Source organism: Sphingobium sp. (genome assembly GCA_023266575.1).
GTDB lineage: Bacteria > Pseudomonadota > Alphaproteobacteria > Sphingomonadales > Sphingomonadaceae > Sphingobium.
The window spans coordinates 169,600-225,696 of sequence record JAHFPV010000002.1; the positions used below are offsets into that span (position 1 = coordinate 169,600).

Below are 56,097 nucleotides of genomic sequence, written 5' to 3' on the forward strand. Positions count from 1 at the left end.
TCGATCCGCAACTTGCGCAGCCAATAGCCAAGGCGGGTGATGCGCGGATCATCTTTTTCCGCCCAGACCGCCTGACCATCCACTTCCGCGTCGGTCCGCATGGTGCGCAGCTTCACGATCCAGAATTCCTGGCCGAACAGGCCAACCCGCTGTTGCCGGTAGAAAGCCGGTCCCTTGCTGTCGAGCTTCACCAAGATGGCGGCGATCAGGATGACGGGGCCGGTCAGCGCCAGCAGCAGGGCGCTGGCGACGATGTCGAACAGGCGTTTGGCAAAACTGGATATGCGGCGACCGGCCGAAAAGCCGTCGGAAAAGATCAGCCAGCTGGGATTGACGCTGGCCAGGTCGACCCGGCCCGTCTCCCGCTCAAGGAAGGTCGACAGGTCGTTGACATGGACGCCAGTGGTCTTGATCCGCAGCAGGTCGGACATCGGGATGGCGTTACGCCGTTCCTCCAGCGCCAGCACCACTTCGCTGGCATTCAGGCGGACTACGAAATCGGACAGATTATAGATGGCGCTGCGGTTGATAGCTTCCTGCACCACCTGCGGCCCGTCATTCATGGCGATATAGCCGACGACGAGATAGCCAGCGCCCTTCTTCTTTTCCAGTTCGCGGATGCGGTCGGCGCGATTGCCCGCGCCCAGCACGACCAGCCGCCGCTTGAACGCTTCGCCGCCCAGCATCGAACCGAGCAGCAGACGCAGCGCCAGCAGCAAGCCCATCGCCAGCCCCATCGCGTAGAGCGAGTTGGAGCGCCACAGCGTCATGCCGGGCAGCAGGAAATAGAGGACCGAGAGAAAAATGACGCCCAGCGACACCGCGACCAGCAGCCGCGCAAAGGCGAATCGGATCGATTGCAACGCTTCGGTGCCATAGACGCCGACCGCGATCATGCCAGTCTGGATAGCGAAGGCGAAGCTGAGCAGCGGCCCCATGCGGGTCGTCACATGCTCGATATCCATGCCAATCTGGTGCGCGCGCAAGATCCAGCCGCCCTCCGCAGCGCAGAGCAGCAGCACGAAATCGAGCAGCCCCAGCAGCAGCACGGCGTGCGGCACATAATGTTTGAACAGCCTGATCATGGTCGCACTATCGGTCCTGGTGGTGTCGGACCTGCCCTTACAATGGCTGTAAGAAAATCCGACAGGCCCATACCCTGCCCGAAAATGGCAAAGAAATCCTGAATCTGCGCGCCAATCGACGTCAACGGGTGATTAGCCATGGCAATTATCGGCTCTTAAAGTGTCCCGCGCCAGAGAGGAGGCCATGCGTCCGCTTCTGCTTTCCCTCGCCGCCTTCGCCCTGATCGGCGCGGCCCCCTCCCCCGACATCCCGCTGGTGGCGATCGGCCTGCCCTTCGCGCCGGAAAAGCCCGTCCCGGTGGCGCGCGACCATCCGCTCTATCATCGCGTGTCGGTGGGGGATGTCGAAGGGATCACGGCGATCGTCCGGTTCAAGGCCGCGCCACCCGGCCGCCTGCACAAGGGGCTGCGCGAAACGCTGGAGCGGATGAACCTGCTGGCCCCCAGCGGCAAAGAGGCGCGGGTACGGCTGGTGGCGACATGGCAGGGGCTTGATTCGCCCGCCAGCTTTCTGATCGCGAGCAAGGAAACGACCGCTACGCTGCATTATCAGCTGGTCCGCATCGACAACCAACAGGTCTTGCTGGACCGGACGATCGCGACGACGGTGAAGGGCGAAGGATCGGCACTGGATGGCGGCATGGGCATGGCGCGGGCCGCGATCGCGGCGAATTTCGCGTCGGCGGCGGCGTGCATGGACAAGGCCGCCTATGGCCGCGCACCCGATGACTGCGCGCTCCAGCCGCTCTATGGCGTCAGCGTCTCACGCCGCTTTTGATCATTTGGTGTCGCGCAGCTTGTCGGCGGCATCCTTGGCCGCGTCACCGACCATTTTGGCCGCGTCGTCCACGGACTGCGCGGCCCCGGTGACGGCTTCTGCCTGCCGGTCATCGCGGCGATCGTTGGTCAGGTAGAAAAAGCCGATGGCCAGGATCAGCGCGAGCGCGACCAGCGCAAACACCACGCCGCTGCCACGCGATCGCTCGACTATGGTCACATGAACGGACGGATCGTCCCGCCCCGTAGGGTCGTTGCCCATATTGCGTCTCCTTGATGGAGCAACAACGGGCCGAGCGGGCCAATCGTTCCTGTTAATCCTCTATCGGGCCATGATCACGACCACGGCTGAGCCGGTCGACATCATCCATAATCTCGTCCAGCACGGCTGTTTCGGTCGTCACCTGGCTGCGGCGCGACGGCAGGTCGCCGCTTTCGAGTATCTGTTCCAGCGCCGCGCGACCGCGGGCCACCCGGCTCTTGATCGTGCCGACGGCAACGCCGCAAATCTCGGCGGCTTCCTCATAGGCAAAGCCCCCCGCGCCGACCAAAATCAGCGCCTCGCGCTGAGGCTGGGGCAGTTGCAGCAAGGCGCGCTGCATGTCGCTGAGTTCGACATGCTTGTCCTGCGATGCAGGCGCCGCGAGGATGCGATCTGCGGTCAGGTCGTCCCAATCGCCGCGAAAACGCGAACGGCGCATCTGCGAGAGATAATGGTTGCGCAGGATGATGAAGGTCCAGGCCCGCATGTTGGTGCCGGCCTGAAAGCGCTGCCGCGCCGCCCACGCCTTGAGCAGGGTTTCCTGCACCAGATCGTCCGCAGTATCGCGATTGCCCGACAGCGAACGGCCAAAGGCGCGAAGGTGCGGGATCACCGCTGCCAGTTCGCGCTTGAAATCCGTATCCGAAAGCGGCGCACGCTCTTCCGCCGGCACAATCTCGGTCAGGTCATCGCTGTCGCCAACGTCATCAGACATGGGCAGGTCCCCCTTGGTGGTTGCCGTCCTCATCCCATGAACCGACATCGTCAAAGCCATAAATGCGCCCGCATCCTAAATCATGTGCCGTCAAAAACCAGGTCCCGCAATCTGTGCCGTCAGCGCCAGAGCACGAAGAGCATTGCGATCACGGCCAGTGCCAGCGAAATGCCCAGCACATAGCGCACGACATGCTCTGTCGATCCGCCGCGCGCGTCATCGGTCGTGATATGCTGTTCAGGATCAACCATGGCCCATCTCCCGATCGTTACGCATCATTAACGCCAGCAACGATCGGGAGTTCCACCAGTCGGTATTTAAGCCCCTATCAGGCCGGCGCGGTCGCCTCGTCAAAGAACAGCGCCTGCGAAATCGCCGCCTTGACGGTCGACCGCTGGAACGGCTTGGTGATCAGGAAGGTCGGCTCTGGCCGTTCACCCGTCAGCAGCCGTTCGGGGAAGGCGGTGATGAAGATCACCGGCACCGAAAATTCAGCCAGGATATCCTTCACCGCGTCGATGCCGCTGCTGTCGTCGGCCAGCTGGATATCGGCCAGCACCAGCCCCGGACGATCGGCCAGCGCTTCGCGCACCGCATCTTCCGCCGTGACGGCGATCGCGGTCACATCATGGCCCAGATCGCGGACGATGGTTTCAATGTCCATCGCGATGATCGGCTCATCCTCGATAATCAGCACCTTGGCGCGGGTCTGCGCCTCGATTTCGCTGAGTGCTTCCTCGACCAGCGCCTCCACATCGGCGCTGTCCATGTCGATCAGATAAGCGACGTCATCGACGGTGAAGCCTTCGAGCGCGGTCAGCAGCAGCGCCTGACGCGGCAGCGGGGTCAGGCGGGCAAGCCGCGCCTGCGCGATCGCTTCGCGGCTGCCGCCCGACGTCACCGGAATATCCTCCAGATGGGAGGAGGACCAGATGGCATGGAAGGTGCGGTAGAGGCCCAGACGAGGATCGACGTCGGATGGAAACTCCTCCGGCGCGGCGACGATCGCCTCCAGCGCGGCGCGGACATAGGCGTCGCCATGCGCCTGGCTGCCGGTCAACGCGCGGGCATAGCGCCGCAGGAACGGAAGATGGGGGTGCAATTGCTGTCCAAGCGACATCGTCAAATCTTCTCCCTGCCCATAAGGGGCGTAATGTTCCGAAGCATCGGTGCCGGCGTAGAGGTGTGGCGTGTGAAAGGATGGAATGTCCCTGCCGACATGGCAACCCCCGTCCCCCAAACATAGCCAAAAGCGCGGCTGCATAAAAAATGCTTCATTCGCCGGAACCATCAATGACGAGATTTGTTTCGCAGCCATATGGATTTTTCGATTTTATCGTGAATTTTGTATCAATCGCGCGGGACGACGAATTGACGTCCTGTAAGAATCCCGCAAATACGGGCAGACTGGCGTGTCAGATATTGCTTCAGAGGGGCTGATTTTGGTTTCTTCATCGACGGAACGTAATGCGGCGGGAGGGGGTAAGCCAGATGGCGTTACCAGCCCGGACAGCGGCCCTCATGCCGCTTCGTCACCCCGCAAACGCCGTGCCGCCCCAAAAGAAGATGGCCATGTGTCCCAGGCGTTGCGCACCGTCTATCAGCGCGCTGTGGATGAAGATATCCCCTCGGAAATGCTCGATCTGCTGAGCAAGCTGGACTGAGACGGTCATGAACGGGGGCAGCCTTCCTCCGGCCGCCCGCACCGGGACCGCCCGATCGCCGGGCGTGCCGCTTGCTGGATTTTTCCGGTCAACCGGTGTCAAGATGTTCCTCATCCTGACGCTGGCGCTTCTGCCGTTGGGGCTGATCGCGCTCATCGCCTCGCTCCAGGCCATCCGCACCGCCGACCTTGAAAAGGAAGCCCTGCTGCGCGTCGCGGTGACGCAGAGCGCGCGCAAGCTGACCGCCGATCTGCAATCGGATCGGACAGCGCTGGAACTGACGGTTAACGCCCTCGCCAGCCCCGGCAGCGAGACCGGCATCTGCCAGCGGCTGGAGCTTTTCCTGACCTCGCATGACCGCGATGGCGGGCATTTTTACATTTACGACCGGCGCGGCCAGCGCCTGTGCGGATCGCCCGTCCCGGAACCCGCTGGCATCGCCATCGGCGATCGTTTCGCGGGCAAGGACGCGCAATTGCTGCCCACGTCGCAATTTCTGGTGAGCCGGGTGCGCAGCCGCAACGGCGCGCTGGTCGGCTTTGCCTATTATTCGCGCGCGCACCTCGAAAGCGTCGCTGATCCCGCCACCGCGCTGCAAAATCGGCAACTGACCCTGCGGCAGGGTGACGCGCGGATGGTCATCAGCCGTCCCGGCGGCGCGCCGATCAATGGCCATAGCAGCAGCCTGTCGGCCCGGCTCGACCCGCCCGACATCGTGCTGACCATGACCGTGCGAGATCCGCCCGCAACGGTTGCCCGGATGCTCTCGCTCTTCCTGCCGCTCGTCATGTGGTTTGCGGCGGCGGCGGCGGTCGGCTGGTTTGTCGTCAATCGCCTGTTGATCCGCCCGCTGGTGCTGCTGCGCCGGTCGGTTGCGGCCTATCATCCGGGCGAAGTGCTGGAGCCGCTGCAAAAGGTCCGCACTCCGGCGCAGGAGATTGTCGCGCTGGGCGAAACCTTCCGCGAGATCAGCGAAGATGTCGCCACTCATGAAGCGGAAATGGCGCAGGGTCTGGAAACCCAGCGCAAGCTGACCCGTGAGGTGCATCACCGGGTCAAGAACAACCTCCAGATCATCGCCAGCCTGATCAACCTGCACGCCCGGTCCGCACATGATCCCGAAGCGGTGGAAGCCTATGCCTCGATCCAGCGGCGGGTTGATGCTCTGTCCGTCGTCCATCGCAATCATTTCGCCGAGCTGGAGGATAATCGCGGCGTGGGCGTGCGCCCGCTGATCAGCGAATTGTCCGCCAGCCTGCGCGGCACCGCCCCGGCACAAGCCCGGCGCTTTGGCATTCAGATCGACGCGGACGACCTGCACATCAGTCAGGATGTCGCCGTGCCGATCGCCTTTCTGCTGACCGAACTGGTCGAACTGGCAATGATGCTCGACCCGCATGGCGCGATGCGGATTGCGGTGCGGGGGGTGGCGGGTCGCGACACGCGCGCGCTGCTGAGCGTGCGGTCGAGCGGCCTGCGCGCGTCGGAGACAATGACGGTCCATCTGGCCGAACGCTATGGCCGGGTATTGACCGGCCTGTCGCGTCAGTTGCGCGCGCCGCTGGACCATGATGCGGAAGCGGGCGGCTATACGATCGAGATCAGCGTCATTCCCTGAAGCGCGATGCCTACACCTTGATCCGTTCGTTTCGAGCGCAGTCGAGAAACGATAGCGCGCAGTTTCTCGACTGCGCTCGAAACGAACGGGGGTTAGGAGTTTGCGTCGTCGCTCAGGCGCGCTGATAATCTCGGCGGAAATCGGCGGCGAATGTAGCGTATTGCCCGGCAGCGATGCTGTCGCGGATCGCCTGCATCAGCGATTGGTAGAAATGGATATTATGCTGGGTCATCAGCATAGCGCCCAGCATCTCTCCGGCTTTCACCAGATGATGCAGATAGGCCCGCCCCCAGGTCGCGCAGACCGGGCAGGTGCAGCGTGGATCGAGCGGCCCTGTATCTTCGGCAAAGCGGGCGTTGCGGATGTTGAGCGGCCCGGCCCAGGTGAAAGCTTGCCCGTTGCGCCCCGACCGGGTGGGCAGCACGCAATCGAACATGTCGATGCCGCGTTCGACTGCGCCGACAATATCGTCGGGCTTGCCCACGCCCATCAGGTAGCGCGGCTTGTCCTGCGGCAGCATGTCGGGCGCGAAATCTAGCGTGGCGAACATCGCCTCCTGCCCCTCGCCTACGGCCAGCCCACCCACGGCATAGCCATCAAAGCCGATGTCGATCAGTTGCTGCGCGGACTGCTGCCTTAAACCTTTGTCCAGCGATCCCTGCTGGATGCCGAACAAAGCCGCACGCTCCGCATGGTCGCCACCTGCATCAAAACCGTCACGCGAGCGCCTGGCCCAGCGCATCGATCGCTCCATCGACCGCGCCGCCTCATCATGGGTGCAGCCATTTTTGGTGCATTCGTCGAACGCCATCACAATGTCGCTGTCGAGCAGCCGCTGGATTTCCATCGACCGTTCGGGGGTCAGCATATGTTTGGACCCGTCGATGTGACTGGAGAAAGCGACGCCCTGTTCGCTCATCTTGGTGAGTTCCGACAGGCTCATCACTTGATAGCCGCCACTGTCGGTCAGGATCGGCCGGTCCCAGCCCATGAAACCGTGCAGGCCGCCCAGCCGCGCCATGCGCTCCGCGCCGGGACGCAGCATCAGATGATAGGTATTGCCCAATATGATGTCCGCGCCGGTCGCGCGCACTTCGGCCGGGCGCAGTGCCTTGACCGTGGCGGCGGTGCCGACCGGCATGAAGGCGGGCGTGCGGATCTCGCCGCGCTGCATCTGGATCGCGCCGGTGCGCGCCTTGCCGTCAATCGCGGCGATGGAAAAGGAAAAACGGGTCTGGGTCACGCGCGCCGTTTATGAGCGAACGGGCGCAGGCACAAGGGTTCACCCCGCCTTGCGCACGCCTTCAAACAGCATCAGCGCGTCGATGTTGAAGCCTTCGACCCGGCGATAGGGACCGATGAAGCGCAGGCAGTCCGCCGACAGGCGCAACGGCCATGCCGCGCCCGCCGCGTCATGGAGGGCCAGCGTGACAAATTTGGAGTCCTGATCGCGGTCGTTCATCCGACTGTGGCTAATTAATAAAGGTTAACAAAGCCCTGAGCGACGATCGAGAATAGCCAAGGACGGGCGTTTTGTTGCATATCCGCAACAAGGAGTCTCATTTGGGCCAATTTGTGACGACGCGTTTGCAACAGTTCCCAACAAAAATAGTTAACGGGCTGTTCACCGGCGGGGGGTTGATTGCATCCTCCATGCGAGCCTGTTCTGTTCAGTCGGAATAGAAAAACGGGGACGCAGATGATTGATTCAGGACGGTTTAGTCCGGCAAGAGACGTGGTCGAAACGGCCGGTGAGGAGCATTTTGCGCCCGACACCGACCAACCGGCCTTTTCCGTAGCGGAAATAGCGGTTCCAACCGGCCGCTCCACCCTTTTCGACCTGGGCCAGATCGATGTGCGCTGGGACGAGGAACTGGCGACCCTGTGGGCCTTCATGACCCCGCATGAACGGCCCAATTCCAATCTGGGCCTGATTCGCGACACGATGGCGTGGCAGCGGGAGAGCAAGCGCGTCTATGGCGGCGCTGACGGCAGCGGGCGCGATGGCCCGCTCAAATTCATGGTGCTGGGGTCGCGCTTCCCCGGCGTGTTCAATCTGGGCGGCGATCTGGAGATGTTCGCCGAATGCATCCAGCGCCGCGATCGCGCCACCTTGCTCAGCTATGGCGTCGCCTGCTGCGAGATTGTCGATCGCATCTGGCACTGCAACGACATGAACATCATCAATATCGGACTGGCGCAGGGCGACGCGCTGGGCGGCGGGCTGGAAGCGCTGATGTGCTTCGACGTCATCATCGCCGAGCGGCAGGCCAAATTCGGCCTGCCCGAAGTCCTGTTCGGTCTGTTCCCCGGCATGGGCGCCTATTCGGTGCTGTCGCGACGGGTCGGCCCCATGCTGGCGCGCGAGATGATTGCCGAGGGGCGTATCTACAGCGCGGACGAAATGTGCGAGATGGGCATTGTCGCGCAGGTCGTCGAGCCGGGCGAGGGCGAGGCGGCGACCGCCAAATGGATTGCCGACCATAGCGCCCATCATGCCGGTTATGTCGGCATCAACCGGGCCGGACGGCGGGTCAATCCGCTGACGCTGGCCGAATTGACCGACATTGTCGAGACATGGACCGATACGGCCCTGTCGCTGTCCGATCGCGATTTGCGGATGATGCGGCGGCTGGCGGCGGCGCAGACCCGCTTACGCTGAAACGCGGTCGCGGCGGCGGGTCAGGCCTGACGCCGCGGCCGTTTGTGGATGACGGGATCGGGGCGTTCCCCCCCTTCGAGCGGACCGTCGGCGATCATTTCGGCGATCCGCTCGCTCGTCACCGGACGGCTGAACAAATAGCCCTGCACATTGGTGAACCCGGCTTCACGGGCGTGGTGTAGCTGGTCCGCCGTCTCGATGCCTTCGGCCACCGTATCCATCGCCAGATCACGGGCGAGGTTGCCGATGGCGCGCACGATCGCGCGGTCCTCCGCATTGGAGCTGACCCCGGCCATGAAGCTCTGGTCCACCTTGAGCGTGTCGAACCGGTAGGAACGCAGATAGGATAGCGAGCTGTAGCCGGTGCCGAAATCGTCGAGCGCCAGCCGCAGGCCGATGCGCTGCAATTCGCGCAGGATCGCGTTGGTCTGGCCGCTATCGTCCAGGAAAATGGATTCGGTGACTTCCAGTTCCAGCCGCCGTGCGGGCAGGCCCGTCTCCAGCAGCGCGGCGATGACGTTGCCGGGCAGGTCGTGCGACTTCAATGAGGCAGGCGACACGTTGATGGCGATGCGGACCTCGCCGGGCCAGGAGGCCGCAGCGATACAGGCTTCGCGCAACACCCAGCCGGTCATCGCCTCGATCATGCCCATGCTTTCGGCAATCGGGATGAATTCGCCGGGCGAAATCGGACCCAGCACCGGATGATCCCAGCGCAGCAGCGCCTCGCACGCGTCGATATGGCCGCTTTCCAGATCGACGATCGGCTGGAACAGCAATTTGAGTTCATTCGTCTCCAGCGCGCGGCGCAGCCCGGTCTCGATCTCATGCACGCGATTGAAGCGTTCCTTGAGCGACCAGTTGAAGCTGGACGCGCGGTTGCGCCCCTCCCGCTTGGCTTCGTAGAGCGCCAGATCGGCATGTTGCATCAGCTCGTCCATGTCGCGCCCGTCCTGCGGCGCGACCGCGAAACCGATGGAGGCGGTCACCTGGAGATGATTGTCCGACAGGTCGAAGCCATGGGCGAAATAGCTGATGATTTCCTGCGCGATTGCCGCCGCCGTCACCCGGTCCGTATCGGCGCAGATGATGACAAATTCATCGCCGCCAAAGCGCGCGATCCGGCCACGGCCCTGCACGACCTCATCCAGCCGCTCCGCCACCGCGCGCAGCAACTGGTCGCCGACCATATGGCCAAGCGAATCATTAATTTCCTTGAACCGGTCAATGTCCATCCACAGGATAGCGACGGCATCGTTGCGCTTCTGGCTGGTCTCGAAGATTTCGCGCAGCCGCATCTGCATCGCCATGCGGTTTTCCAGCCCCGTCAGACTGTCGAAGCGGGCGAGTCGCTCAAATTTTTCCGCAAGCAGCGACTTGTCGCGCTTGCCGATCAGCGCCTGGACGACGATGCGATGGGTGGTCGAGCTGATTTCCGCCAGGCCCAGCACCATCGCCACCATAGCGACCGACAGGACGCGATAGCCGGTCGATCCTTCCATCCATAGCCCGGTCGCGGTCGGCAGCAGGGCCAGGCACACTTGCCCGATGGCGATCTGGACGCGCCCTGCATTGCGGCCGGAGATACCGCCTGCATAGCCCGTCGCCATCGACACGCTCAGCATATGAATGACCGGATTGGCCGATCCGATGAGCGTCACGAAGCCCATCAACCCCAGCAGCCCGGCATAGGCCCAGGCACCCAGTTCATAGGCCAGTTCCCAGTTGCGCGAGGCGACAGCGGTGCCGCGGACCAGCTGGCGATGGAAGAAAACTGCGGAAATGACGCGGAGAGTGGCAACCACGCAGATTGCGACGACGACAGCATGGATCGCCGGAAAGTCGCTCATGCTGCTGATGACGATACCCACGGCGGTGCCGGTGGCAGCGCCAATGGTCAGGGATGCAGGAGACGCATAGAGGGATTCGACAAGGCTGCGACGGACGTCGGCCTCCTGCCCCGTTCGCTGCGCCATGCGCTTTTCCAACAATGTCCTCAAAGCGCGCAAATTGGCGGGTCTCCGGTTCCCAGACCCGGTGTCGCATTTTCCCTTTATTTTTTGGTTAATATGGCCGCAGCCCCAGCCGAAGGGCTGCGCGGCTTGAACCGGCCGGTCGGGCTGATATGGCAGCGCCATCCCGCCTCATAGCCCGGAGCCTGCCTGATGCACCCGCTTGATCGTCCCGTCTGGCACACGCTGCGCAGCGGCTGGGCGGCACTGGCGCAGGGGGATGACCGGGCGATGCGGCTCAATCCCGCTTATGGCCCCTTTGCGGCGACCGGAGATGACGGTGCGGACAGCCTGATCGCGCTGGCCGCGCTCGCAACCGGCGATAGCGAAATGTGGCTGGTCGGACAGGATGTGGCGGTGGCCCCGCCGGGTATGACGATCGCGCGCACCGCGACGTTGGCCCAGATGGTTGCAACAACGCTCAACCCTGCCCCGGCACCGTCCTGTGAGTGGATCGTGCTGGGCGAAGCCGATGCAGAAGAGATGCGCGCGCTGGCGCTATTGACCCGGCCCGGCCCCTTCCACCCGCTCACCCACCGGCTGGGCCGCTTCATCGGTGTGCGCGAACAGGGGCGACTGGTCGCGATGGCGGGCGAGCGGATGCACCTGCCCGGCTTTACCGAGGTCAGCGGCGTCTGCACCCATCCCGATTTTCGTGGCCGGGGTCTCGCGGGCGCTTTGATGCGGATCGTCATGCAGGCAATGCTGGACCGGGGCGAGACGCCCTTCCTGCACGCCTATGCGGCCCATGGCCGGACGATCGCCCTCTACGAGACGCTGGGCTTTGCGGTGCGGGCAGAGTTGCCGATGGCCGTGCTGGTGCGCGATCCGGCTAACGCCTGACCGGCTCGCAGGCTATGCCGTCCAGGTCGCCATCCATGCTGACATCATAGCCGGGCTGCCCGCGATAGATCGGCGCGGCACCGGCCGCCCAAGCCGCGCGGCAATCCCGAAAGACGGTGGCCGTCGCTTGATTGCGGACGATCCCACCTTCGACCGGCACGGTAGCATGACCGCCACCGGCCGAGGGCTGTTGCGCGTCCAGTTCGGCGGCACTCATCGGCCGTTCGCGCACGACAGGTTCCGGCGTCCCGATCCGTGCCTCAACTATGACAGGCTCTGGCGGAGGCGGGGCGGCGGGTTCGCTGCGGAACCAGTGTAGCGATAGCGCAGCCACCAGCCCAACCGCGAGAACAGCGAGCAGCCGCAGAGCCAATGTCATCCGGGCATCGCGCCGCTGCCGGGCGAGATAGGCGGGGCTGAGCCGCACCGGGACGGCGCGGAAAGGCTTTTTGAAACTCATCGCCATTTTGCTAGCGGCAATCGGTAAACAGCCGGTTGCCGTGCGTTGACCTCACGAAAAAGGCCGGTGGATCGCTCCACCGGCCTCTTCTTGTCGTAGCGAGAGCGTTGGACTTAGAAGTCCATGCCGCCCATGCCGCCCATGCCGCCGCCGGGCATGCCGCCCATGGGCGACTTGTCGTCGGCAGGCATTTCGGAGATCGCCGCTTCGGTGGTGATCAGCAGGCCAGCGACCGAGGCCGCGTCCTGCAGCGCCGCACGAACGACCTTGGTCGGGTCGATCACGCCGGCTTCCACCAGGTTTTCATAGACGTCGGTCGAGGCGTTGAAACCACGGGTCTCGTCATTTTCGCGCAGCAGGTTGCCGGCAACCACGGCACCGTCAACGCCCGCATTCTGGGCGATCTGGCGCAGCGGCGCTTCGATCGCCTTGCGGATGATGTCGATACCACGGGTCTGGTCGTCATTCGCACCCTTCATGCCGGCCAAAGCCTTGGTCGCATAGAGGAGAGCGGTGCCGCCGCCGGGAACGATGCCTTCTTCAACGGCCGCACGGGTGGCGTGCAGCGCGTCGTCGACGCGGTCCTTGCGTTCCTTGACTTCGACTTCCGAAGCGCCGCCAACCTTGATGACGGCCACGCCGCCAGCGAGCTTCGCCAGACGTTCCTGCAGCTTTTCCTTGTCATAGTCCGAGGTGGTGTTCTCGATCTGCTGACGGATCTGCTCGGTACGGCCCTTGATCGAGTCATGGTCGCCAGCGCCATCGACGATGACGGTGTTGTCCTTGTCGATGGTGACGCGCTTGGCGGTGCCGAGCATCGCCAGCGTGACGTTCTCCAGCTTGATGCCCAGATCTTCCGAGATCACTTCGCCCTTGGTCAGGACAGCGATATCTTCCAGCATCGCCTTACGACGATCGCCAAAGCCAGGAGCCTTGACCGCTGCGACCTTCAGGCCACCGCGCAGCTTGTTGACGACCAGGGTCGCCAGCGCTTCGCCTTCGATATCTTCAGCGATGATCAGCAGGGGACGACCCGACTGAACGACCGCTTCGAGGATCGGCAGGATCGACTGGAGGTTGCTGAGCTTCTTTTCGTGGATCAGAATGTACGGATCAGCCAGCTCTACAGCCATCTTTTCCGGGTTCGTCACGAAATAGGGCGACAGATAGCCGCGGTCGAACTGCATACCTTCGACGACGTCCAGCTCGAATTCGAGACCCTTGGCTTCTTCAACCGTGATCACGCCTTCCTTGCCGACGCGCTCCATGGCTTCGGCGATCTTTTCGCCAACCACGGTGTCGCCATTGGCCGAGATGATGCCGACCTGGGCGATTTCCTTGGTCCCGGCGACGGGCTTGGAACGGGCCTTGAGGTCCTCGACAACCTTGATGACGGCCAGATCGATGCCGCGCTTCAGGTCCATCGGGTTCATGCCGGCGGCAACCGACTTCATGCCTTCACGGACGATCGCCTGCGCCAATACGGTCGCAGTGGTCGTGCCGTCGCCAGCAATGTCGTTGGTCTTGGAAGCGACTTCGCGCACCATCTGGGCGCCCATATTCTCGAACTTGTCCTTGAGTTCGATTTCCTTGGCGACGCTGACGCCGTCCTTGGTGATACGGGGGGCGCCGAAGCTCTTGTCGATAACGACGTTGCGGCCCTTTGGCCCCAGGGTCACCTTGACCGCGTCGGCCAAGATGTCGACACCGCGCAGAATGCGCTCACGAGCGTCGCGGGAAAATTTTACGTCTTTTGCAGCCATGGGAAAAACCCTCTTTCTTGCAAATGGGAATAGTCAGGAAAACGAAAGACTTAGGCGATGATGCCCAGCCCGTCGCCGTTAGGCGACAACGCCCAGAATATCCGATTCCTTCATGATCAGCAGGTCTTCACCGTCGACCTTGACTTCGGTGCCGGACCATTTGCCGAACAGGATGCGGTCGCCAGCCTTGACGTCGAGCGGGGTCACCTTGCCATCTTCAGCCTTCGAGCCGGTGCCGACGGAGACGATTTCGCCTTCCTGCGGCTTTTCCTTGGCGGTGTCGGGGATGATGATGCCACCGGCGGTCTTTGCTTCCGCTTCGATGCGGCGGACGAGAACACGGTCGTGCAATGGACGAAATGCCATGTTGATTGCCTTTCCCTTCTGTTTGGGATGGGTCCGGCGCGCGATCCGGGGATGAATCCCCCCGAAAACCGCTCTCGCCTTATCCTTCTCCCGATAAACTGCGTCGCTGTTAGCACTCATTGAAGGAGAGTGCTAGCGCGGCTTGATATGGCGCAACAGAAAGATCGGTCAAGACCTTCCATGCGCATTTTTTGCGCGACCGATGATTTTCCGTGCCACATCACCCAGCGCCGTTGCGGTGCGTCGTGGCGCTTCCTACCTGACGCGTATCAGCATCCATAAAAGGCCTGTCCCCCCATGAGCGATCCAACCTATACCCCGCCCGCCGTCTGGACATGGGACAAGGCCAGCGGCGGCCAGTTCGCCAATATCAACCGGCCGATCGCGGGCGCGACCCATGACAAGGATCTGCCGGTGGGGCAGCATCCGCTCCAGCTCTACTCACTGGCCACGCCCAATGGGCAGAAGGTCACGATCCTGCTGGAAGAATTGCTGGAGGCGGGGTTTACGCAGGCGGAGTATGACGCCTGGCTGATCAAGATCAGCGATGGCGACCAGTTTTCCAGCGGCTTCGTGGCGGTCAATCCCAACAGCAAGATCCCGGCGCTGATGGACCATAGCGTCTCCCCGCCGCAGCGCGTGTTCGAATCCGGCGCGATCCTGCTCTACCTAGCCGAAAAGTTCGGCGCCTTCCTGCCGACCGATCCCGCCAAGCGCACCGCCGCGCTCAGCTGGCTGTTCTGGCAGATGGGCAGCGCGCCGCTGCTGGGCGGCGGCTTTGGCCATTTCTACGCCTATGCCCCGGAAAAATATGAATATCCGATCAACCGCTACACGATGGAAGTGAAGCGCCAGCTCGACGTGCTGGACCGGCATCTGGCGGACAATGACTATGTCGCGGGCGACGAATATAGCATCGCCGACATCGCCATCTGGCCTTGGTATGGCGGCGTCGTGCTGGGCCGCGCCTATGACGCGGCGGAATTTCTGGACGCTGGCAGCTACACCAACGTGCTGCGCTGGGCGCGGCAGATCGACGCCCGCCCGGCGGTGACGCGCGGGCGGATGGTCAACAAGATCAACGGCCCGCTCGACGGCCAATTGCACGAGCGCCACGACGCGGGCGACGTTGCGACCAAGACGCAGGACAAGGTTGAGGGGGCGGCATAAGAGTCTGTTTGAAAAAGCGCGAAAAGGCGCTTTTCAAGTGCGGTACCAGCCCGCTCCCCCGCCCAACCGCCCGATCCAGTATCATCCTGTCGGGTGGTTGGGCGGGGGAGTGGGCTGGAACCGGCTTTCCCAAAGAACTCTAACGCCCCCTCCCCGCATCAGTAGCCGACAGTGAAGCGCTGGCGGCGGTGGCACGGCGTTTCGATTTCATCGACCAGCGCGATGGCATAATCGGCATAGGATATGCTGCTCTTGCCATCGGCATCGACCAGCAACTGGTCGGTGCCGAGCCGGAAACGGCCGATGCGCGGGCCGACGAAGAAGAAGAGCGAGGGCGACACATAGGTCCAGTCGATGTCATCGACGCTGCGCAGATAGTCCAGGAACGCCTTGCCCCGGCTGGCTTCGGGCAGATATTCCTTGGGGAAATCCGGCGTGCTGATCAATGGCACGCCCGGCGCCACCTCCAGACTGGCCGCCCCGCCCACGACCAGATAGCGCGGCACGCCCGACTGGCGCACGACATCGACCAGCGACGCCGGGTCGGTATCGGAAAACATCACCGCACTGACGACGACATCATGGCCCGCAATCGCCTGCGCCAGCGCTTCGGGATGGTTGACGTCGCCCGCAACCGCGGTGATCGCGGCATCCTGCACCGCATTTTCGGGATGGCGGGCAATGGCCGTCACCTGATGCCCGCGCCGGGCCAGTTCCGCGCCGATTTCCTGCCCCGCACGACCCGTGCCGCCGATGATCGCTACTTTCATGCTCGTCTCCATAAGTGGTTACCAATGGAAACCAGATAGAGATTAGGATATCAGGGGTGCAAGAAGGCACTTTGCCTTCACCTGGTTACGCCGAGGATACTGCCCATGCCGTCCACTCCGCCGCCCCGCATCGGCGACGCCTATAATCCCGATTGCCCGACCCGGCACATTCTCGACCGGATCGGCGACAAATGGGCGGTGCTGGTGTTGCTGAGCCTGAAAGACGGCCCCGTGCGCTTCAACCTGTTGCGCCGCCGGATCGGCGCGATTTCGCAAAAGATGCTGTCCCAGACATTGAAGAGCCTGGAGCGCGACGGGCTGGTCAGCCGCGCCGCCTTTGCCACCGTGCCGGTGACGGTGGAATATCGGCTGACCCCGCTGGCAGGCGGGCTGATCGGCATATTGGACCAGATTACCGGTTGGGCCGAAACCCATGTCGGCGACATCATGGCCGCCCGGCGCGCGCATGATGCGGGGATGGAGGCGATGGCAGCTTAGGATCGCTCAAACCACCTCCGTTCGTTTCGAGCGAAGTCGAGAAACCGACGCGCGACGTTTCTCGACTTCGCTCGAAACGAACGGCTGTTGGTTTCACCCAGCCGCCTTCACAATCTCCCCCCATTCCTCTTCGCTGATCACCTTGATCCCCAGCGCCGCGGCCTGCTTCAGCTTACTCCCGGCCCCCGGCCCGGCGACCACCAGATCCGTCTTGGCACTGACCGATCCCGCCGCCTTCGCACCCAACCGTTCCGCCTGCGCCTTGGCCTCGTCGCGGCTCATCGTTTCCAGCTTGCCGGTGAACACCACGGTTTTGCCGGTGACCGCGCTGGCGGTGGTTTCCACGACATAGGGAGGCGGATCGACCTCTCCCTTCCTGTTGCCCACACCTATCAAATCTTCCCATATGATTACGTTGTGCGGTTCGTGGAAGAAGTCGGCGAGCGCATGACCCACCGCCGCGCCGACATTCTCCACCCCGATATGGTCGGCGATTGCCTTGTCGCGCTTGGCAGGCGTGTCAAATGGCTGGTCGCGCAGGGCGATAATTTCTTCCGCCAGCGCGCGCACGCCCGGCAGCGTGGTGTAGCGCTTCATCAGATCTCGCGCCGTCACCGCGCCGACATGGCGGATGCCCAGGCCAAACAGCAGCCGCGCCGCGTCCGGCGCGCGCTTCGCCTCGATCGCGGAAAGCAGATTGTCGACCGATTTTTCCTTCCACCCTTCCCGCCCGATCAGGTCGGGACGGTGGCGTTTCAGGCGGAAAATATCGGCCGGTTCGGTAATCCAGCCAAGGTCGAGAAACTCCTGGATCGACTTTTCCCCCAGCCCCTCAATGTCCAGCGCAACCCGGCTGACGAAATGGCGCAGCCGCTCGAAGCGTTGCGCCGGGCAGATGAGGCCGCCGGTGCAGCGATAATCGACCTCCCCTTCCTCGCGCACCGCCTCGCTCTGGCAGATCGGACATTCGGGCTTGAAGATATAGGGCGAGCCGGGACGGTCGCGGTCGAGATTGTCCACCACCTGCGGGATGACGTCGCCCGCGCGCTGGACGATGACCCGATCGCCGGGGCGCACGCCCAGCCGCGCAATCTCGTCGGCATTGTGGAGCGTGACGTTGGAGACGACGACGCCGCCCACCGTCACCGGGGTCAGGCGACCCACCGGGGTCAGCTTGCCGGTGCGGCCGACCTGAATGTCGATCGCCTCCAGCGTCGTCTGCGCGCGTTCGGCGGGGAATTTATGCGCAATCGCCCAGCGCGGTGCCTTGGCCACGAAGCCCAGGCGCTGCTGCCAGTCGAGCCGGTCAACCTTATACACCACCCCGTCAATGTCGAAGGGCAGGTCGGCGCGGGCGCTTTCAATACTGCGATAATGGGCAAGCAGCGTGTCGAGGGTTTCGACCCGGACCAGCCGGTCCGACACCGGCAGACCCCATGCGGCAATCGCCTGCATCACGCCGAGTTGCGTGTCGGCGGGCAAGGCGCTGTGCGCGCCCCAGCCATGGGCCAGGAAGCGCAAGAGACGGCTGGCGGTGACGGTCGCATCCTTCTGCCGCAGCGATCCGGCGGCAGCGTTGCGGGGATTGGCGAATTGCCGCGCCTTGTCCGGCTCGTCCGCCTCGGCCAGCAGCCGGGCGTTGAGCGCGGTGAAATCCGCCTTGGCCATATAGACCTCGCCCCGCACTTCGAACAGGTCGGGGATCGCGTCTCCGATCAGCCGCTGGGGAATGTCGGCGATGGTGCGGACGTTCGCGGTGACATCCTCCCCCGTCGCGCCGTCGCCGCGCGTCGCAGCCAGCACCAGCTCGCCCTTCTCGTAACGCAACGAGCAGGACAGGCCATCAATCTTCGGCTCTGCGGTCAGCGCGACCGGCGCATCGTCGGGCAACGCCAGGAAGCGGCGGACGCGGGCGAGAAATTCGGCGATATCCTCATCCGCGAACCCATTGTCGAGGCTCATCATGCGGACGGCGTGGGGGATTTTCTTGAGCGCGGAGGTGGGTGCCGCTCCGACCTGGGCATTGGGCGAATCGGCGCGGACAAGGTGCGGGAAGGCCGCCTCCAATGCGTTGTTTTCCGCAATCAGCGCGTCATAGGCCGCGTCGCTAATCTCAGGCGCGTCCTGATCGTGGTAGAGCCGGTTATGCCTGGCCACTTCGCGCGCCAGACGCATCAGACGGTTGGCAGCTTCGGCTTCGGAGAGGGATGCGGGGTCGGTCATGGGGATGCCATAACCGCTGTTATGCTCCGGCGAAAGCCGGAGCCTAGGGTCAGATGGAGCGAGCGCCGCCCTAGGCTCCCGCCTGCGCGGGAGCACGTGGCTTTTATACCCCCGCCACCGGCACCGTCTCGAACCGTTGCCCGAAACCGGCGATGATCGGGCGGGCCTTGGCGATGGCGGCCTGCACGGCGGGCAGTTTGAGCGAGGCCATGTGGTTGTCACGGCTGTCCCACACTTCGGTGATCCACAGCGCGTCGGGGTTGGTGGTGTCGAGCGCGATGACGTAGGACAGGCAGCCGGGCATCCCGGTCGTGCCTTCGCGCAGATAGGTCAGCAATTCATCGCGCTTGCCGGGTTTGGCGATCATCTGGCCGATCAGGCCGTAGCGGGGCTGGGCCGTTTGCGCGGTAGCGGGGATGGCGCTGGCGGCCATGGCGGCGGCGGTCAAACCGATCATGTCTCTGCGGTTATGGGTCATGATTTTTCCTCTGCCATCTCATTGTCCGTGTTCCCGTGCAGGCGGGAACCCAGTTCGGCGCGTGGGACTGGGTTCCCGCCTGCGCGGGAACACCGGCGCTAAACCCGCTCCAGCAGCCGTTCCGCCTGCGCCCGCGCTTCGGCGGTAATCTCCGCACCCGACAGCATCCGCGCAATCTCCTCGCGCCGTTCGTCCTCATCCAGCGCATGAACGCCCGTCCGCGTCACCGTGCCGTCGCTGGACTTGGCGATCAGCAGATGCCCAGCCCCACGCGCGGCCACCTGCGGGCTGTGGGTGACGACCAATATCTGGTTGCTGCGCGCCAGCCGCGACAAGCGTTCGCCGATGGCGGACGCCACCGCGCCGCCCACGCCCCGGTCGATTTCATCGAAGATCAGCGTGTCCGCCCCGCCCTGTTCCGCCAGCGCGACCTTCAGCGCCAGGATGAAGCGCGACAATTCGCCACCGCTAGCGATTTTGGTCAGCGGGGCGAAGGGCGCGCCGGGGTTGGTCGAAATCTCAAACTCGACCCGGTCCATCCCCTGCCCGCTCCACTGCGCCTCATCGAGCGGCGCGACCACCGTGCGAAACCGCGCGGCGTCGAGCTTCAAGGGTGCCAGCTCCGCCGCGACCGCCGCGTCCAGCTTGCCGGCAGCCATCTGGCGCTCACCCGACAAAGCCTGCGCGGCGACGCGATAGGCAGCCGCCTTCTGCGCGACATCGGCCTCCAGCGCGGCGATATGCTCCTCCCCGCCCTCGATCGCGGTCAGGCGCGCGGCCATATCGGCGCACAATTCCGCCAGATCATCGGGCTGCACCTGATGCTTGCGCGCCAGCCCGCGCAGGTCGAACAAGCGGGTTTCGATATCGTCCAGCCGGGCGGGATCGAAGCTCAAGGCCTCCGCCACCTCGGCCAGCCGGTCCTCCGCCTCGCCCGCCTCCACCACTGCGCGGTCCAGCGCCTCCAGCACGGCGGCCAGTCGCTCATCCTCCGCCGCGATCCGGTCCAGCCGCCGCGCCGCCTGCCGCAACTGGGCAAGGCCACCATCAGAGCCGGTCAGGCAATCGGCGATCGCCGACAGATCGTCGGTCAGGCGCGCGCCCTTCTGCATCGACGCGCGCTCTTCCGCCAGCGTCGCCTCCTCACCCGGCTGCGCCCCGAAGCGGGTGAGTTCATCGACAGCATGGGCCAGATAATCCCGGTCGCGCGCGGCGGTATCGACGGTCGCCCGCGCCTCAGCCAACGCACTCGCCGCCTTGCGCCAAGCGCCATATGCCGCGCCGACCGCGCCCGCATCGCAGCGGCCATAAGCGTCGAGCAGCGCCCGATGCCCCCGCGCATTGAGCAGCCCACGATCATCATGCTGGCCATGAATTTCCACCAGGCACCCGCCCAGCTCCCGCAGCAATGCCGCCGAACAGGCCGAATCATTGACGAAAGCGCGGCTGCCGCCATCAGCCTTCACCGTGCGGCGAATGAGCAGCGGTTCGCCCGGCTCCATGTCGATGCCATTATCGGCCAGCAGCATCGCGGCGCGATGGTCGGCGGGCGGTGGGTCGAACGTCGCGGTGACGCTGGCCTGCGCCTCGCCATTGCGGACGAGGCCACTGTCGGCGCGCGCGCCCAGCGCCAGCCCCAGCGAATCGAGCAGGATCGATTTGCCCGCGCCCGTCTCCCCGGTCAGCACGGACAGGCCCGCCCCGAAATCCAGGTCCAGCGCCTCGATCAACACGACATTGCGGATGGACAAAGCGCTCAGCATGACGCGCTTCTACCCGTCAATGCACAAAAGGGGAACAGGCAAGAAAGGCGATTACGCCTTGCTGCCATGTTCCTGCATCAGCTTGTAGCTGCGCTCATACCATTTGGTGCCGGGATAGTTGGCGCCCAGCACGGCGGCGGCCTTGCGCGCTTCGTCGGGGATGCCGAGCGAGAGATAGGATTCGACCAGCCGCTCCAGCGCTTCGGGCGTGTGCGTCGTGGTCTGGTACTTGTCGATGACGACGCGGAAGCGCAGCGTGGCGGCCAGCCACTGGCCGCGCCGCTGGTAGAAGCGGCCAATTTCCATTTCCTTGCCGGCCAGATGGTCGTTGACCAGATCGACCTTCAACCGCGCGTCGGCTGCATAGCGGGTGCCGGGATAGCGGCGGATCAGTTCGCCCAGCGAATCCAGCGCCTGTTGCGTAATCTTCTGGTCGCGGCTGACATCGGCAATCTGCTCATAATAGCAGAGCGCGATCAGATAATAAGCGTAGGGCGCGTCCTTGTTGCCGGTATGGATCGACAGGAAACGCTGCGATGCCGAGATGGATTCGGCATAGTCGCTGTTCATATAGTAGCTGAACGCCGACATCAGCTGCGCCCGGCGCGCCCAGGGCGAATAGGGATGCTGGCGCTCCACCTCGTCAAACAAGGCGGCGGCAAGCTTATACTGGCCGCGATCGAGCCGCTCCTTGCCGCTATTATAGAGGGTGGACACGTCGCGGGCGACATATTGGGTGTCGGCCTTGTTCTTGGACGTCGCGCAGCCTGCAAGCAGGGCGGCAAGCAGAAGCGGGGCGGTGGCCGCGCCGATGCGCGTTACAGTTTTCATCAGCATGGGGCGGGTCATAGCCGAGGGACACGCCGCCGCCAAGCGGCAGAATGGAGTCACGCTCAACAGGCTGTCCGCGCCGGCAGATCGAGCCGCGCCACCGCGCCGCCATTCGCCCCCGGCGTCAGCGAAAAGCGCCCGCCCAGCTGCACCGCCAGCGCATTGGCGATGCGCAGGCCCAGCGAATCGCTGGCGCCATGTTCAAAGTCCGGGGCAACACCATGGCCGTCATCAACGATGCGCAGCGCCAGCGCGCCCTGCGCCTCCTCCAGCGTCACGACCACCTTGCCGGGCCGGTCTGGCAGGCCATGCTCTATCGCGTTGCTGACCGATTCCGCCACGATCAGCGCCAAGGGCACGGTGATGGACGGCTCGATCGTCAGCCCGTCGGGCGCGGTAACCGCGACATCTATGTCGGTGCGGCCACTGGCCTCCAGCACATCGGCGGTCAGCGTGGTCAGGAAGGCGCGGATATCCTGCCCCTGCCCCGACGGATCATAGAGCGCGCGGCTGATCCGGCCGACCAGTCCCAGCCGGGCCGAGGCATCGTCCAGCGCCTTGCGCGCCACATCATGATCGACATGGCGCCTCTGGAGCGCCAGCATGGCGGCGACGACCTGAAGATTGTTCGACACGCGATGCTGGAGTTCGTGGAACAGAAGCTCGCGATTTTCCGCCAGCGCCCGGCTGCGTTCGCGCTCCACCGCCAGATGGAAATTGGCGCGCTGCATGAAGTGGATCAGCAATATGTCGACCACCACCACGCCGGTGTAGAAGAGCATGGCCACGGCCACCGCCGGGTTCATCGCAAAATTGTAGAATGGCGGGATGAAAACATACCAGGACAGCAGGCCACAAAAGATCGCGGTGAAAATCCCCGGCCTGACCCCGAACAGGAAGGAGGAGAGGATGACCGCCGGAAAGAAAGTGACGAAGGGATAGCCATTGGGCAGCAAGGGTTCAGCCGCGATGCGCAGCATGAAAGCTCCGCCGCAAAAGAGCAGCGACAAGATGTAGGCATAGGCTGGCCGATCGGGGACGAGCGGCAGGCGTTCGACAAAGCGCTCATTGCTCCGCTGCATGATGTTCCCCAAATGGTCCATCGTTACAGTAGCAGAACTTTAAGCCGATGCCTTGATCGAAATTAGTCCATTGCGCAGCCGACATAAAAAAGGGGCGCCCGGTTGAACCGGACGCCCCATTTTTTATTCGGTTCGTCGGATGGACGATCAATCCTGGGTCAGGAAGTCGGGCAGGCCGCCCGGTGCCGGGCCGTCATCATTGCCGCCTTCGCTGCGTTCGCGACGCGGGCCACGATCGCCACCATCGCGGCGCGGACCACGACCACGATCACCACCTTCGCGACGCGGGCCACGGTCACCACCGCCATCGCGGCGCGGACCACGATCGCCACGGGGTTCGCGCGCTTCACGGGCAGGACGGGTATCCTCCAGCTCTGCGCCGGTTTCCTGATCGACGACGCGCATCGACAGGCGAACCTTGCCGCGCGGATCGATTTCCAGAACCTTGACCTTTACTTCCTGGCCTTCCGACACGACGTCGGTCGGCTTTTCCACGCGCTCATTCTTCATTTCGGAGACGTGGACGAGGCCGTCCTTGCCACCCATGAAGTTCACGAAAGCCCCGAAATCGACAATGTTGACGACCTTGCCGTCATAAATCTTGCCGACTTCCGCTTCCTGCGTGATGCCCAGGATCCACTTGCGGGCCGCTTCGATCTGCGCCGGGTCGGACGAGCTGATCTTGATCAGGCCTTCGTCATCAATGTCCACCTTCGCGCCGGTTTCGGCGACGATTTCGCGGATGACCTTGCCACCGGTGCCGATGACTTCGCGGATCTTCGACTTGTCGATCTGCAACGTCTCGATGCGCGGGGCATGGGCCGACAGCTCGGTGCGGGTCGAGGACAGCGCCTTGCTCATTTCGCCAAGGATATGCGCGCGGCCTTCCTTCGCCTGGGTCAGCGCGGCTTCAAAGATTTCGCGCGTGATGCCCGCAATCTTGATGTCCATCTGCATCGTTGTGATGCCTTCGGACGTGCCGGCCACCTTGAAGTCCATGTCGCCCAGATGATCTTCGTCACCCAGGATGTCGGACAGGACCGCAAAGTCCTTGCCTTCCAGGATCAGGCCCATGGCGATGCCGGACACGGGGCGCTTCAACGGCACACCGGCGTCCATCATCGAAAGCGAGCCGCCGCAGACGGTCGCCATCGAGGAGGAACCGTTCGACTCGGTAATGTCGGACAGGACGCGGATCGTGTAGGGGAACTCGTCCTTGCTGGGCAGCACGGGGTGCAGCGCACGCCATGCCAGCTTGCCATGACCCACTTCACGACGACCCGGCGCGCCGAAGCGGCCGACTTCACCGACCGAATAGGGCGGGAAGTTATAGTGCAGCATGAAGTTTTCATAATGCAGGCCGGTCAGGCCGTCGATCATCTGCTCGGCGTCCTTGGTGCCCAGCGTGGTGGTGCAGATGGACTGCGTTTCACCGCGCGTGAACAGGGCCGAACCATGGGTGCGGGGCAGGAAGCCAACCATCGCTTCGATCGGGCGAATCTGCGTGGTGGTGCGGCCGTCGATGCGCTTGCCGTCCTTCAGGATGGCACCGCGCACGATTTCCGCTTCCAGCTTCTTGGTCAGCTTGATGCCGGCCATCACGGTCTGGGCGTCCAGGCCGTCGGCGGTGAACTTCGCCTTCGCCTTGGCGCGGGCTTCGTTCAGCGCGTTCGAGCGGGCCGACTTGTCGGTCAGCTTGTAAGCAGCGGCAATATCCTTGCCGATCAGCTTCTTGAGCTTGGCCTTCAGTTCGACCAGGTCATCGCTCTTGGCCATGTCCCAGGGATCCTTGGCCGCCTTTTCAGCCAGGCTGATGATGGCGTCGACAATCTTCTTGCTCGCTTCATGCGCGAACAGGACGGCGCCCAGCATGATTTCTTCCGACAGCTCTTTCGCTTCGGATTCGACCATCATGACCGCGTCGTAGGTGGCGGCAACGACCAGGTCGAGTTCGCCGGTCTTTACCTCGTCCAGCGACGGGTTGAGCTGATATTCGCCATCCTTGTAGCCGACGCGCGCCGCGCCGATCGGACCCATGAAGGGGACGCCCGACAGGGTCAGCGCAGCGGACGCCGCGATCATCGCCACCATGTCCGGCTCGCTTTCGCCATCGAACGACAGCACCTGGGCGATGACGTTGATTTCGTTGTAAAAGCCTTCGGGGAACAGCGGGCGGATCGGACGGTCGATCAGGCGGGAAACCAGCGTTTCCTTTTCGGTCGCGCCGCGCTCACGCTTGAAAAAGCCACCGGGGATACGGCCGGCGGCGGAATATTTTTCCTGATAGTGAACGGTCAGCGGGAAGAAATCCTGGCCTTCCTTCACGCTCTTGGCGGCGGTCACGGCGCACAGCACCACGGTTTCGCCATAGGTGGCCAGCACGGCGGCGTCAGCCTGGCGTGCGATACGGCCGGTTTCGAGGGTCAGCGTCTTGCCGGCCAGCTCGATCGATACTTTCTTGACATCAAACATAGTTTTTTCCTTCGCCCGCGTCGGCCCTATTGCCGGGCGGGGCCTTTGGCGGAGCCGGTAAGGCTCCATGGGTGAGGAGTGAACTCCTCATGTCCGTTCGCCCTGAGCGAAGTCGAAGGGCTTAGCTGAGCAGAGGCGAAGCAAACTTCGCTTCGCTCAGTAGAAGGCTTCGACAAGCTCAGCCCGAACGGTGTGGGGAAATGTCCCCCATATCATGAGCGCCGTGCCGAATTGCCCGACGCCATGTTTCAGAATCAGAAACGGCCCCGCATGGGGGCCGTCCCGTTGAAGGTCTGCGTTACTTGCGCAGGCCCAGCTTGGCGATCAGGTCGGTGTAGCGCGCCTGATCCTTCTTCTTGAGATAGTCCAGCAGCGAACGACGCTTGTTGACCATCATCAGCAGACCACGACGGCTGTGATTATCCTTGTGGTGACCCTTGAAATGCTCGGTCAGGTTGGTGATCCGCTCGGTCAGGATCGAAACCTGGACCTCTGGCGAACCCGTGTCACCCTCAGCGCGGGCATATTCCTTGATCAGCGCTTCCTTGCGCTCGGCAGTAATCGTCATTTAGTCGTCATCCTTCGACATCAGGTTGAAACCGCGCACCACGATGATCTCGCGATCATCCGACCGGACCAGCGCGACGGGAATAGTCCCGTCCATCGCCAGATACAGGCCGGTGGTGGCAATGATCCCGGTCAGAACCTTCCCCTGTCGGAGCATCAGGGCCTGATCGGGAGAGACGGGGAGAGCCGGGATGTCGTCCAGCCCCGCCGTCAGCGGCAGCATAAGGCTACCGATGGCGCGCTCGTTAGCAGCATGGCGCAATTTGTCCAGCGAAATCGCGGAATCCAGCGTGAACGGCCCAGCCTTGATACGGCGGAGCATGGTGACATGCCCGACCGTCCCCAGCGCCAGCGCAATGTCGCGGGCAAGCGAGCGGATATAGGTGCCTTTGGAGACATGGGCGCGCAGGGTGATGGCCTCAATCCTCTCCCCTTGGGGGAGAGGATATGAAGGCTTGGCAGCTTGCTGCCTAGCCGCAGTTGGAGAGGGGGTTAGCGCACCCTCCCCCTCTCCAAGCTGCGCTAGCCCGCCATGCGGGCAAGCTGCGCTATCCTCTCCCCCGTGGGGCGAGGAGATTTGCAGCCCATACACCGTCACCCCGCGCACCTTCATCTCCACATCCGCCCCCGCCCGCGCCAGATCATAGGCGCGCTGGCCGTCGATCAGGATGGCGCTATAGGCGGGCGGCACCTGTTCGATCGGGCCGGTGAAGCGCGGCAGCACCGCCTCCACTTGCCCCCATGTCGGTCGCACATCGCTGGTCGCGATCACCGCGCCTTCCAGGTCGAGCGTGTCGGTCTGCGCCCCGAACGCGATCGTGAAATCATAAATCTTGTCGCTGTCGAGCATCCGCCCGGCAAGCTTGGTCGCCTCGCCGATCGCGATCGGCAGCACGCCTGTCGCCAGCGGATCGAGCGTGCCGCCATGGCCGACCTTGCACTTGCCCGCCCCGCTGTCGCGCAGTGCGCGCTTGACCGCGCTGACCGCCTGGGTGGAGCCAAGGCCATGGGGTTTGTCGAGGATGATCCAGCCATGCATGGACGCGCGCCTACACGGCGGCAGGCCGCTTGTCAGCCGCCCATCTGTTCCCGATAATGGCGACGGCAGAGCGCGACATAGCGGTCATTGCCGCCAATCTGCGTCTGCGCGCCATCGCGCACCGCGTCGCCCCGCCCGTCCACGCGCAGGTTCATCGTCGCCTTGCGCCCGCAATCACACACTGTCTTGATCTCGCTCAGCGTGTCCGCCAGCCCCAGCAGATGGGCGCTGCCCTCAAATAATTCCCCGCGAAAATCGGTGCGCAGGCCATAGCATAGCACCGGAATGTTGAGGTCGTCACACAGCCGCGCGATCTGCCACACCTGATCGCGGGTCAGGAACTGCGCTTCGTCGATCAGAACGCAGGACAGGGGCGTCGCCTCATGCTGGCGCGCGACAGCAGCGAAAATATCGACCGCCGGATCGAACAGATGCGCGTCCGTCTCCAGCCCGATGCGCGACGCTATGCGACCATGCCCAAAGCGATCGTCGATCGCGGCGGTCCACAGCATCGTCGCCATGCCGCGCTCACGATAGTTGAAGCTCGATTGCAGCAGCGTCGCGGATTTGCCCGCATTCATCGAGCTATAGTAGAAATAGAGCTTGGCCATGGCTCAGCGGATCGTGGGCGCAACACCAGACAGGAAGCGCACGAGCGCATCGGCCAGCGCGATCCTTTTGTCCGAAAAACTATGATCGGTCGGCCAGACCATCAGTCGCGAATTGGGATTGGCCCCCTGCGCATCCGCCGCAACCTTGCGCGCGTCAGCCCCCAATCCCTTCTCCGCGCCAAGGATCGTGAGCGGACGACGGCCATAACCCGCCAGCCGTCGGCCAAGGTCGAACTTGTCACCATTGCCCTTTATCTCGGCGGTCAGACTGTCATAGGTCGCACCATGCAGCGGCGGCAGGTCGCTCTCCACCTCCGCCTTCCACGCCGCCTCGCCCTGCGCCGTCGCCAGCGCCGCGACGGTCTGCGCCGGGTCCCAAGGATCGATCAGAAACAGGCCCGCGACGCGCGGTTCGGCGGCGGCAATATCCGCCGCCATAAACCCGCCCATACTATGCCCCGCCACCACGATCGCGCTGGTGTCGATGCGATATTTGGCGACGGTCGATGCCTGCTGGAGAAACTGGAGCGCGGCAAAAGCATCGTCGGACGCATTGCCAAAGGAGAAATTGCCCGGACTGCCCCACGATCCGCGATAATGGAGCGTCAGCACGTTCCACCCGGCGCGGCGGGCTGCCTGGGCCAGGTCCAGATTCTGCTCATTGCCGGGAAAACCATGGAGCAACAGCAACGTGGGATGCAGCCCGGCTCCAGCGGCCGTGTACATGACGGCGTTCATCGCCCCGTCGCCTGACGGCAGGACAAAAGCGCTCATGCCCGCAGGATAGGTGGGGTCCGGGGCGGGATCGCTGATAACGGCGGGGTGGACCGCGGGGTCTTTGGCCTGCAACGGTCCAGCAAGCAGCCAGGCCAGCCCGACTATCCCAATTCCGCGTCCGATCCGATCCATCGCCTGCCCCCGATCATTAACACATGAGACGCTACCGGACAGCGCTCGCCGTCCGATGAAAGACAAAGATTGGCTCAATCCTCGCCGTCATCATCCTTCGCCAGATCCTGCGCTACCTTTGGATCGCGCAGCAACTTGTCGATATGGCTGCCCTCATCGAAACTGTCGTCGGCCAGGAATTTGATCTTGGCGGCATATTTCAGCCGCGTGCGCGATGCGACCTCGCGCTGGAAATAGGCGGTGTTGGTCCGCAGCGCCTTCAGCACCACTTCCTCGTCCCGCCCCAGCAGCGGCTTGATGAAGGCGGTGGCGTGGCGCAGGTCGGACGACATGCGCACTTCGGTGACGCTCACGACATGCTTGGCCAGCACATCATCATGCACGTCACCGCGCTGGAGAATGTCGGACAGGATATGACGCACCTGCTCCCCCACGCGGAGCGCACGGACGGACGGGCCTTGGGCTTGTTGCAATGTCATAGGTTCAGCTTTCTGGCGCTATATCTTCAATTGCGACGTTCAGTTCGTCAGCAAGTTTGCGCCACAGGGCAAGTCCGCCTGCTTTCTTGCCATTTTCGACGTTACTTAAATATGTATGGCTATGACCGACACGGCGGCCCAAATCCACAAGTGTGAAATGGCGATGCTTGCGCCAGGCGCGAAGGGGACTTTCGCCAGCTATTATCGCATCCACAACCTCAGCCGGCACATATTCCTCGCCGCCCTCTCGGCGAGTTTGTGCCTTTTCGGCCGCCAGCAAATCCGCCCTGTCCTCGGCAATATCGACCAGCCGCTGATAATCTTCCATCGGCAGCATAGCGATTTTCTGGCCTGCGATTTCGACAATCTGGGCAGTCATGGGTTCACCTCATAAGCCGATCCACGCGGAGCGATATCGTCGATCCAGAGGATATTCTGCTCAATGAAAAATCACACGCCAGTCCTGCACCCGCAACCGATATTCCGGTCGCCCCTGCAACCGCTTCATGTTCGCCGCGAGCGAGTCTGGATCATGCGCCAGCTCCTCGATCTTCTGTCGAATGAGCGTCCGCTTGTTGGAGCGCAACAACGCCTTCATCGCCGCTTTCGAGAAACGAATATCCACATCGCCATGCTAGGCCGATACAAAGAGGCGGTCAACGAATTTAACCATTGGATAAATTTGTTGACCGCCTCTTTGTATCTTACAGCGTGCGGATGCGTTCCTCGACCTCGAACAGTTCGAGCGTATCGCCTGCCTTGATGTCGTTGGTGTCCTGCAACACAGCGCCACATTCCATGCCGGCACGCACTTCGGACACATCGTCCTTGAAGCGGCGCAGCGAGTGGATGACCGTCTTGGACACGATGACATCGTCGCGGGTGAGGCGCGCGTTGAGTCCCTTGCGGATGACGCCTTCCTTGACCAGAAGCCCGGCCGCCTTGTCCTTCTTGCCCGCAGGGAATACCTGCAACACTTCGGCGCGACCCACGATCGTTTCGATGCGTTCGGGGGCCAGCTGGCCCGCCATTTCGTTGCGCACTTCTTCGAGCAGGTCGTAGATCACGTCATAATAGCGCAGCGAGATTTTCTCGCGGATCGCCAGCGGACGCGCCTTGGCATTGGGACGGACGTTAAAGCCGATCAGCGGCGCGCGGCTGGCCGAAGCCAGCGTAACGTCGCTCTCGGTGATCGCGCCCACGCCGGAGCTGAGGATACGTACCTTGATCTCGTCGGTCGAAATGCGATTGAGCGCACTGACGATCGCTTCGACCGATCCCTGCACGTCGCCACGGATGACCACCGGATATTCGATGACCTTGGTGCTCAATGCCGAGAACATATTTTCAAAGTTGGTCGGCACGGACGCCGTCCGCTTGCGGGTGATCTGTTCCTGGCGATAGGCGGCGACCTCACGGGCGCGCGCCTCATTCTCCACGACCGTCATCTGGTCACCGGCCATCGGCACGCCCGACAGGCCCAGCACCTCGACCGGGGTCGAAGGCCCTGCGGACTTGACCTGCTGGCCCTTGTCATTGACGAGCGCGCGCACCTTGCCGCTTTCCGCGCCGATGACGAAGGTGTCACCGACCTTGAGCGTACCCTTGCGCACCAGCACGGTGGCGACCGCGCCACGGCCCTTGTCCAGCTGCGCCTCGATCACATTGCCTTCGGCGGCGCGATCGGGGTTGGCGGTCAGTTCCATGACTTCGGCCTGGAGCAGGATCTTTTCGATCAGCTCGTCCAGACCGGTTTTCTTGAGCGCGGACACCTGCACGTCCTGCACGTCGCCGCCCATATCCTCGACCACGATTTCATGTTCGAGCAGGCGCTCGCGCACCTTTTGCGGGTTGGCTTCGGGCTTGTCGCACTTGTTGATCGCCACGATCATCGGCACGCCAGCCGCCTTGGTATGGTTGATCGCCTCGATCGTCTGCGGCATCAGCCCGTCATCGGCGGCCACCACCAGAATGACGATGTCGGTCACGTTCGCACCGCGTGCGCGCATTTCCGAAAACGCCTCATGGCCCGGCGTGTCGAGGAAGGTGATGATGTCGCCACCCTTGGTCGTCACCTGATAGGCGCCGATATGCTGGGTGATGCCACCGCTTTCGCCCGCGACCACATCGGTCCCTCGCAGCGCGTCGAGCAGGCTGGTCTTGCCGTGATCGACATGGCCCATGATCGTGACGACAGGCGCACGGACCTTGAGCGATTCGACCGGATCGAGATCGCCCTCGATACCGATTTCGACGTCGGCTTCGGACACGCGCTGGATGCGGTGGCCAAATTCCTCGACCAGCAGTTCGGCCGTGTCCTGATCGATCGACTGGTTAAGCGTGACCGCCTGCCCCATCTTGAACAGCGACTTGACCAGATCCGCGCCCTTTTCGGCCATACGGTTGGCCAGTTCCTGCACGGTGATGACTTCTGGCACGACCACGTCGCGCGACTGTTTTTCGCGCGTCTTGGAGCCACCGGCATAATGGGCGCGGCGTTCCTTTTCACGGGCGCGCTTGAGCGCGGCAAGGCTGCGCGCACGGGCGCTGTCGTCATCGGCCAGCGCCTTGGTGACGGTCAGCTTGCCAGCCTGGCGACGATGATCCTCACCCTTCTTCGCCCGTTCGGGCTTGGTCGGTTCGGGACGCTTGACCGGCGTAACCGGGGTGAAGCGGCGCGGCGGCGGCGGTGCAGCAGTGGTCGCTGTGGGCTGCTCGTCCGTCGCAGCGGGTGCAACAGCGTCAGGCGCAGCAACGGCTTCCTGCGGCGCAGCGGCGGGCGCTTCCGCAACCGGCGCGGCTTCAGCTGCCTTGGCTTCCTCGACAGCAGGCGCGGACGCCTCGGTTTCGGCGGCCTGGCGGTTTTCCTCGGCCCGGCGCTTTTCATTCTCGGCCGCAGCGATACGCTCGGCCGCTTCACGACGGCGCGCATCTTCCAGCGCGTTCATGCGCGCTTCCTCGGCCTCGCGCAGCAGTTTGGCCTGCAATTCCTGACGCGACATCAGGCTTTGCGGCGGCGACTGGCGCGCGGGGGCAGGCTGCGGCGCGCGCTGCTGAGGCGGCGGCGGGGCAGCAGGACGGGGCGCCGCGGGTGCGGCTGTGGTCGCCACCGGCACCGGATCAGCCTGCGGCGCAGCAGCAGCCGGGGCAGCTTCGCCCGGCTTACCCAGGACGCGGCGCCGCTTCACCTCAACCACGACCGTATTCTTGCGGCCATGGCTGAACTGCTGCTGCACCTGACCGGATTCCACGGTCCGCTTGATGCCCAGCGGCTTGCGGCCCAGAACCGGCTTGTCTTCCTTGCTGTCACTCATACGACTGAACTTAACCCTTCACTTCATCACCGGCCGGTGCAGGCACCGACGCATCATTCCATGCAATCTCGGCACCCTGCGCAGCGGAGGATTGCTCCTCCTCCTGCGCGGGCGCCTCGATAACGCAACCCAGATAGCTTTCCAAGCGGCCCAGGGCCGCACGCAGGCGTAGCGCCGCGCGCGAGTCGGTCACCGCAACATGGACGACATTATCGCGCCCCATTGCCATAGATAGGGCATCGCGGTCCACAGGCAAGACGGTGCCTGCAAGATCGCTGCCTTCCGCTTCCTGTCCGACGCGCAGCGCCTGGTCCAGTTTGCGGTTGCCATCGGCCGCCGCATCGGCGGCGTGGAGCAGCAATTTGACCAGCCCCTTGCGGCAGGCGGTATCGATTTTTTCAGAACCGGTGAGCAGCATGGACGCGCGCGCCTCCAGCCCCAGACGGCTGAGCAGATCCTGCCGCAACGCCGTCTCGATCCGTTCGGGCAGGTCCGCCTCGATCTGGAGCGCGCCGTCCTTGAACGACCGCGCGATCGCGCCCTTGAGCTTGCCCTTGACCAGCGCGGTTTCCAGCTCGGCGCGGCTGACGCCGATCCATGCGCCCCGCCCCGGTGCCTTGGCCCGGACGTCGGGCAGCACCTGACCCTCCGGGCCGATCGCAAGGCGAATGAGGGTTTCGGGGTCGGCGCGGTCGCCGGTCAATATGCATTTGCGTTCGGTCATGCGTGCCCCTCCGCCAAAACGGATGGACTGGCAACCCCAACGCTATCGGATAGGCCTAAACGCTCATCGGGGAGTGTCCGCAGCAATGGCGTCCTCCCTATCAGAGGGAGCGGGCGCGCGGTCGGCCAGCAACAGGCCGCCCGCCGCATAATTTTCCAGGCTCAGTTCGGTAATATTGATCTGGACGGCAGCCGCCGGCTTCCCCAGCCGCTCCACGAGCGACTGGGTGATGTCGGCAACCAGCGCGGCTTTCTGCGCGCGCGTTACGGCCCCGGCCAGACGGATATCAACGAACGGCATGGCGGATCAGGCTTCCTCGTCCTCGAACCAGTGGGCGCGCGCGGCCATGATGATCTCGTTGCCTTGCTCGTCCGACAGGCCATAGGCCGCCAAAATGCCGCCCTTGTCCTCGGTGGTTTCGGTCTTGCGACGGCGTTGGTCGATGCGCTTCTTCTGCACCAGCTCGTCAGTCGCCAGATCCGCCAGATCGTCGAGCGTCTTGATCCCCGCCTTGCCCAGCGTCACCAGCATCGCTTCGGTCAGATGCGGCATGTCGGCCAAGGCATCCTCGACGCCCAGCGCCTGCCGTTCTTCCCGCGAAGCCGCCTCGCGACGCTCCAGCGCTTCCAATGCGCGGTTCTGCAATTCGCCCGCCAGATCATCGTCAAAGCCTTCGATCGAGGCCAGCTCGTCAATGCTGACATAGGCGACCTCTTCCAGCTCGCCAAAGCCCTCGGCCACCAGCAGCTGCGACAGCGTCTCGTCCACGTCCAGTTCGTTCTGGAACAGTTCGGACCGGGTCACGAATTCCTTCTGGCGCTTCTCGCTGGCATCGGCCTCGGTCATGATGTCGATCGCCTTGCCGGTCAGCTGGCTGGCGAGACGGACATTCTGGCCGCGACGACCAATGGCCAGGCTCAGCTGATCGTCGGGGACGACGACTTCGATCCGCTCTTCTTCCTCGTCGATCAGCACGCGGCTGACCTGGGCGGGCTGAAGCGCGTTGACCACGAAGGTCGCGGTATCTTCCGACCAGGGGATGATGTCGATCTTTTCGCCCTGCATTTCCTGCACGACGGCCTGGACGCGGCTGCCCTTCATACCGACGCAGGCGCCGACCGGATCGATGCTCGAATCGCGGCTGATGACGCCGATCTTGGCGCGGCTGCCCGGATCGCGGGCGGCGGCCATGATGGTGATGACGCCGTCATAGATTTCGGGGACTTCCTGCGCGAACAGCTTTTTCATGAACTCAGGATGCGCGCGGCTCAGGAAAATCTGCGGCCCGCGATTTTCGCGGCGCACGTTCAGCACGACCGAACGGATGCGGTCGCCGACGCGGACGACTTCGCGCGGGATCTGCTGGTCGCGGCGGATGACGCCTTCGGCCCGGCCAAGGTTCACGACGACATGGCCGAACTCGACCGACTTGACGACGCCGGTGATGATCTCACCCACGCGGTCCTTGAACTCTTCATGCTGGCGTTCGCGCTCGGCGTCGCGGACCTTCTGGAAGATCACCTGCTTGGCCGACTGGGCGTCGATGCGCCCCAGATCGATGGGGGGCAGCGGATCGACGATGAAGTCGCCGACGACCGCGCCCTTCTGAAGCTTTTCAGCCGCCTTGATGTCGACCTGCTTGAAATAATCCTCGACCACATCGACCACTTCGACGACGCGCCACAGGCGCAGATCGCCGCTGTCGGGGTCCAGCTTGGCGCGAATGTCGTTCTCCGCACCGTAGCGCGCACGCGCGGCGCGCTGGATCGCGTCCTCCATCGCCTCGATGACGATCGCCTTGTCGATCATCTTTTCGCTGGCCACCGAATTGGCGATGGCGATCAGTTCGGCCCGGTTGGCGGAAATGGCGTTGGCCATGGAAAGAACCCTTATCCTTCGGTTTCGATATCGTCCGCACCCTCGGCAGAGAGCGGCATGGTAGCATTAATCAGCGCGTCCGTCAGCACCAGCTTGGCGGTGTCGATCAGGGCGAAGGGAATGACGACATTCCCGACCTTGGTATCCTTGAAGGCGATATCCTCGCCCTCGACCGTGCCCAGCACGCCCTTGAACGTCTTGCGATTGTCGATCGGCTCGGTCACCGTGATCCGCGCCTCGAACCCGCCCCATTCGACAAAGTCGTGCAGGCGGGTGAGCGGACGGTCGATCCCCGGCGAACTGACCTCCAGCCGATAGGCTTCCTCGATCGGATCGGTTTCGTCCAGCAGGTCCGACAGGCGGCGCGAGATCGTCATGCAATCCTCGATCACCAGCTGCCGCGTTTCCCGACGCTCGGCCATGATCTGAAGCGTGCGCTCATCGCCCGACCCAAACAGCTTCACCCGCACAAGGTCAAAGCCCAAAGCCTTCACCTCCGGTTCGATCAGCGCAGTCAGTGCGGCGATGTCCGCCATGCAATCTCCAGAACAATATAAGTTTGCCGCCGCCGCAGGCGGTTTGCCTGCGACCCTGACATGTTTGACGATGTAAGGAAGCGAGGGCGATATAGGCAGGACGCCGATAATCTGCAACATTATTCGTTCCCGCTCATTCTACAGCCAATATCTCGTCCCGTTCGCCCTGAGCTTGTCGAAGGGTCGTTCTTTCTGGAGAAGAAGGACGGGGCTTCGACACGCTCAGCCCGAACGGAGGATAGAATGCGCAATCCCCTCATTACCGCCCTGCCCCTCATCCTCATCGCCTGCTCGGCCGACAATGCCACCGGCCAGAACGCCCCTGCCTCCGCCACGCCGTTCAAAACATCAACCATTGCCGATTTCGATTCGCCCTGGGCGATGACCTTCCTGCCCGACGGTCGCGCGCTGGTGACGGAGAAGGCGGGCGAGATGATCCTGTTCGATCCGAAAAACGGCACCAAAATTCCGGTCGCGGGCATCCCCGCGGTCGACAGCGCCGGTCAGGGCGCGCTAATGGACGTCGTCCTCTCCCCCAATTTCGCGCAGGACAAGGCGGTCTATTTCAGCTTCTCCGAAAGCCGCGATGGGGTGAAGGGTGTGGCGCTGGCCAAGGGCGGCTTCGCCCAGGCCAGCGACGGCACGACCAAACTGGACGGCGTCCAGGTCATCTTCCGCGCCAGCCCCTATGTCGAGGGCAACGGCCATTATTCGGGCCGCATCGCCTTTTCGCCCGATGGCAAATATCTCTTCTTCACCAATGGCGAGCGGCAGAAATTCGACCCCGCGCAGGATCCCAAGGCAACATTGGGCAAAGTCCTACGCCTGAATCTGGACGGCACACCCGCCGCGGGCAATCCCCTGGCGGCGCAGGGCTTTCACCCGGCGGTCTGGTCCTATGGCCACCGCAACCTGCTGGGAATCGCCTTCGACGCGGACGGTCGCCTGTGGGAACAGGAAATGGGACCAAAGGGCGGAGATGAGGTCAATCTCATCAAGCCGGGTCTCAACTATGGCTATCCCAAAGTGTCCAACGGCAGCCATTATGACGGCCGCGACATTCCCGATCATGCCCCCGGTGACGGTTTTGAAGCCCCGAAGGTCAGCTGGAATCCGGTCATTTCGCCCGGTGGCCTGCTCTATTATTCCGGCAATCTCTTTCCGGCGTGGAAAGGCTCCCTCTTCATCGGCGGCCTGTCCAGCAAGGCGCTGGTCCGGGTCAAGCTGGATGGCGACAAGGCCAGCAAGGCCGACCAGTGGGACATGGGCGCGCGCATCCGCGAAGTCGAACAAGGCCCGGACGGCGCGCTCTGGGTGCTGGAGGATGGCGACGACGGATCGCAGGGTCGATTGCTGAAACTCACGCCTGCGGGGTGATGCGACATATCTCCCCTCCCCGGCGGGGAGGGGCCGGGGGAGGGGGAGCGAGGCAAAGCCGAGCGTCGATGCTAGCGTCGGCACACCCCCACCCAACCTCCCCCTCAAGGGGGAGGAGTCGCATCAATCACCAGAAGCCTGTCCTCAAACCAACCGGCTCTGCTTGACCGCCGCCTCGATGAAGCTGGCGAACAGCGGATGCGGGTCGAACGGCTTGGATTTCAGCTCCGGGTGGAACTGCACGCCGACAAACCAGGGATGGTCGGGCCGCTCGACGATTTCGGGCAGCGTGCCGTCGGGCGACATGCCGGAAAAGATCAGGCCGCCCTTTTCCAGCGGTTCGCGATAGCCTGCATTGACTTCATAGCGATGGCGATGCCGCTCGCTAATCTCGTCGGTGCCGTAGATGCCCGCGACCACGCTGTTGCCGGTCAGTTTCGCCGGATAAGCCCCCAGCCGCATCGTGCCGCCAAGATCGGTTTCGGCGGTCCGCTTCTGTAGGCCTTCCGCGCTCATCCATTCGGTGATCAGGCCCACGACCGGCTCGGTCGTCTCGCCAAATTCGGTGGTGGAGGCGGCCGCGATGCCCGCTGTATTGCGCGCACCCTCGATGCAGGCCATCTGCATCCCCAGGCAAATGCCAAAGAAGGGTACATTGCGTTCACGCGCAAATTTGACGCTGGCGATCTTGCCTTCGGACCCGCGCACGCCAAAGCCGCCGGGGACCAAAATGCCGTGCATCGGCTCCAAAAAAGCGGCGACATCGTCGCCCTTCTCGAACAGTTCGGCGTCGATCCACTTGATCTTCACCTTCACCCGATTGGCAAAACCGCCATGGGTCAGCGCCTCGTGCAGCGATTTATAGGCGTCGGGCAGGCCGACATATTTGCCTACCACGCCGATCGTGACTTCGCCTTCCGGGTTTTGCTGCCGATCCATAATGTCGTCCCACCGCTCCAGCGACGGCACGGGCGCACCCTCGATACCAAAGGCGCGCAGCACTTCGGCGTCCAGACCTTCGGCATGATATTGGGCGGGAACGCCATAGATGCTGCTGGCGTCGAGCGCAGGAATGACCGCCTCGGGCCGCACATTGCAGAAGAGCGCAATCTTGCGCCGTTCGCTTTCCGGCAACGGATGTTCGCAGCGGCACAGCAATATGTCGGGCTGGATACCCAGCGAGGTCAGTTCGCGCACGCTATGCTGGGTCGGCTTGGTCTTAAGCTCACCCGCCGCAGCAATGTACGGCACCAGCGTCACATGGACGAAGATCGACTGGCCGCGATCCAGATCATTATGCAGCTGGCGAATCGCCTCCATGAAGGGCAGCGATTCGATGTCGCCGACGGTCCCGCCTATCTCGCACAGCACGAAATCGATATCGTCGGTATCGGCCAGCGCGAACGCCTTGATCTCGTCGGTGACGTGCGGGATGACCTGCACCGTCGCGCCCAGATAGTCGCCGCGCCGTTCCTTGGTGATGATCGTCTGATAGACGCGACCCTGCGTCACATTGTCGCTCTGGCGCGCGGAAACGCCGGTAAAGCGCTCATAATGGCCCAGGTCCAGATCCGTCTCCGCGCCGTCGTCGGTCACATAGACTTCGCCATGCTGATAGGGCGACATCGTGCCGGGATCGACGTTCAGATAGGGATCGAACTTGCGGATTCGCACGCGATAGCCCCGCGCCTGCAACAGCGCTGCCAGGGATGCGGCCATCAGGCCTTTACCAAGCGAGGAGACCACGCCGCCGGTGATGAAAATATACCGCGTCATGGGAGAAGAGGCCTAGCCTTTCAGAACAACAAAGAGCAAGCGCGCGAATCCACGCACGCTTAAAAAATATTCGGGAATGTCGGTGAACGGTTTAGTTGGCGAGCGGAACAGCGCCGTTGCTGGCCGCATTCGCCGCACCCGCCAACGGGTCAGCGCTGGTGGCCGGCGCGTTCTGCGTAACCGGCGCCTGCTTGACCAGCGACGTGTCGATGTCGCTGGGGGCATGACGCACCGACGCGATCACCGCCATGACGATGGACAGAGTGACGAAGATCGTCGCCAGCACCGTGGTCGATCGCGTCAGGAAATCCGCCGCGCCGCGCGCCGACATGAAGCCCGCTGGGCTGCCGCCCACGCCCAGACCGCCGCCTTCCGACTTCTGCATCAGGATGACGGTAACCAGCAGGGCGGCGATGATCGCCTGCACGACGAGAAGGAAAGTGAACATGCGACGGGTTCTGTCCGGAAATGGGGTGCGTTGCCGCGCACATAGCGATGAAGCGACGCGGGGGCAACCATGGGTATCTGACTCGATTCCAAATCCGTTCGCCCTGAGCGAAGTCGAAGGGCTCTGCTGAGCCGCAGGCGAAGCTGCTTCGCTCCGCTCAGCACAAGGCTTCGACTTCGCTCAGCCCGAACGGATGTCGGATTACCCAGCCGCCGCGATAATCGGCGCGAACTTGCCTGCCGTCAGGCTTGCGCCGCCGACCAGCCCGCCATCAACGTCCGCGATGGCCAGCAACTCGGCCGCATTGTCGCCATTCATCGACCCGCCATAAAGAATACGCATCCCGTCGGCTTGCCCGCCGATCCGGCTGGCCAGCGCATCGCGCAGCGCCCGGTGCATCGCGTCGACCGCCTCCATCGTCGGAATCCGCCCGGTGCCGATCGCCCAAATGGGTTCATAGGCAATCGCCAGCCAGTCGGCCGCCGCGCCATCAGGCAAGGATGCCAGCAACTGCGCCGACACGACCGCTTCGGCGTCGCCCGCGTCGCGCACGTCCAGACTTTCGCCCACACATAGGATGACGTTCAGCCCCGCCGCCTTGGCCGCCAGCGCCTTGGCCGCAACGTCGCCATCGCTCTCGCCCTGCTCCTGCCGCCGCTCGCTATGGCCAACGATCGTCCAGCTCGCGCCCGCTTCGGCCAGCATCGCCCCCGACAGGCAACCGGTATGCGCGCCACTGGCGTTCATGTGACAATCCTGCGCCCCGATAAAGGCGCCGCCCCGAACCTGCGCCGCCGCCGCGATCAATGTCGCGGGTACGCATAGTCCTACATCCACCCCCGGATGATCGGCCGCGATGCCGCCTATCGCTTCGACTTCCCCCAGATGCGCCTTAAGGCCATTCATCTTCCAGTTGCCCACGACGAGTTTACGCCTGTTCATGGATTATATTTCCCCATATTTGTTTTTGCTGCACGCCCTCTCGCGATGAACGGGGCGGGGAGATTTGTCCAGACCGGCTACGCCAGAGCTTGCATGACCGTGGGCGCTTGCCGCCGCGCCTATACCGCCTTAAAGCGACCGCCATCACGCCCGCTGTTCGGACATTTTCATGCTTGCTGTCTTTCGCCGCTTCATTCGCTCCAGGTTCGGCGCGGTCTTTGCGATCCTCTTCCTGGCGGTCATCGCCGGTGCCTTCGTTCTGGGCGATCTGTCCAGCGGCCAGTTCGGCAGCAGCCTGACCGGCGGTGGCGGCACGGCGGCCAAGGCGGGCAGCCACAAGCTGTCGCAAAACGAAGTGCAGGACCGTATCCAGCGCGTCTATGAAAATGCCCGCAAATCCAATCCCGGCCTGCTGATCGGTGATTTCTTCGCGCAGGGCGGCGCGACACAGGTGTTCGACCAGCTGGTCGCGTCCCTCACGCTGCGCGCCTTTGCCGACGATCAGGGCGTGCATATCTCCAAGCGGCTGGTCGATGCACAGATTGCGCAGATCCCCGCTTTTCAGGACGCAGCGGGCAATTTCAGCCAGGATAATTTCCGATCGCTGCTGATCCGCGAACGCATCACCGAACAGGCGCTGCGCGACGATATCAGCCGCGAAATCCTCCAGCGCCAATTGCTGGGTCCGGTGGGGCTTGGCGTCAAGCTCTCCGACTCTCTGGTGCTGCCCTATGCCTCGCTGCTGCTCGAAGCACGGCAAGGCACGATCGCGGCAATCCCGGCGGTCGCCTTCCTTGACGACAAGGCACCGACCGACGCGCAACTGGCCGATTATTACAAGCGTAACGCCGACCGCTTCACCATTCCCGAACAGCGCCGCATCCGTTACGCGGTGATCGACGCGCAGCGTTTCGTGCAGGCCTCACAGCCCAGCGAAGCGGAAATCGCCGCCGCCTATAATCAGAACAAGGCCGCCTATGCCGCGAAACAAAACCGCAGCATCGAGCAACTGGTGCTGCCGACGCAGGCAGCGGCCAAGGCGATCGCCGATCAGGTCAAGGGCGGCACGACGCTGTCCGCCGCGGCAAAGGGCGCGGGCCTGGAAGCGCTGACGCTGGCCGACCAGAGCCAGGCCGCACTCACCGCATCGGCGGGCAAGGCCATTGCCGACGCCGCCTTTGCCGCCAAACAGGGCGATCTGGTCGGTCCCGTGCGCGGGTCGCTGGGCTGGGTCGTGCTGCGCGTGACCGCGATCACCGAGACCCCCGCCCGCCCGCTCGCCTCGGTGCGGGGCGAACTTGTCGAGACGCTGCGCGCGCAAAAGGAAAAGACGCTGCTGACCGAATTGACCGGCAAGCTGGAGGACCAGATTGCCGATGGCGGCACGTTTGAGGAAGTGGTCAAGGATAATGGCCTGAAACTCGAAACCAGCCCGCTGCTGCTCGCCACCGGCAAGCAGGTCGAGGATTCGGCCTATGTCCCCTCCGCCGACCTGCAACCGCTCATTGCCCCTGCCTTCGCGATGAACGCGGACGACGACGCGCAGCTGGTGCCGATCACCCCGGACAAGCGCTATGCATTGATCGCCGCCGGAGAGATCGTGGCCGCTGCGCCGCCGCCGCTGGCCAAGGTCAAGCCGCTGGTGCAGGCGCAGTACAAGCTCAATCAGGGCAATCAAAAAGCCAAGAAGGTCGCCGAGGATATCCGGGCCAAGGTCGCCAAGGGCATGAAACTGGCCGATGCCGTCGCGGCCGTCGGCGTCAAGCTGCCCGCGCCGCAAGTGCTGGGCGGCCGCCGCGCCGACATCATGCGCGGGGAGCAGCGTCCCCCGGCCGAAGTCGCCATTCTCTTTTCGATGGCGGCTAACACGGTCAAGACGCTCCCCATAGGGCAGGATCGCGGCACCTTCGTGGTGCAATTGAACGCCATCCAGCGCGGCGATGCCAAGGGTCAGCCCGAACTGTTGAAGCAGGTGCGCGACCAGCTCGGCGAAGTCGTCGGCCAGGAATATGGCCAGCAATTCGAGCGCGCGGTCGAAAAACAACTGGGCGTGACCCGCAACGCCAAGGCGGTGGCAGAGGCCCGCGCGGCCTTGACCGCCACCAACAGCGGCGGGCAGTAATATGGGTTTGACGGGCGGGGACGGCATCGCTTCGGCGCGCGCGGCGCTGGCGCGGGGCGAATCGGCGCTGGTGTGGCGGCGGCAGATTGCCGACACCGACACGCCGATTTCAGCCGCGCTCAAATTGTTCGAGGCGGACCGCGGCGACTTCCTGCTGGAATCGGTGGAGGGCGGCGCGGTGCGTGGCCGCCACAGCCTGATCGGTCTGGCCCCCGACCTCATCTTCCGCGCCGATGGCAACATGGCCCAGATCAACCGCCAATGGGCAACCGACCGCAATGCGTTCGAGCCGGTTGAGGCGGACGCGCTGACCGCGCTGCGGTCGTTGGTCGCCGAATGTCGCGCGGAACTCGATCCCGCTCTGCCCGCAGCGCTGGCCTGCCTGGTCGGCTATTTCGGCTATGAAACGGTCGGACTGGTCGAAAAACTGCCCCGCCCTGCCCCCAACCCCATCGCCCTGCCCGACATGCTGTTCGTGCGCCCGACCGTGATCCTGGTGTTCGACCGGCTGGCCGACGCCCTCTATCTCGTCGCGCCGGTGTGGAAGGGCAGCTTTACCGACGCCGAAGGCGCTGCTGATCGGGCGATCGACGCCGCGCTCGAACGCATCGACGCCACCGCCGCACGCCTCGCCGCCCCGCTGCCCGCCACGCCCCCACCGGTGGACATGGCTGACATCGCGGTCACCCCGGTGCTGGAGCCGGGCCGCTATGCCGCCATGGTGACCAAGGCCAAGGATTATATCGTCGCGGGCGACATATTTCAGGTCGTGCTGGCGCAGCGTTTCACCAGCCCCTTCACCCTGCCGCCGATCGCCCTCTATCGTGCGCTGCGGCGGATCAATCCCTCGCCCTTCCTCTATTATCTCGACCTGCCCGGCTTCGCGCTGATCGGCTCGTCGCCTGAGATATTGGTCCGCGCCCGCGACGGCGAAGTCACGATCCGCCCGATCGCTGGCACCCGCCCACGCGGCAAAAATGCGGTAGAGGACGCCGCCAACCGCGAAAGCCTGCTGTCCGATCCCAAGGAGCGGGCCGAACATCTGATGCTGCTGGACCTTGGCCGCAACGATGTCGGCCGCGTCGCGACCGCTGGCAGCGTGACCGTGACCGACAGCTACAGCGTCGAATTTTACAGCCATGTCATGCACATCGTCTCCAACGTCGTCGGCCAGCTATCGCCGGACAAGGACGCGATCGACGCGCTGTTCGCAGGCTTCCCGGCCGGGACGGTATCGGGCGCGCCCAAGGTTCGCGCCTGCGAGATCATCGCCGAACTGGAACCCGAAACCCGCGGCGCCTATGCAGGCGGGGTCGGCTATTTCGGCCCGGACGGCAATATGGACAGTTGCATCGTCCTGCGCACCGCCGTCCTGAAAGACGGCGTCATGCACGTCCAGGCAGGCGCCGGGATCGTCGCGGACTCGACCCCCGAATATGAACAGCGCGAATGCGAAGCCAAAAGCGGCGCGTTGCTGGCAGCCGCCCGCGAAGCCGTGGCGCTGGCGCGCGAAAGCGGCTTCGGCCAATAAATTCCTCCCCAAGCTTGCTTGGGGAGGACCACTCTACCGGCACGCCCGCCACCCGGTCGCACCGCGTTCCGCCTGATCCAGATGGAAATGATCGCGGTGCGCAGCATTATAATCGGGCGACAGCACCGTCGAAAACAGGTCGCACGCGCCATCCCGCACCGCGCGCAGAAATTCCGCGTCCCTGGCCTTGCCATCCCAGTCGTTCAGCACGCTCACCTGCCGCCCGTCCGCAAGCACGAACGCCGATATGTCGATCGCGTCGGCAGTCGCATGTTCGCTCAAGTCGCCAGCGCTGCGCCCATACATGCGCCGACAGCTATAGCTGCCAAAATGCCGCATCGACGCAACCGGCTGGCCATAGATGCGCTGCGCGGCAGGCTGCACCACCTGCCACTCCCACAGCTTGAGCGCCGCGACCACCGGGCAGGATGGTGCAACCGCTGCCGGGGACAGCGCCACCGCCCCACGCTCCGCCTTCAGCCGCACTGCGTCATCATAAACGCACTGTCCCGATCCGCCCGGCTGCATCGCGCTATAGGCCACACCCGCCCGCTCCAGCAGCGCCAGGCATTGCGCCCTCTCCCCCGTCAGCGCCGCCAGCTTGCGCCCGGTGAACAGCCCGATCGGCTGATCAAGGTCGATATCAGTCCAGGGCAGATCCTGTGGTCGTTGCCGCACCATCGCATAGCCCAGCAATATCAGACACAGCAGGCCGCCCCATAGCAGGCAACGGCGCAGGATCAGGTGAACTCGACGCATCCCCTAACCACGCCGGGCCTGCCGTAAAGGTTCCGACGTGACCGGATAACCCAGATGATCGGGGATGCACAAATGCCGCTCCCCATCGCGATCCTCCAGCCATGGCCGCACCTTCTCCACCGGATGGGCGGCGGCATGGGTGACCAGATCGGCATGGCTCCCGGCCAGCGCCAACCGTTCCAGATTGCGGCGGGTCGGGAAGATGACATGTCCCTCTCCCGCATCGCACCGCGCCAGCGTTGCCGCCGCACTGCTCCAGAACAGATGCACATTCTCGGTCGCGTCGGCGATCGCCTCCTGCCCATCTGGCGCGCGCGCCAGATAGAAGCGCGTATCATAGACCCGGATCGCCTTCTCGAACGGCGCGGGGTGCCAGCGGGCAAAGGGCGTCAATGCGTCAAGCGCCAGCGCCACCCCATGCGCGTCGAGCAGATCACCCAGCACCGCCCCGCCCAGCAACCCCTGCCGGATCGAGACCACCACCGCGCCATCGACCGCGCCCGCCAGCCCCCCATCCAGGCCCACGCCCAGCCCGCTTTCCTCGATCGTCTCGCGAATCGCCGCGATCCGCGCCGCCGCCTCGTCCAGGTCCAGCCCATGGTCGATCCGCGCCGCAAGCTGCCGGTCATGCGCGTCCACGCCCCCGCCGGGAAACACCAGCGCACCCGCCGCAAAGGCCATGGTCGATGCCCGCTCCATCATCAATATGTCGGGCGGCCCATCGGGTCGGTCCCGCACGATCACCACCGTCGCGGCGGGGCGACCTGCATCATCCTCTATCGTCATGCCCTTGCTCTAGGCGCAGCAGCGCCCGGCGGTAAAGCCCGCCGCAGCGATCCCCTCACCCCGCCTGCGCCAGTTCCAGAAACTGGCGCAACGTGGGCGTCTCATCGTCCCGCCGCCACGCCAGCCCGGTTTCCAGCATCGGCGCGTCGCCCAGATCGGCATAGACCACCCCCGCGCGCGCCAGATTGCGCAGCGATGCCGGAACCAGCGCAATCCCCAGTCCCGCCGACACCAGGCTGATGATCGTCTGCATCTGGATCGCCTGCTGCACGATATTGGCCTGCCCGCCCCGCGCCGTATAATAGCCAGTGACCAGATCGTGGAAGGCAGGCGCCACCGCGCGCGGGAACAGGATCAGCGGCAATGACACGATGGCGTCGGCATCGATCGCCCCCGTCTCCACCCACTGCTCCGGCAGCGCCGCGACCAGCGGCTCGCGGATCAACCGGCGATAGCAAAGCTCCGGCGGCAAAGGCGTGTCAGCAGGCGGGATCAATATGCCCGCATGGGCCTGCCCCGCCAGCAGTGCCGGTATCTGCACATCGCTGGTCGCCTCGGTCAGGCGGATTTCGACCTGCGGAAACAGCGCAGCATAGCGCCGCACCAGCGCGGGCAGCACACTATAATCGGCGGTGCTGACGAAGGATAAGGCCAGATGCCCGGCCCGCCCCTCCCGCAACTGCCGCGCCGTTTCGGGCAGCGCGTCGATCGCCGCGATCGCCGGGCGCACCTGCTCCAGCCATTGCGCCCCGAACGGGGTCAGCGCCACTCGCCGCTTGGTCCGCGCAAACAGCGCCGCGCCCAGTTCCCGCTCCAGCATCAGGATCGACTGGCTCAGCGGCGGCTGGGTCATGCGCAGCCGTTCCGCCGCCTGCCCGAAATGCAGCGTATCGGCGACCGTGACAAAATGCCGCAACTGGCGAATATCCATATTTCATATGTCCTGCGACCTAATAGGCCATCAATAATATATTTCACACCCAATCCCAACGGGTATAAAGCGGCCCCAAGAGGATTATCTTTTCAGGGACACCGACCATGCCGGCCTATCGCTCCAGAACCACCACCCACGGCCGCAACATGGCGGGCGCGCGCGGCCTGTGGCGCGCGACGGGCATGAAGGATGAGGATTTCGGCAAGCCGATCATCGCCGTCGTCAACAGCTTCACCCAGTTCGTGCCGGGCCATGTTCACCTCAAAGACCTGGGCCAACTCGTCGCCCGCGAGATTGAGGCCGCAGGCGGCGTCGCCAAGGAATTCAACACCATCGCGGTCGATGACGGCATCGCCATGGGCCATGGCGGGATGCTCTATTCCTTGCCAAGCCGGGATCTGATCGCCGACAGCGTCGAATATATGGTCAACGCCCATTGCGCCGACGCGATGGTCTGCATCTCCAACTGCGACAAGATCACGCCCGGCATGTTGATGGCCGCGATGCGCCTGAACATCCCTGCCGTGTTCGTTTCCGGCGGCCCGATGGAGGCGGGAAAGGTCGTGATGCGCGGCAAGGAAGTGGCGCTCGATCTGGTTGATGCGATGGTCGTCGCCGCCGACGAAAGCTATACCGACGAAGAAGTCAAAACCATCGAACGCTCCGCCTGCCCGACCTGTGGCAGCTGCTCCGGCATGTTCACCGCCAATTCGATGAACTGCCTGACCGAAGCATTGGGCCTCTCATTGCCCGGCAACGGATCGACACTGGCCACCCATTCGGATCGCGAGCGCCTGTTCCGCGAAGCCGGCCATGTCATCGTCGATCTCGCCAAGCGCTGGTATGAACAGGATGACGCCACCGCCCTGCCGCGCACCATCGCCAGCTTCGCCGCGTTCGAAAACGCCATGAGCCTGGACATTGCCATGGGCGGCTCGACCAACACCGTCCTCCATTTGCTCGCCGCCGCGCATGAAGGCGGGGTCGATTTCACCATGGCCGATATTGACCGCCTGTCCCGCCGCGTCCCCTGCCTGTGCAAGGTCGCGCCCGCCAAGCAGGACGTGCATATGGAGGATGTCCACCGCGCCGGTGGCATCATGGCGATATTGGGCGAACTGGAGCGCGCGGGGCTGGTCGACACCAGCCTGCCGACCGTCCACGCCCCCACCATGGCCGCCGCGCTGGCCCGCTGGGACATTGGCCGCACCAATAGCGATGAAGTCCGCAACTTCTTCCGCGCCGCCCCCGGCGGCGTCCCGACCCAGACCGCGTTCAGCCAGTCCGCCCGCTGGGAGGAACTGGATATCGACCGTGAAAAGGGCGTGATCCGCTCGGCCGAACACCCCTTCTCCAAGGATGGCGGCCTCGCCGTCCTCTACGGGAACCTCGCCCCCGAAGGCTGCATCGTCAAGACGGCGGGCGTCGATGATTCGATCCTGACCTTCCACGGCACCGCGCGCGTCTATGAAAGCCAGGACGCCTCGGTCGCAGGCATTTTGGGCAATGAAGTGAAGGCCGGCGACGTCGTCGTCATCCGCTATGAAGGCCCAAAGGGCGGGCCGGGTATGCAGGAAATGCTGTATCCGACCAGCTATCTGAAATCCAAGGGGCTGGGCAAGGAATGCGCCCTCATCACCGACGGGCGCTTCTCCGGTGGCACGTCAGGCCTGTCGATCGGCCATGTCTCCCCCGAAGCAGCCGAAGGCGGCCTGATCGCCCTCGTCCAGACCGGTGACCCGATCGTCATCGATATTCCCAACCGCGTCATCAAGCTGGACCTGGACGATGCCCTGCTGGCCGAACGCCGCGCCGAAATGGAGAAAATGGGCGTCAAGGCGTGGAAGCCCTTTGGCCGCAAGCGCGAAGTCTCCCCGGCCCTGCGTGCCTACGCCGCCATGACCACCAACGCCGCCAAAGGCGCGGTGCGGGACGTCAGCCAGATCGAGAAATGATCCGTAAAAACCCCTCCCCTTAAGGGGAGGGGACAAAAATCATGTCAGCGCAACCGCGCTCCGTGCCAGCGCAGATGATCCGCCATGAAGGTGGAGATGAAATAATAGCTATGGTCATAGCCCTCGCGCACATTCAGCGTCAGGTCGATCCCCGCTGCCTCACACGCCGCGCGCAATAATTCCGGCCGCAATTCATTCTCCAGAAACGCATCCGCCCCGCCCTGATCGACCAGCAGCGCATCAACCCGCGCGCCATCCTCGATCAGCGCGACCGCATCATGCTTGCGCCATGCCACCTTGTCGTCGCCAAGATAGCCGCCCAGCGCCTTCTGCCCCCACGGCACCTGGCTAGGCGCAACGATCGGCGCGAAGGCCGATACCGCGCTGAAACGCTCAGGGTAAGTCAGCCCGATGGTCAGCGCCCCATGCCCGCCCATCGAATGGCCCATGATCGACTGCCGTCCCATATCGGCGGGAAACGCCTCCGCGATCAGCGCAGGCAATTCCTCGGTCACATAGGACCACATCCTGTAATGGGCAGCGAAGGGCGCTTCCGTCGCATCGACATAAAAGCCAGCGCCCAGCCCGAAATCATAAGCGCCTTGCGGGTCATCCGCGACACCCTCACCGCGCGGCGATGTATCGGGCGCAACGAAGATCAGCCCCAGTTCCGCGCAGAGCGCCCGAAACTCGCCCTTCTCGGTCACATTGGCATGGGTGCAGGTCAGCCCCGACAGATACCAGACCACCGGCAGCTTCGCCCCCGCCTCATGCGGCGGCACGAACACGGAAAAGAGCATGTCGGTGCCGGTGCTGGCGGAGGCATGGGCGTAAACGCCCTGCACCCCGCCAAAGGCGCGATTTTCCGAAACCGTCTCCATTAGAACACCACGACCGAACGGATGCTCTCGCCCACGTGCATCAGGTCGAACCCCTTGTTGATCTCCTCCAGGCTCAGCACATGGGTGATCATCGGGTCGATCTCGATCTTGCCGTTCATATACCAGTCGACAATCTTGGGCACGTCGGTCCGGCCCTTGGCCCCGCCGAACGCGCTGCCCTTCCATACCCGGCCGGTGACCAGCTGGAACGGGCGGGTGCTGATTTCCTTGCCCGCTTCAGCAACGCCGATGATGATGCTCTCGCCCCAGCCGCGGTGGCAGGCTTCCAGCGCGGTGCGCATCACCCCGGTATTGCCGGTGCAATCGAACGTATAGTCCGCCCCGCCATCGGTCAGCGCGACCAGATGCTGGACGATGTCGCCCTCCACCTTGTTGGGATTGACGAAGTGGGTCATGCCGAACCGGCGGCCCCATTCTTCCTTGCTGTCGTTGATGTCGACGCCGATGATCATGTCCGCGCCGACCAGCTTGGCGCCCTGAATGACGTTCAGGCCAATGCCGCCCAGGCCAAAGATGATGACGTTGGACCCCGGCGTCACCTTGGCGCTGTTCACCACCGCGCCCACGCCCGTGGTCACGCCGCAGCCGATATAGCAGCTCTTGTCGAACGGCGCGTCCTCGCGGATTTTCGCGACCGCGATTTCGGGCAGAACCGTGAAGTTGGAGAAGGTCGAACAGCCCATATAGTGAAAGATCGGCTGGCCCTTGTAGGAAAAGCGCGTCGTACCGTCGGGCATCAACCCCTTGCCCTGCGTCGCGCGGATCGCGGTGCACAGGTTGGTCTTGCCGCTCAGGCAGCTTTTGCACTGGCGACATTCGGGCGTGTAGAGTGGGATGACATGGTCGCCCGGCTTCACGCTGGTGACGCCTGGCCCGACCTCGCGCACGATCCCCGCACCCTCATGCCCCAGGATCGACGGAAAGATACCCTCGCTGTCGAACCCGTCGAGCGTATAGGCGTCGGTATGGCAGATGCCGGTTGCCATGATTTCGACCAGCACTTCGCCCGCCTTCGGCCCTTCCAGATCGACTTCGACAATCTCCAGCGGCTTCTTGGCTTCAAAGGCGACGGCGGCGCGGGTTTTCATGGGAAAGCTCCTGATATGATGCTGTCCCGCCCTAGCAATATCCCACCCGCGCGATAAGGAAGGATTTTTGCAATTCATTATTTCATATAAGGGACAATCCATGCGCGGCTGGGATGGGATCGACGAATTTGTCGCCGTGGCGACCACCGGCAGCTTCAAGGGCGGAGCCGACGCGCTCGGCCTCTCCACCACCCATATGAGCCGTGCCATCGCCGCGCTGGAAAATCGGGTTCAACGGCCGCTCTTCCACCGCACCACCCGCACCGTGCGACTGACCGACACGGGCCGCCTTTTCTACGATCATTGCAGCCGCATCGTCACCGAACGGGACGAAGCCATCGCCCTCATCAGCGAAGGGGCTGAACCGCAGGGTGACCTGCGCATCACCTGCTCGACCGCGATGGGAGAGCGCTTCATCGCCCCCATCGTCCGTGAATTTGCCACGCGCTATGTCAAACTCACTGTCACGATAGAGCTGACCAACCGGGTGGTGGACCTGATCGGCGAGGGTTATGACATGGCGATCCGCACCGGCACGCTGGCCGACAGCCGCCTGATCGGCACCCACATCGCCTCGCGCACCCTCTACACCTGCGCCGCCCCTGCCTATCTCGCCGTACGCGGCACGCCCAACGCCATTGCCGATCTGGCCCATCATGACTGCCTGATCGGCACGGCAACCAGCTGGCAGTTCCGCTCCTGGGGCCGGGTCGAAACCATCCGCCCGCGCGGCCGCTGGCGCTGCAACAGCGGCGCGGCGGTGGCGCAGGCAGCGGTCGCGGGGATGGGCATATGCCAGCTGCCGGAATTTTACGTCCTGCCCCATATCGCGTCCGGCGCGCTGGTGCCGCTGCTCGCCGATTTCGCGATGGAGGATGAACCGATCTGGGCCGTCTATCCCCAGCGCCGCCACCTGCTGCCCAAGATCACCGGCCTGCTCGACCTGTTGCGCAGCGAATTGCCCGTGGCGCTGGCCCGGCGGGACTAACCCTCGTGCCGGAACAGCCGCGCGACTTGCTCGGCAATCTCGCGCGGGGTCAGGCGGCCGGGCCGGAACCAGTCCGCCGCCGCATTGAGCTGCGACAGGAGCAGGTTGCGATAGATGGACCGGTCGATCGCCGCGGGTAGCGGCAGGTCATCAACGATCGCCCGGAACAACTGCTCGAACCGGTCGCGCCGCGCCACCAGTTGCGCCCGGACATCATCGGGCACTTCGCGAAAATCATTCATCATCGGCATCGTCAGCGAATCGGGCGCCAGTTGCACCTCCAGCAGCGCCACGCACGCTGCCTCCAGCCTGTCCCAGGGACCGGCCGCTTCCGCCACCGCCGCCGCGATCCGCGCCTCAGCCGCATCCAGCGCGCCATTGTGCAACTCGACGAACAGCGCGTCCTTGGACTTGATATGGTGATAGAGCGACCCGCCCAGCACCCCCGACGCCTCGCCAATGTCGCGCATCGACGTGCCGCGATAGCCCTTGCGCGCGAACAGCTGCGCCGCGACCGCGAGTATCTCGTCGCGCCGCGATCGCACCCCGTCTTCGCTTCCCGCCTGCTTGCTCATGCGCGTTGGCCTAGCACAGAAATCTGCCCCCGATCATCCCGGCGTCACGGTAGCAGCAGCGAAGAATCGCCATAGCTGTAGAAACGATAGCCCGACCCGATCGCATGATCATAGGCCGCCCGCATCCGCTCCGTCCCCATCAGCGCCGACACCAGCATGAACAAGGTCGATTTGGGCAGATGAAAATTGGTCATCAGCCCGTCAATCGCCCGGAACCGGTAGCCCGGCGTGATGAAAATGCGGGTCTCGTCGGCAAAGGCGCGAATGATCCCGTCCTCCCCCGCCGCGCTTTCCAGCAGGCGCAGGCTGGTGGTGCCAACCGCAATCAGCCGCCCGCCAGCCGCCCGCGCGGCATTCAGCCGATCCGCCGTCGCCGCCTCGATCCGCCCCCATTCGGCGTGCATCCGGTGATCGTCGGTGTCGTCCGCCTTGACCGGCAGGAAGGTGCCCGCGCCCACATGCAGCGTCAGCGTCTCGGTCGCGATGCCCCGTTCGGCCAGCGCTGCCATCAGTTCCGGCGTGAAATGCAGTGCCGCCGTGGGTGCTGCCACCGCGCCATCCTCCCGCGCGAACATGGTCTGGTAATCGGCCCGATCGCGTTCGTCGGTCGGGCGCTTGCTGGCGATATAGGGTGGCAGCGGCATCCGCCCCGCCCGCTCCAGCAGCACCTCGACCGGCTCTTCGCCCTCGAAGCTCAGCGTCACCCCGCCATCATCGTCGCGCGGCCCGGCAATGGCAGTCACGCCCGCGCCAAAATCAATCCGTTCACCGTCGCGCACCCGCTTGGCATTGCGCAAAAAGGCCTGCCACTGGCGCAGCCCCAGCCTTTTGTGCAGCGTCGCCCCGATCCGCGCATTGCCGCGCATCCCCTCCAACTGGGCGGGAATGACTCGCGTGTCGTTGAACACCAGCACATCGCCCGCCCGCAGCAACGACGGCAGGTCACGCACGCTCAGGTCAGCAAAATCACCCTCGCCCGGCACCAGCAACAGCCGCGCGCTATCGCGCGGAGAAGCAGGCCGCAGCGCAATATTCTCCGGCGGCAGGTCAAAATCGAAAAGGTCTACGCGCATGGTCCAGGGCGTTTCGTTGAACTGATCCTCCCCTGCAAGGGGATTATCGCGAAATTCATCCTTCACAAATTTTCACGTCATCCCCGCGCAGGCGAGGATCCATCTCCGGCCCTAAAATCATGACGACAAGGTAGGAGATGGATTCCCGCCTGCGCGGGAATGACTAAGATTTGCTGGCCTATCCGAATTTCGCAACGATCCCTACAAGGGGAGGATGCCGATGGTGGATGCGGACTATATTATTTCTTCGGCGCGGCAATAATCGACGGCGCGACTGGCGCAACCGGCGCGGTCACCGGCGGCTTGCCGTCGCTCTCGATCGACGCCTGCAAAATCACGGTCGGATTGGCGGGCGGCTCCCCCTGCGCGATCGCGTCGACATAATTCATGCCCTCGATCACCCGGCCGAACACCGTATATTTCTTATCGAGCTGCATCCGCGGCAACAGCACGATAAAGAACTGGCTGTTGGCGCTGTCCTCGCCCTGCGCGCGCGCCATCGACACGGTGCCGCGCAGATGCGGCATCGGGTTGAACTCGGCCTTCAGGTCCGGCTGGGTCGAACCGCCGGTGCCATCGCCCTTGGGATCGCCGCCCTGCGCCATGAAGCCGGGGATGACGCGATGGAATTTAAGGCCATTATAGAAACCCTGCCGCGTCAGCTCCTTGATCCGCTCGACATGGCCGGGCGCGATGTCGGGGCGCAGCTGGATGCGCACCCGCCCGCCGCTCGACAGGTCCAGGTCCCAGATATTCTGCGGATCGGCCGGCACCACCGCCGGTGGCAGCTTGGGGGTCAGGTCTCCGCCAAGCGACTTGGCATTTTCCGCCGCCCGCGCCGCGGCCTCCGCCTTCTTCATATCGTCGCCCTTGCCCCCGCCGCCCTGGGCATAGGCCAGGCCGGACGCGGTAAGGGCGATGCCGATCGCCACGGTCTTGAGCGCGCAGGTGAAACGCATGAGACTTACTTTCCTCAATATCTTGGCCGTCCTGATAGCGCGCTGATCGCGATTGGCAACTGAACGCAGGCTGAGCGGTATTAAGCGCTGCCTTTGCGCCCCAGTTTTTCAACCCGCGCCACTACCTCGTCGCGTACCACCGGCCCGACAAATTTATGGATCGGCCCGCCATAAAGCGCGATTTCCTTGACCAGCCGGGAAGCGATCGGTTGCAGGCACACGTCAGCCATCAGGAACACGGTTTCGACGCGGGCATTAATCTGCTGGTTCATGCCCGCCATCTGATATTCATATTCAAAGTCGGCGACCGCGCGCAGCCCGCGAATGATGACGCTGGCCCCCTGCGATTCGGCAAAGTCCATCAGCAGCGAATTGAAGCCCACGACCACGATGTCCGCGTCGATCCCGGCACATTCGCGCCGCACCATTTCCAGCCGCTCTTCATCGCTGAACATCGGCGACTTGCTGATGTTGGTGGTCACCCCGATGACCAGCCGGTCGACCAGCTTCGCGCCGCGCCGGATGATGTCCATATGCCCCAATGTGATGGGATCGAATGTGCCGGGATAGACACCGATGCGCTGCTTGCTCATGGTCTTTAGCGATCCCTCTCCACGATATAGTCGGCAATGGCGCGCAGCAGGTCCGCCTCGACGCCATAGCCATGCAGATGCGCCTTGGCCTGATCGACCAGCATATGCGCCTGCGCCCGCGCCCGATCGACGCCCAGCAGCGACACGAACGTCTCCTTGCCGGCCGCCGCATCCTTGCCCAGCGCCTTGCCCGCCAGCGCCGCGTCGCCCTCTACATCCAGCAGATCGTCGGCAATCTGGAACGCCAGGCCAATGTCGCGCGCATAGCCATGCAGCCCCTTGCGCGCGTCCGCCGGGATTCGCGCCATGATCGCGGCAGCATCGACGCAAAAGGCGATCAGCGCCCCGGTCTTGAGATTTTGCAGCCGGGTGACGGTGGCCAGGTCAAACCGTGCATGTTCCGCTTCCAGGTCCATCATCTGCCCGCCCGCCATACCTGCCGGGCCGCTCGCCAGCGCCAGCGCGCGCACCAGTTCGATCCGCACGAACGGGTCGGGATGGGTGTCCTCGTCGGACAGGATCTGGAACGCCAGATCGTGCAGGCAGTCGCCCGCCAATATCGCCGTCGCCTCGTCAAACGCCTTGTGAACGGTCGGCTTGCCCCGGCGCATGTCGTCATCGTCCATCGCGGGCAGATCGTCATGCACCAGCGAATAGACATGGATGCACTCGATCGCCAGGCCGACACGCAGCGCCGATTCGCGCGACAGATGGAACAGGTCGCTGGTCGCCTGCACCAGCAATGGCCGCAACCTCTTGCCCCCGCCGATCGCAGCATGGCGCATCGCTTCATAGAGCCGCGCCCGTGGATCGTCCGGCACGCTCAGCAGATGGTCGAACGCGCTGTCGATCGCCGCCGCGACTTCCGCCGCGCGCGCCGTCACCAACGCCCCTGCGGAGGCCGCCTCTCCCCCGGTCATGCCGCTCACTCCGTGCCGAACGGCTGCGCGCCGGTCACAGCGCCATTGGCGTCGATCGTCAGCTTGGCGATCCGCGCTTCGGCCGCCGCCAGCCGCTCGGTGCAGCGTTTGCGCAATTCTTCGCCCTGCGCATAGAGCGAGATCGACTCGTCGAGCGGCACGTCGCCGCTTTCAAGCCGCCGCACGATCGTTTCGAGCGCGCGCAAGGCGTCCTCGAAAGAGAGCGTTGCTGGATCGGGGGGCGCTATGCTGCTATCGTCTGCCATGTCCCTGCATTGACCGCCGCCGCCGCCCCGGTCAAGCCATCACACCGGCTTTCGTGCCTGCTTTCATGACTGTCATCGTGCCGTCATGACGTCATATGATAGCGATGGTGGATTATGGGCAGTTTTGCGTTGACGCAACATGTTGCAGGTGCACATAGAAGGACCGCTATGAAATTTTATCTCCCCCTTATCGCCGTTGCCTCGCTCAGCCTGCTGGCCGCCTGCAACAAGAATGACGAACCCGAAGTCGTGGGCGGCCCTGCCGATCCGATGGCTGCCGAGCTGGCCAATGCCGCGCCGGTCGAGCTGCCGCCGTCGGTCAAGGCCAACAAGCAGTTCCGCTGCAAGGATAACAGCCTGATCTTCGTCGACTTTATGAGCGACGACAAGACCGCCCAGCTGCGCACCGAAAAGGGCGGCACCGCCACCACGCTGAAGGCCGCCGAAGTCGGCCAGCCCTTCACCGCCGAAGGCTTTTCCGTCAGCGGCACGGGCGACGACGTCACCATCACCGTGCCCGGCAAGGGCGCCC

Annotated in this window: 57 protein-coding genes (2 of these 57 cut by a window edge); 13 read left to right on the forward strand and 44 right to left on the reverse strand. The window is 63.9% G+C overall.

What is annotated here, in order from left to right:
• Positions 1–1,085, reverse strand: partial view of a TIGR03013 family XrtA/PEP-CTERM system glycosyltransferase gene (locus Q0D44_RS03230; RefSeq protein ID WP_294132328.1) — the 5' portion only. The gene continues 304 nt to the left of window position 1, outside the view; 1,085 of the gene's 1,389 nt are visible here — the first part of the coding sequence; it begins with the start codon at positions 1,083–1,085; its stop codon lies off the left edge, out of view.
• Between the two features lie 184 nt (positions 1,086–1,269).
• Between Q0D44_RS03230 and Q0D44_RS03235 the strand changes: the two genes are divergently transcribed.
• Positions 1,270–1,863: a hypothetical protein gene (locus Q0D44_RS03235; protein ID WP_294132330.1), complete on the forward strand. Its 594-nt coding sequence runs from the start codon at positions 1,270–1,272 to the stop codon at positions 1,861–1,863.
• Here the strand turns inward: Q0D44_RS03235 and Q0D44_RS03240 are convergent, their stop codons facing one another.
• From Q0D44_RS03240 to Q0D44_RS03255, 4 genes are all read right to left on the reverse strand, one after another.
• A complete protein-coding gene (locus Q0D44_RS03240; protein ID WP_294132332.1) occupies positions 1,864–2,124 on the reverse strand; it encodes a hypothetical protein in 261 nt (86 codons plus the stop codon).
• Positions 2,125–2,176: 52 nt separating this feature from the next.
• On the reverse strand, positions 2,177–2,839 hold the full coding sequence (locus Q0D44_RS03245) for a sigma-70 family RNA polymerase sigma factor (protein ID WP_294132333.1): 663 nt from the start codon (positions 2,837–2,839) through the stop codon (positions 2,177–2,179).
• A 119-nt stretch (positions 2,840–2,958) separates the two neighbouring features.
• On the reverse strand, positions 2,959–3,090 hold the full coding sequence (locus Q0D44_RS03250) for a hypothetical protein (protein WP_006967174.1): 132 nt from the start codon (positions 3,088–3,090) through the stop codon (positions 2,959–2,961).
• Between the two features lie 77 nt (positions 3,091–3,167).
• Entirely contained in the window at positions 3,168–3,959 is a 792-nt protein-coding gene (locus Q0D44_RS03255; RefSeq protein ID WP_217672390.1) for a response regulator, read from the reverse strand.
• A gap of 292 nt (positions 3,960–4,251) precedes the next feature.
• Between Q0D44_RS03255 and Q0D44_RS03260 the strand changes: the two genes are divergently transcribed.
• Both Q0D44_RS03260 and Q0D44_RS03265 read left to right on the forward strand, forming a co-directional pair.
• Positions 4,252–4,503 (forward strand): NepR family anti-sigma factor, encoded by a 252-nt coding sequence (locus Q0D44_RS03260; RefSeq protein WP_294132340.1) that lies wholly within the window; start codon positions 4,252–4,254, stop codon positions 4,501–4,503.
• Between the two features lie 103 nt (positions 4,504–4,606).
• On the forward strand, positions 4,607–6,121 hold the full coding sequence (locus Q0D44_RS03265) for a sensor histidine kinase (RefSeq protein WP_294133184.1): 1,515 nt from the start codon (positions 4,607–4,609) through the stop codon (positions 6,119–6,121).
• Between the two features lie 112 nt (positions 6,122–6,233).
• On the opposite strand, the gene tgt is transcribed toward Q0D44_RS03265, so the two are convergent.
• Positions 6,234–7,364: a tRNA guanosine(34) transglycosylase Tgt gene (tgt, locus tag Q0D44_RS03270; RefSeq protein WP_294132343.1), complete on the reverse strand. Its 1,131-nt coding sequence runs from the start codon at positions 7,362–7,364 to the stop codon at positions 6,234–6,236.
• Positions 7,365–7,403: 39 nt separating this feature from the next.
• The gene (locus tag Q0D44_RS03275; RefSeq protein ID WP_217671832.1) at positions 7,404–7,583 is read right to left on the reverse strand and encodes a hypothetical protein; all 180 of its coding nucleotides are present in this window, start codon (positions 7,581–7,583) and stop codon (positions 7,404–7,406) included.
• Positions 7,584–7,820: 237 nt separating this feature from the next.
• On the opposite strand from Q0D44_RS03275, the gene Q0D44_RS03280 reads away from it, so the two are divergent.
• Entirely contained in the window at positions 7,821–8,783 is a 963-nt protein-coding gene (locus tag Q0D44_RS03280) for a crotonase/enoyl-CoA hydratase family protein (protein ID WP_294132348.1), read from the forward strand.
• 20 nt (positions 8,784–8,803) lie between these two features.
• Here the strand turns inward: Q0D44_RS03280 and Q0D44_RS03285 are convergent, their stop codons facing one another.
• Positions 8,804–10,759: an EAL domain-containing protein gene (locus Q0D44_RS03285; protein WP_294132353.1), complete on the reverse strand. Its 1,956-nt coding sequence runs from the start codon at positions 10,757–10,759 to the stop codon at positions 8,804–8,806.
• Between the two features lie 189 nt (positions 10,760–10,948).
• Here Q0D44_RS03285 and Q0D44_RS03290 point away from each other — a divergent pair, with 189 nt between their 5' ends.
• The gene (locus tag Q0D44_RS03290; protein WP_294132356.1) at positions 10,949–11,638 is read left to right on the forward strand and encodes a GNAT family N-acetyltransferase; all 690 of its coding nucleotides are present in this window, start codon (positions 10,949–10,951) and stop codon (positions 11,636–11,638) included.
• On the opposite strand, the gene Q0D44_RS03295 is transcribed toward Q0D44_RS03290, so the two are convergent.
• From Q0D44_RS03295 to groES, 3 genes are all read right to left on the reverse strand, one after another.
• Positions 11,628–12,098, reverse strand: coding sequence for an excalibur calcium-binding domain-containing protein (locus tag Q0D44_RS03295; RefSeq protein ID WP_294132359.1), 471 nt, complete (start codon positions 12,096–12,098; stop codon positions 11,628–11,630). The two genes, Q0D44_RS03290 and Q0D44_RS03295, sit on opposite strands and share 11 nt — an antisense overlap.
• Before the next feature lie 113 nt (positions 12,099–12,211).
• Positions 12,212–13,861 (reverse strand): chaperonin GroEL, encoded by a 1,650-nt coding sequence (gene groL, locus Q0D44_RS03300; RefSeq protein ID WP_294132361.1) that lies wholly within the window; start codon positions 13,859–13,861, stop codon positions 12,212–12,214.
• Between the two features lie 78 nt (positions 13,862–13,939).
• Positions 13,940–14,227 carry a co-chaperone GroES gene (groES, locus tag Q0D44_RS03305; protein WP_119745439.1) on the reverse strand — a complete coding sequence of 96 codons (288 nt, stop codon included), beginning with the start codon at positions 14,225–14,227 and terminating at the stop codon, positions 13,940–13,942.
• A gap of 297 nt (positions 14,228–14,524) precedes the next feature.
• Here groES and yghU point away from each other — a divergent pair, with 297 nt between their 5' ends.
• Positions 14,525–15,397, forward strand: a complete 873-nt coding sequence (gene yghU / locus Q0D44_RS03310) for a glutathione-dependent disulfide-bond oxidoreductase (protein WP_294132362.1) — start codon at positions 14,525–14,527, stop codon at positions 15,395–15,397.
• A gap of 158 nt (positions 15,398–15,555) precedes the next feature.
• Here yghU and Q0D44_RS03315 read toward each other — a convergent pair whose 3' ends face one another.
• On the reverse strand, positions 15,556–16,167 hold the full coding sequence (locus Q0D44_RS03315) for an NAD(P)-dependent oxidoreductase (RefSeq protein ID WP_294132363.1): 612 nt from the start codon (positions 16,165–16,167) through the stop codon (positions 15,556–15,558).
• Positions 16,168–16,272: 105 nt separating this feature from the next.
• Between Q0D44_RS03315 and Q0D44_RS03320 the strand changes: the two genes are divergently transcribed.
• Positions 16,273–16,665 (forward strand): helix-turn-helix domain-containing protein, encoded by a 393-nt coding sequence (locus tag Q0D44_RS03320; RefSeq protein ID WP_294132364.1) that lies wholly within the window; start codon positions 16,273–16,275, stop codon positions 16,663–16,665.
• Positions 16,666–16,758: 93 nt separating this feature from the next.
• On the opposite strand, the gene ligA is transcribed toward Q0D44_RS03320, so the two are convergent.
• From ligA to rimP, 18 genes are all read right to left on the reverse strand, one after another.
• Positions 16,759–18,888, reverse strand: a complete 2,130-nt coding sequence (ligA, locus tag Q0D44_RS03325; protein WP_294132365.1) for an NAD-dependent DNA ligase LigA — start codon at positions 18,886–18,888, stop codon at positions 16,759–16,761.
• A gap of 103 nt (positions 18,889–18,991) precedes the next feature.
• On the reverse strand, positions 18,992–19,366 hold the full coding sequence (locus tag Q0D44_RS03330) for a putative quinol monooxygenase (RefSeq protein WP_294132366.1): 375 nt from the start codon (positions 19,364–19,366) through the stop codon (positions 18,992–18,994).
• A gap of 98 nt (positions 19,367–19,464) precedes the next feature.
• Positions 19,465–21,129, reverse strand: a complete 1,665-nt coding sequence (gene recN, locus Q0D44_RS03335; protein ID WP_294132367.1) for a DNA repair protein RecN — start codon at positions 21,127–21,129, stop codon at positions 19,465–19,467.
• A gap of 51 nt (positions 21,130–21,180) precedes the next feature.
• Positions 21,181–21,966 (reverse strand): outer membrane protein assembly factor BamD, encoded by a 786-nt coding sequence (locus tag Q0D44_RS03340; RefSeq protein ID WP_294132368.1) that lies wholly within the window; start codon positions 21,964–21,966, stop codon positions 21,181–21,183.
• Between the two features lie 56 nt (positions 21,967–22,022).
• Entirely contained in the window at positions 22,023–23,042 is a 1,020-nt protein-coding gene (locus Q0D44_RS03345) for a histidine kinase dimerization/phosphoacceptor domain -containing protein (protein ID WP_294132369.1), read from the reverse strand.
• Between the two features lie 147 nt (positions 23,043–23,189).
• Positions 23,190–25,514 (reverse strand): polyribonucleotide nucleotidyltransferase, encoded by a 2,325-nt coding sequence (gene pnp / locus Q0D44_RS03350; protein ID WP_294132370.1) that lies wholly within the window; start codon positions 25,512–25,514, stop codon positions 23,190–23,192.
• 298 nt (positions 25,515–25,812) lie between these two features.
• Entirely contained in the window at positions 25,813–26,082 is a 270-nt protein-coding gene (gene rpsO, locus Q0D44_RS03355; RefSeq protein ID WP_119745455.1) for a 30S ribosomal protein S15, read from the reverse strand.
• Positions 26,083–27,120 carry a tRNA pseudouridine(55) synthase TruB gene (gene truB, locus Q0D44_RS03360; RefSeq protein ID WP_294132374.1) on the reverse strand — a complete coding sequence of 346 codons (1,038 nt, stop codon included), beginning with the start codon at positions 27,118–27,120 and terminating at the stop codon, positions 26,083–26,085.
• A gap of 32 nt (positions 27,121–27,152) precedes the next feature.
• Complete coding sequence (locus tag Q0D44_RS03365; protein WP_294132376.1) at positions 27,153–27,731, reverse strand: thymidine kinase; 579 nt, start codon at positions 27,729–27,731, stop codon at positions 27,153–27,155.
• A gap of 3 nt (positions 27,732–27,734) precedes the next feature.
• Positions 27,735–28,640: an alpha/beta fold hydrolase gene (locus tag Q0D44_RS03370; protein ID WP_294132377.1), complete on the reverse strand. Its 906-nt coding sequence runs from the start codon at positions 28,638–28,640 to the stop codon at positions 27,735–27,737.
• A gap of 74 nt (positions 28,641–28,714) precedes the next feature.
• Positions 28,715–29,119 (reverse strand): 30S ribosome-binding factor RbfA, encoded by a 405-nt coding sequence (gene rbfA, locus Q0D44_RS03375; RefSeq protein ID WP_294132379.1) that lies wholly within the window; start codon positions 29,117–29,119, stop codon positions 28,715–28,717.
• A 4-nt stretch (positions 29,120–29,123) separates the two neighbouring features.
• Positions 29,124–29,498 (reverse strand): helix-turn-helix transcriptional regulator, encoded by a 375-nt coding sequence (locus tag Q0D44_RS03380; protein ID WP_294132381.1) that lies wholly within the window; start codon positions 29,496–29,498, stop codon positions 29,124–29,126.
• A 60-nt stretch (positions 29,499–29,558) separates the two neighbouring features.
• Positions 29,559–29,744: an addiction module toxin RelE gene (locus tag Q0D44_RS03385; RefSeq protein ID WP_294132384.1), complete on the reverse strand. Its 186-nt coding sequence runs from the start codon at positions 29,742–29,744 to the stop codon at positions 29,559–29,561.
• Between the two features lie 79 nt (positions 29,745–29,823).
• Positions 29,824–32,433, reverse strand: coding sequence for a translation initiation factor IF-2 (gene infB, locus Q0D44_RS03390; protein ID WP_294132386.1), 2,610 nt, complete (start codon positions 32,431–32,433; stop codon positions 29,824–29,826).
• Between the two features lie 10 nt (positions 32,434–32,443).
• Complete coding sequence (locus tag Q0D44_RS03395; RefSeq protein WP_294132388.1) at positions 32,444–33,157, reverse strand: DUF448 domain-containing protein; 714 nt, start codon at positions 33,155–33,157, stop codon at positions 32,444–32,446.
• Between the two features lie 63 nt (positions 33,158–33,220).
• Positions 33,221–33,457: a 4-oxalocrotonate tautomerase family protein gene (locus Q0D44_RS03400; RefSeq protein ID WP_294132389.1), complete on the reverse strand. Its 237-nt coding sequence runs from the start codon at positions 33,455–33,457 to the stop codon at positions 33,221–33,223.
• A 6-nt stretch (positions 33,458–33,463) separates the two neighbouring features.
• The gene (nusA, locus tag Q0D44_RS03405) at positions 33,464–35,035 is read right to left on the reverse strand and encodes a transcription termination factor NusA (RefSeq protein ID WP_294132392.1); all 1,572 of its coding nucleotides are present in this window, start codon (positions 35,033–35,035) and stop codon (positions 33,464–33,466) included.
• Positions 35,036–35,046: 11 nt separating this feature from the next.
• Positions 35,047–35,571, reverse strand: coding sequence for a ribosome maturation protein RimP (gene rimP, locus Q0D44_RS03410; protein ID WP_119745474.1), 525 nt, complete (start codon positions 35,569–35,571; stop codon positions 35,047–35,049).
• Between the two features lie 243 nt (positions 35,572–35,814).
• Here rimP and Q0D44_RS03415 point away from each other — a divergent pair, with 243 nt between their 5' ends.
• The gene (locus Q0D44_RS03415; protein WP_294132397.1) at positions 35,815–36,948 is read left to right on the forward strand and encodes a PQQ-dependent sugar dehydrogenase; all 1,134 of its coding nucleotides are present in this window, start codon (positions 35,815–35,817) and stop codon (positions 36,946–36,948) included.
• Positions 36,949–37,092: 144 nt separating this feature from the next.
• On the opposite strand, the gene Q0D44_RS03420 is transcribed toward Q0D44_RS03415, so the two are convergent.
• The 3 genes from Q0D44_RS03420 to tpiA all read right to left on the reverse strand — a co-directional run bounded on the left by Q0D44_RS03420 (position 37,093) and on the right by tpiA (position 40,114).
• On the reverse strand, positions 37,093–38,724 hold the full coding sequence (locus Q0D44_RS03420) for a CTP synthase (protein WP_294132400.1): 1,632 nt from the start codon (positions 38,722–38,724) through the stop codon (positions 37,093–37,095).
• 91 nt (positions 38,725–38,815) lie between these two features.
• Entirely contained in the window at positions 38,816–39,172 is a 357-nt protein-coding gene (gene secG, locus Q0D44_RS03425) for a preprotein translocase subunit SecG (protein ID WP_006951806.1), read from the reverse strand.
• 201 nt (positions 39,173–39,373) lie between these two features.
• Complete coding sequence (gene tpiA / locus Q0D44_RS03430; protein WP_294132410.1) at positions 39,374–40,114, reverse strand: triose-phosphate isomerase; 741 nt, start codon at positions 40,112–40,114, stop codon at positions 39,374–39,376.
• Positions 40,115–40,283: 169 nt separating this feature from the next.
• Here tpiA and Q0D44_RS03435 point away from each other — a divergent pair, with 169 nt between their 5' ends.
• Positions 40,284–42,236 (forward strand): peptidylprolyl isomerase, encoded by a 1,953-nt coding sequence (locus tag Q0D44_RS03435; protein WP_294132413.1) that lies wholly within the window; start codon positions 40,284–40,286, stop codon positions 42,234–42,236.
• 1 nt (position 42,237) lies between these two features.
• Positions 42,238–43,767: an anthranilate synthase component I gene (gene trpE / locus Q0D44_RS03440; RefSeq protein WP_294132415.1), complete on the forward strand. Its 1,530-nt coding sequence runs from the start codon at positions 42,238–42,240 to the stop codon at positions 43,765–43,767.
• 33 nt (positions 43,768–43,800) lie between these two features.
• Here trpE and Q0D44_RS03445 read toward each other — a convergent pair whose 3' ends face one another.
• From Q0D44_RS03445 to Q0D44_RS03455, 3 genes are read right to left on the reverse strand one after another with little or no spacing between them, the layout of a single operon-like run.
• Positions 43,801–44,526, reverse strand: a complete 726-nt coding sequence (locus Q0D44_RS03445) for an extensin family protein (protein ID WP_294132417.1) — start codon at positions 44,524–44,526, stop codon at positions 43,801–43,803.
• Between the two features lie 3 nt (positions 44,527–44,529).
• Positions 44,530–45,312 carry an NUDIX domain-containing protein gene (locus Q0D44_RS03450; RefSeq protein WP_294132420.1) on the reverse strand — a complete coding sequence of 261 codons (783 nt, stop codon included), beginning with the start codon at positions 45,310–45,312 and terminating at the stop codon, positions 44,530–44,532.
• Between the two features lie 55 nt (positions 45,313–45,367).
• The gene (locus Q0D44_RS03455; protein WP_294132422.1) at positions 45,368–46,243 is read right to left on the reverse strand and encodes a LysR family transcriptional regulator; all 876 of its coding nucleotides are present in this window, start codon (positions 46,241–46,243) and stop codon (positions 45,368–45,370) included.
• 107 nt (positions 46,244–46,350) lie between these two features.
• Here Q0D44_RS03455 and ilvD point away from each other — a divergent pair, with 107 nt between their 5' ends.
• Positions 46,351–48,201 (forward strand): dihydroxy-acid dehydratase, encoded by a 1,851-nt coding sequence (gene ilvD / locus Q0D44_RS03460; RefSeq protein WP_294132425.1) that lies wholly within the window; start codon positions 46,351–46,353, stop codon positions 48,199–48,201.
• A 44-nt stretch (positions 48,202–48,245) separates the two neighbouring features.
• On the opposite strand, the gene fghA is transcribed toward ilvD, so the two are convergent.
• Positions 48,246–49,082: an S-formylglutathione hydrolase gene (fghA, locus tag Q0D44_RS03465; RefSeq protein WP_294132428.1), complete on the reverse strand. Its 837-nt coding sequence runs from the start codon at positions 49,080–49,082 to the stop codon at positions 48,246–48,248.
• Entirely contained in the window at positions 49,082–50,191 is a 1,110-nt protein-coding gene (locus tag Q0D44_RS03470; RefSeq protein ID WP_294132429.1) for an S-(hydroxymethyl)glutathione dehydrogenase/class III alcohol dehydrogenase, read from the reverse strand. The genes fghA and Q0D44_RS03470 overlap by 1 nt, the downstream gene beginning before the upstream one ends.
• A gap of 100 nt (positions 50,192–50,291) precedes the next feature.
• Between Q0D44_RS03470 and Q0D44_RS03475 the strand changes: the two genes are divergently transcribed.
• Positions 50,292–51,179 carry a LysR family transcriptional regulator gene (locus tag Q0D44_RS03475; RefSeq protein ID WP_294132432.1) on the forward strand — a complete coding sequence of 296 codons (888 nt, stop codon included), beginning with the start codon at positions 50,292–50,294 and terminating at the stop codon, positions 51,177–51,179.
• Here the strand turns inward: Q0D44_RS03475 and Q0D44_RS03480 are convergent.
• The 6 genes from Q0D44_RS03480 to Q0D44_RS03505 all read right to left on the reverse strand — a co-directional run bounded on the left by Q0D44_RS03480 (position 51,176) and on the right by Q0D44_RS03505 (position 55,565).
• The gene (locus Q0D44_RS03480) at positions 51,176–51,754 is read right to left on the reverse strand and encodes a TetR/AcrR family transcriptional regulator (protein WP_294132435.1); all 579 of its coding nucleotides are present in this window, start codon (positions 51,752–51,754) and stop codon (positions 51,176–51,178) included. The genes Q0D44_RS03475 and Q0D44_RS03480 overlap by 4 nt on opposite strands.
• 44 nt (positions 51,755–51,798) lie before the next feature.
• Positions 51,799–52,827, reverse strand: a complete 1,029-nt coding sequence (gene queA, locus Q0D44_RS03485; RefSeq protein ID WP_294133187.1) for a tRNA preQ1(34) S-adenosylmethionine ribosyltransferase-isomerase QueA — start codon at positions 52,825–52,827, stop codon at positions 51,799–51,801.
• 239 nt (positions 52,828–53,066) lie between these two features.
• Positions 53,067–53,786 carry a peptidylprolyl isomerase gene (locus tag Q0D44_RS03490; RefSeq protein WP_294132437.1) on the reverse strand — a complete coding sequence of 240 codons (720 nt, stop codon included), beginning with the start codon at positions 53,784–53,786 and terminating at the stop codon, positions 53,067–53,069.
• An 80-nt stretch (positions 53,787–53,866) separates the two neighbouring features.
• A complete protein-coding gene (gene coaD, locus Q0D44_RS03495; RefSeq protein WP_294132439.1) occupies positions 53,867–54,379 on the reverse strand; it encodes a pantetheine-phosphate adenylyltransferase in 513 nt (170 codons plus the stop codon).
• A 5-nt stretch (positions 54,380–54,384) separates the two neighbouring features.
• A complete protein-coding gene (locus Q0D44_RS03500) occupies positions 54,385–55,299 on the reverse strand; it encodes a farnesyl diphosphate synthase (protein WP_294132442.1) in 915 nt (304 codons plus the stop codon).
• Positions 55,300–55,304: 5 nt separating this feature from the next.
• Positions 55,305–55,565 (reverse strand): exodeoxyribonuclease VII small subunit, encoded by a 261-nt coding sequence (locus Q0D44_RS03505; RefSeq protein ID WP_217671788.1) that lies wholly within the window; start codon positions 55,563–55,565, stop codon positions 55,305–55,307.
• Between the two features lie 168 nt (positions 55,566–55,733).
• Between Q0D44_RS03505 and Q0D44_RS03510 the strand changes: the two genes are divergently transcribed.
• Positions 55,734–56,097, forward strand: the 5' portion of a protein-coding gene (locus tag Q0D44_RS03510; protein WP_294132449.1) for a hypothetical protein. The gene runs 17 nt beyond the window's last position; 364 of the gene's 381 nt are visible here — the first part of the coding sequence; the start codon lies at positions 55,734–55,736; its stop codon lies off the right edge, out of view.

Coding starts and splice junctions, on each gene's coding strand:
- pnp (WP_294132370.1), bottom strand. CDS start 25,514: ATGTTTGATGTCAAGAAAGTATCGATCGAGCTGGCCGGCAAGACGCTG.
- Q0D44_RS03330 (WP_294132366.1), bottom strand. CDS start 19,366: ATGACCCATAACCGCAGAGACATGATCGGTTTGACCGCCGCCGCCATG.
- Q0D44_RS03280 (WP_294132348.1), top strand. CDS start 7,821: ATGATTGATTCAGGACGGTTTAGTCCGGCAAGAGACGTGGTCGAAACG.
- Q0D44_RS03235 (WP_294132330.1), top strand. CDS start 1,270: ATGCGTCCGCTTCTGCTTTCCCTCGCCGCCTTCGCCCTGATCGGCGCG.
- infB (WP_294132386.1), bottom strand. CDS start 32,433: ATGAGTGACAGCAAGGAAGACAAGCCGGTTCTGGGCCGCAAGCCGCTG.
- truB (WP_294132374.1), bottom strand. CDS start 27,120: ATGCATGGCTGGATCATCCTCGACAAACCCCATGGCCTTGGCTCCACC.
- yghU (WP_294132362.1), top strand. CDS start 14,525: ATGAGCGATCCAACCTATACCCCGCCCGCCGTCTGGACATGGGACAAG.
- Q0D44_RS03450 (WP_294132420.1), bottom strand. CDS start 45,312: ATGACGATAGAGGATGATGCAGGTCGCCCCGCCGCGACGGTGGTGATC.
- Q0D44_RS03415 (WP_294132397.1), top strand. CDS start 35,815: ATGCGCAATCCCCTCATTACCGCCCTGCCCCTCATCCTCATCGCCTGC.
- Q0D44_RS03340 (WP_294132368.1), bottom strand. CDS start 21,966: ATGCTGATGAAAACTGTAACGCGCATCGGCGCGGCCACCGCCCCGCTT.
- rimP (WP_119745474.1), bottom strand. CDS start 35,571: ATGGCGGACATCGCCGCACTGACTGCGCTGATCGAACCGGAGGTGAAG.
- Q0D44_RS03320 (WP_294132364.1), top strand. CDS start 16,273: ATGCCGTCCACTCCGCCGCCCCGCATCGGCGACGCCTATAATCCCGAT.
- recN (WP_294132367.1), bottom strand. CDS start 21,129: ATGCTGAGCGCTTTGTCCATCCGCAATGTCGTGTTGATCGAGGCGCTG.
- Q0D44_RS03455 (WP_294132422.1), bottom strand. CDS start 46,243: ATGGATATTCGCCAGTTGCGGCATTTTGTCACGGTCGCCGATACGCTG.
- Q0D44_RS03255 (WP_217672390.1), bottom strand. CDS start 3,959: ATGTCGCTTGGACAGCAATTGCACCCCCATCTTCCGTTCCTGCGGCGC.
- ilvD (WP_294132425.1), top strand. CDS start 46,351: ATGCCGGCCTATCGCTCCAGAACCACCACCCACGGCCGCAACATGGCG.
- rpsO (WP_119745455.1), bottom strand. CDS start 26,082: ATGACGATTACTGCCGAGCGCAAGGAAGCGCTGATCAAGGAATATGCC.
- Q0D44_RS03370 (WP_294132377.1), bottom strand. CDS start 28,640: ATGGATCGGATCGGACGCGGAATTGGGATAGTCGGGCTGGCCTGGCTG.
- Q0D44_RS03345 (WP_294132369.1), bottom strand. CDS start 23,042: ATGCAGCGGAGCAATGAGCGCTTTGTCGAACGCCTGCCGCTCGTCCCC.
- Q0D44_RS03240 (WP_294132332.1), bottom strand. CDS start 2,124: ATGGGCAACGACCCTACGGGGCGGGACGATCCGTCCGTTCATGTGACC.
- coaD (WP_294132439.1), bottom strand. CDS start 54,379: ATGAGCAAGCAGCGCATCGGTGTCTATCCCGGCACATTCGATCCCATC.
- ligA (WP_294132365.1), bottom strand. CDS start 18,888: ATGACCGACCCCGCATCCCTCTCCGAAGCCGAAGCTGCCAACCGTCTG.
- Q0D44_RS03395 (WP_294132388.1), bottom strand. CDS start 33,157: ATGACCGAACGCAAATGCATATTGACCGGCGACCGCGCCGACCCCGAA.
- rbfA (WP_294132379.1), bottom strand. CDS start 29,119: ATGACATTGCAACAAGCCCAAGGCCCGTCCGTCCGTGCGCTCCGCGTG.
- Q0D44_RS03470 (WP_294132429.1), bottom strand. CDS start 50,191: ATGAAAACCCGCGCCGCCGTCGCCTTTGAAGCCAAGAAGCCGCTGGAG.
- groES (WP_119745439.1), bottom strand. CDS start 14,227: ATGGCATTTCGTCCATTGCACGACCGTGTTCTCGTCCGCCGCATCGAA.
- Q0D44_RS03285 (WP_294132353.1), bottom strand. CDS start 10,759: ATGGCGCAGCGAACGGGGCAGGAGGCCGACGTCCGTCGCAGCCTTGTC.
- Q0D44_RS03420 (WP_294132400.1), bottom strand. CDS start 38,724: ATGACGCGGTATATTTTCATCACCGGCGGCGTGGTCTCCTCGCTTGGT.
- Q0D44_RS03295 (WP_294132359.1), bottom strand. CDS start 12,098: ATGAGTTTCAAAAAGCCTTTCCGCGCCGTCCCGGTGCGGCTCAGCCCC.
- nusA (WP_294132392.1), bottom strand. CDS start 35,035: ATGGCCAACGCCATTTCCGCCAACCGGGCCGAACTGATCGCCATCGCC.
- Q0D44_RS03490 (WP_294132437.1), bottom strand. CDS start 53,786: ATGCGTTTCACCTGCGCGCTCAAGACCGTGGCGATCGGCATCGCCCTT.
- Q0D44_RS03290 (WP_294132356.1), top strand. CDS start 10,949: ATGCACCCGCTTGATCGTCCCGTCTGGCACACGCTGCGCAGCGGCTGG.
- Q0D44_RS03275 (WP_217671832.1), bottom strand. CDS start 7,583: ATGAACGACCGCGATCAGGACTCCAAATTTGTCACGCTGGCCCTCCAT.
- fghA (WP_294132428.1), bottom strand. CDS start 49,082: ATGGAGACGGTTTCGGAAAATCGCGCCTTTGGCGGGGTGCAGGGCGTT.
- Q0D44_RS03380 (WP_294132381.1), bottom strand. CDS start 29,498: ATGACTGCCCAGATTGTCGAAATCGCAGGCCAGAAAATCGCTATGCTG.
- trpE (WP_294132415.1), top strand. CDS start 42,238: ATGGGTTTGACGGGCGGGGACGGCATCGCTTCGGCGCGCGCGGCGCTG.
- groL (WP_294132361.1), bottom strand. CDS start 13,861: ATGGCTGCAAAAGACGTAAAATTTTCCCGCGACGCTCGTGAGCGCATT.
- Q0D44_RS03400 (WP_294132389.1), bottom strand. CDS start 33,457: ATGCCGTTCGTTGATATCCGTCTGGCCGGGGCCGTAACGCGCGCGCAG.
- Q0D44_RS03475 (WP_294132432.1), top strand. CDS start 50,292: ATGCGCGGCTGGGATGGGATCGACGAATTTGTCGCCGTGGCGACCACC.
- queA (WP_294133187.1), bottom strand. CDS start 52,827: ATGCGCGTAGACCTTTTCGATTTTGACCTGCCGCCGGAGAATATTGCG.
- secG (WP_006951806.1), bottom strand. CDS start 39,172: ATGTTCACTTTCCTTCTCGTCGTGCAGGCGATCATCGCCGCCCTGCTG.
- Q0D44_RS03480 (WP_294132435.1), bottom strand. CDS start 51,754: ATGAGCAAGCAGGCGGGAAGCGAAGACGGGGTGCGATCGCGGCGCGAC.
- Q0D44_RS03500 (WP_294132442.1), bottom strand. CDS start 55,299: ATGACCGGGGGAGAGGCGGCCTCCGCAGGGGCGTTGGTGACGGCGCGC.
- Q0D44_RS03245 (WP_294132333.1), bottom strand. CDS start 2,839: ATGTCTGATGACGTTGGCGACAGCGATGACCTGACCGAGATTGTGCCG.
- Q0D44_RS03365 (WP_294132376.1), bottom strand. CDS start 27,731: ATGGCCAAGCTCTATTTCTACTATAGCTCGATGAATGCGGGCAAATCC.
- Q0D44_RS03505 (WP_217671788.1), bottom strand. CDS start 55,565: ATGGCAGACGATAGCAGCATAGCGCCCCCCGATCCAGCAACGCTCTCT.
- Q0D44_RS03435 (WP_294132413.1), top strand. CDS start 40,284: ATGCTTGCTGTCTTTCGCCGCTTCATTCGCTCCAGGTTCGGCGCGGTC.
- Q0D44_RS03265 (WP_294133184.1), top strand. CDS start 4,607: ATGTTCCTCATCCTGACGCTGGCGCTTCTGCCGTTGGGGCTGATCGCG.
- tpiA (WP_294132410.1), bottom strand. CDS start 40,114: ATGAACAGGCGTAAACTCGTCGTGGGCAACTGGAAGATGAATGGCCTT.
- Q0D44_RS03445 (WP_294132417.1), bottom strand. CDS start 44,526: ATGCGTCGAGTTCACCTGATCCTGCGCCGTTGCCTGCTATGGGGCGGC.
- Q0D44_RS03315 (WP_294132363.1), bottom strand. CDS start 16,167: ATGAAAGTAGCGATCATCGGCGGCACGGGTCGTGCGGGGCAGGAAATC.
- Q0D44_RS03250 (WP_006967174.1), bottom strand. CDS start 3,090: ATGGTTGATCCTGAACAGCATATCACGACCGATGACGCGCGCGGCGGA.